44 protein-coding genes and 2 pseudogenes (2 of these 46 cut by a window edge) are annotated in these 57,671 nt (G+C 56.0%); 27 read left to right on the forward strand and 19 right to left on the reverse strand.

Annotation, left to right across the window (positions count from 1 at the left end):
- Both OHJ17_RS08270 and OHJ17_RS08275 read right to left on the reverse strand, forming a co-directional pair.
- Window positions 1–511, reverse strand: partial view of an FGGY-family carbohydrate kinase gene (locus OHJ17_RS08270; RefSeq protein WP_004214752.1) — the 5' end (the start) only. Its footprint begins 1,097 nt before the window's first position; the window shows 511 of its 1,608 coding nt (coding positions 1–511); its start codon is at window positions 509–511; its stop codon lies beyond the left edge, outside the window.
- A 26-nt stretch (window positions 512–537) separates the two neighbouring features.
- A complete protein-coding gene (locus OHJ17_RS08275) occupies window positions 538–1,287 on the reverse strand; it encodes an SDR family oxidoreductase (RefSeq protein WP_004175119.1) in 750 nt (249 codons plus the stop codon).
- A gap of 254 nt (window positions 1,288–1,541) precedes the next feature.
- Here OHJ17_RS08275 and OHJ17_RS08280 point away from each other — a divergent pair, with 254 nt between their 5' ends.
- The gene (locus OHJ17_RS08280) at window positions 1,542–2,543 is read left to right on the forward strand and encodes a LacI family DNA-binding transcriptional regulator (RefSeq protein WP_002912681.1); all 1,002 of its coding nucleotides are present in this window, start codon (window positions 1,542–1,544) and stop codon (window positions 2,541–2,543) included.
- 22 nt (window positions 2,544–2,565) lie between these two features.
- Here the strand turns inward: OHJ17_RS08280 and OHJ17_RS08285 are convergent, their stop codons facing one another.
- Window positions 2,566–3,507, reverse strand: a complete 942-nt coding sequence (locus OHJ17_RS08285) for a sugar-binding transcriptional regulator (RefSeq protein WP_004144198.1) — start codon at window positions 3,505–3,507, stop codon at window positions 2,566–2,568.
- Window positions 3,508–3,713: 206 nt separating this feature from the next.
- On the opposite strand from OHJ17_RS08285, the gene dalD reads away from it, so the two are divergent.
- The 10 genes from dalD (at window position 3,714) to OHJ17_RS08335 (ending at window position 15,362) form a co-directional block, all read left to right on the forward strand.
- Window positions 3,714–5,081: a D-arabinitol 4-dehydrogenase gene (dalD, locus tag OHJ17_RS08290; RefSeq protein WP_023317086.1), complete on the forward strand. Its 1,368-nt coding sequence runs from the start codon at window positions 3,714–3,716 to the stop codon at window positions 5,079–5,081.
- 9 nt (window positions 5,082–5,090) lie between these two features.
- Window positions 5,091–6,554, forward strand: a complete 1,464-nt coding sequence (gene xylB / locus OHJ17_RS08295; RefSeq protein ID WP_023317085.1) for a xylulokinase — start codon at window positions 5,091–5,093, stop codon at window positions 6,552–6,554.
- 70 nt (window positions 6,555–6,624) lie between these two features.
- Window positions 6,625–7,902, forward strand: a complete 1,278-nt coding sequence (gene dalT, locus OHJ17_RS08300; protein ID WP_002912654.1) for a D-arabinitol transporter — start codon at window positions 6,625–6,627, stop codon at window positions 7,900–7,902.
- 48 nt (window positions 7,903–7,950) lie between these two features.
- A complete protein-coding gene (locus OHJ17_RS08305; RefSeq protein ID WP_023285365.1) occupies window positions 7,951–8,613 on the forward strand; it encodes an HAD family hydrolase in 663 nt (220 codons plus the stop codon).
- Window positions 8,614–8,910: 297 nt separating this feature from the next.
- The gene (locus OHJ17_RS08310) at window positions 8,911–10,065 is read left to right on the forward strand and encodes a mandelate racemase family protein (RefSeq protein WP_023317084.1); all 1,155 of its coding nucleotides are present in this window, start codon (window positions 8,911–8,913) and stop codon (window positions 10,063–10,065) included.
- 119 nt (window positions 10,066–10,184) lie between these two features.
- A complete protein-coding gene (locus OHJ17_RS08315) occupies window positions 10,185–11,807 on the forward strand; it encodes an ABC transporter substrate-binding protein (protein WP_004180553.1) in 1,623 nt (540 codons plus the stop codon).
- Window positions 11,804–12,841 carry an ABC transporter permease gene (locus tag OHJ17_RS08320; protein WP_004149062.1) on the forward strand — a complete coding sequence of 346 codons (1,038 nt, stop codon included), beginning with the start codon at window positions 11,804–11,806 and terminating at the stop codon, window positions 12,839–12,841. The genes OHJ17_RS08315 and OHJ17_RS08320 overlap by 4 nt, the downstream gene beginning before the upstream one ends.
- On the forward strand, window positions 12,838–13,743 hold the full coding sequence (locus OHJ17_RS08325; RefSeq protein ID WP_021313259.1) for an ABC transporter permease: 906 nt from the start codon (window positions 12,838–12,840) through the stop codon (window positions 13,741–13,743). Before OHJ17_RS08320 ends, OHJ17_RS08325 begins: the two co-directional genes overlap by 4 nt.
- On the forward strand, window positions 13,715–14,578 hold the full coding sequence (locus OHJ17_RS08330) for an ABC transporter ATP-binding protein (RefSeq protein ID WP_004180551.1): 864 nt from the start codon (window positions 13,715–13,717) through the stop codon (window positions 14,576–14,578). Before OHJ17_RS08325 ends, OHJ17_RS08330 begins: the two co-directional genes overlap by 29 nt.
- Before the next feature lie 10 nt (window positions 14,579–14,588).
- Entirely contained in the window at window positions 14,589–15,362 is a 774-nt protein-coding gene (locus OHJ17_RS08335; RefSeq protein WP_004899467.1) for an ABC transporter ATP-binding protein, read from the forward strand.
- 239 nt (window positions 15,363–15,601) lie between these two features.
- On the opposite strand, the gene yegS is transcribed toward OHJ17_RS08335, so the two are convergent.
- The 8 genes from yegS to OHJ17_RS08375 all read right to left on the reverse strand — a co-directional run bounded on the left by yegS (window position 15,602) and on the right by OHJ17_RS08375 (window position 29,470).
- The gene (gene yegS / locus OHJ17_RS08340) at window positions 15,602–16,498 is read right to left on the reverse strand and encodes a lipid kinase YegS (protein ID WP_004151134.1); all 897 of its coding nucleotides are present in this window, start codon (window positions 16,496–16,498) and stop codon (window positions 15,602–15,604) included.
- A gap of 242 nt (window positions 16,499–16,740) precedes the next feature.
- Window positions 16,741–18,102, reverse strand: coding sequence for a prephenate-dependent tRNA uridine(34) hydroxylase TrhP (gene yegQ / locus OHJ17_RS08345; protein WP_004144192.1), 1,362 nt, complete (start codon window positions 18,100–18,102; stop codon window positions 16,741–16,743).
- 318 nt (window positions 18,103–18,420) lie between these two features.
- A complete protein-coding gene (gene baeR / locus OHJ17_RS08350) occupies window positions 18,421–19,143 on the reverse strand; it encodes an envelope stress response regulator BaeR (protein WP_117041950.1) in 723 nt (240 codons plus the stop codon).
- Window positions 19,140–20,618, reverse strand: a complete 1,479-nt coding sequence (baeS, locus tag OHJ17_RS08355; protein WP_004890799.1) for an envelope stress sensor histidine kinase BaeS — start codon at window positions 20,616–20,618, stop codon at window positions 19,140–19,142. The genes baeR and baeS overlap by 4 nt, the downstream gene beginning before the upstream one ends.
- Complete coding sequence (locus OHJ17_RS08360) at window positions 20,615–22,030, reverse strand: MFS transporter (protein WP_023317083.1); 1,416 nt, start codon at window positions 22,028–22,030, stop codon at window positions 20,615–20,617. The genes baeS and OHJ17_RS08360 overlap by 4 nt, the downstream gene beginning before the upstream one ends.
- Window position 22,031: 1 nt before the next feature.
- The gene (gene mdtC / locus OHJ17_RS08365; RefSeq protein ID WP_023317082.1) at window positions 22,032–25,109 is read right to left on the reverse strand and encodes a multidrug efflux RND transporter permease subunit MdtC; all 3,078 of its coding nucleotides are present in this window, start codon (window positions 25,107–25,109) and stop codon (window positions 22,032–22,034) included.
- A complete protein-coding gene (locus tag OHJ17_RS08370) occupies window positions 25,110–28,232 on the reverse strand; it encodes an MdtB/MuxB family multidrug efflux RND transporter permease subunit (protein ID WP_004149055.1) in 3,123 nt (1,040 codons plus the stop codon).
- Window positions 28,232–29,470 (reverse strand): MdtA/MuxA family multidrug efflux RND transporter periplasmic adaptor subunit, encoded by a 1,239-nt coding sequence (locus OHJ17_RS08375; RefSeq protein WP_023317081.1) that lies wholly within the window; start codon window positions 29,468–29,470, stop codon window positions 28,232–28,234. Before OHJ17_RS08375 ends, OHJ17_RS08370 begins: the two co-directional genes overlap by 1 nt.
- A gap of 342 nt (window positions 29,471–29,812) precedes the next feature.
- Between OHJ17_RS08375 and OHJ17_RS08380 the strand changes: the two genes are divergently transcribed.
- Window positions 29,813–31,045 carry a dicarboxylate/amino acid:cation symporter gene (locus OHJ17_RS08380; protein ID WP_240843356.1) on the forward strand — a complete coding sequence of 411 codons (1,233 nt, stop codon included), beginning with the start codon at window positions 29,813–29,815 and terminating at the stop codon, window positions 31,043–31,045.
- 273 nt (window positions 31,046–31,318) lie between these two features.
- On the opposite strand, the gene OHJ17_RS08385 is transcribed toward OHJ17_RS08380, so the two are convergent.
- The 5 genes from OHJ17_RS08385 to yegD form a co-directional block, all read right to left on the reverse strand.
- Window positions 31,319–31,930: a helix-turn-helix transcriptional regulator gene (locus OHJ17_RS08385; protein WP_023317079.1), complete on the reverse strand. Its 612-nt coding sequence runs from the start codon at window positions 31,928–31,930 to the stop codon at window positions 31,319–31,321.
- A 115-nt stretch (window positions 31,931–32,045) separates the two neighbouring features.
- Entirely contained in the window at window positions 32,046–32,186 is a 141-nt protein-coding gene (locus OHJ17_RS08390) for a small membrane protein (protein WP_004146563.1), read from the reverse strand.
- A gap of 237 nt (window positions 32,187–32,423) precedes the next feature.
- On the reverse strand, window positions 32,424–33,125 hold the full coding sequence (locus OHJ17_RS08395) for a response regulator transcription factor (protein WP_004151141.1): 702 nt from the start codon (window positions 33,123–33,125) through the stop codon (window positions 32,424–32,426).
- Between the two features lie 14 nt (window positions 33,126–33,139).
- Window positions 33,140–34,996: a sensor histidine kinase gene (locus OHJ17_RS08400; RefSeq protein ID WP_023317078.1), complete on the reverse strand. Its 1,857-nt coding sequence runs from the start codon at window positions 34,994–34,996 to the stop codon at window positions 33,140–33,142.
- Window positions 34,997–35,285: 289 nt separating this feature from the next.
- Complete coding sequence (gene yegD, locus OHJ17_RS08405) at window positions 35,286–36,638, reverse strand: molecular chaperone (RefSeq protein WP_023317077.1); 1,353 nt, start codon at window positions 36,636–36,638, stop codon at window positions 35,286–35,288.
- 137 nt (window positions 36,639–36,775) lie between these two features.
- Here yegD and alkA point away from each other — a divergent pair, with 137 nt between their 5' ends.
- The 4 genes from alkA to asmA all read left to right on the forward strand — a co-directional run bounded on the left by alkA (window position 36,776) and on the right by asmA (window position 40,930).
- A complete protein-coding gene (gene alkA, locus OHJ17_RS08410) occupies window positions 36,776–37,624 on the forward strand; it encodes a DNA-3-methyladenine glycosylase 2 (protein ID WP_023317076.1) in 849 nt (282 codons plus the stop codon).
- A gap of 114 nt (window positions 37,625–37,738) precedes the next feature.
- Entirely contained in the window at window positions 37,739–38,380 is a 642-nt protein-coding gene (udk, locus tag OHJ17_RS08415; protein ID WP_002912442.1) for a uridine kinase, read from the forward strand.
- A 90-nt stretch (window positions 38,381–38,470) separates the two neighbouring features.
- Window positions 38,471–39,052 (forward strand): dCTP deaminase, encoded by a 582-nt coding sequence (gene dcd / locus OHJ17_RS08420; protein WP_004151145.1) that lies wholly within the window; start codon window positions 38,471–38,473, stop codon window positions 39,050–39,052.
- Window positions 39,053–39,082: 30 nt separating this feature from the next.
- Window positions 39,083–40,930 carry an outer membrane assembly protein AsmA gene (asmA, locus tag OHJ17_RS08425; protein ID WP_023317075.1) on the forward strand — a complete coding sequence of 616 codons (1,848 nt, stop codon included), beginning with the start codon at window positions 39,083–39,085 and terminating at the stop codon, window positions 40,928–40,930.
- Between the two features lie 637 nt (window positions 40,931–41,567).
- Here asmA and OHJ17_RS08430 read toward each other — a convergent pair.
- Entirely contained in the window at window positions 41,568–43,151 is a 1,584-nt protein-coding gene (locus OHJ17_RS08430) for a TerC family protein (RefSeq protein WP_004151147.1), read from the reverse strand.
- Window positions 43,152–43,915: 764 nt separating this feature from the next.
- On the opposite strand from OHJ17_RS08430, the pseudogene galF reads away from it, so the two are divergent.
- Window positions 43,916–44,889 (forward strand): annotated as a pseudogene (galF, locus tag OHJ17_RS08435) (GalU regulator GalF).
- A 315-nt stretch (window positions 44,890–45,204) separates the two neighbouring features.
- Window positions 45,205–45,834: a phosphatase PAP2 family protein gene (locus OHJ17_RS08440; RefSeq protein ID WP_023317074.1), complete on the forward strand. Its 630-nt coding sequence runs from the start codon at window positions 45,205–45,207 to the stop codon at window positions 45,832–45,834.
- A gap of 546 nt (window positions 45,835–46,380) precedes the next feature.
- On the opposite strand, the gene OHJ17_RS08445 is transcribed toward OHJ17_RS08440, so the two are convergent.
- Window positions 46,381–46,503, reverse strand: a complete 123-nt coding sequence (locus OHJ17_RS08445; RefSeq protein WP_020324291.1) for a hypothetical protein — start codon at window positions 46,501–46,503, stop codon at window positions 46,381–46,383.
- Window positions 46,504–46,793: 290 nt separating this feature from the next.
- Here OHJ17_RS08445 and OHJ17_RS08450 point away from each other — a divergent pair, with 290 nt between their 5' ends.
- The 4 genes and pseudogenes from OHJ17_RS08450 to OHJ17_RS08465 form a co-directional block, all read left to right on the forward strand.
- The gene (locus tag OHJ17_RS08450) at window positions 46,794–48,227 is read left to right on the forward strand and encodes a capsule assembly Wzi family protein (protein ID WP_023317073.1); all 1,434 of its coding nucleotides are present in this window, start codon (window positions 46,794–46,796) and stop codon (window positions 48,225–48,227) included.
- Between the two features lie 145 nt (window positions 48,228–48,372).
- Window positions 48,373–49,512, forward strand: a complete 1,140-nt coding sequence (locus OHJ17_RS08455) for a polysaccharide export protein (protein WP_023317072.1) — start codon at window positions 48,373–48,375, stop codon at window positions 49,510–49,512.
- Complete coding sequence (locus OHJ17_RS08460) at window positions 49,512–49,946, forward strand: arsenate reductase/protein-tyrosine-phosphatase family protein (RefSeq protein ID WP_049025986.1); 435 nt, start codon at window positions 49,512–49,514, stop codon at window positions 49,944–49,946. The genes OHJ17_RS08455 and OHJ17_RS08460 overlap by 1 nt, the downstream gene beginning before the upstream one ends.
- Before the next feature lie 17 nt (window positions 49,947–49,963).
- Window positions 49,964–50,278: pseudogene (locus OHJ17_RS08465) on the forward strand (Wzz/FepE/Etk N-terminal domain-containing protein); the annotation flags it as partial.
- A 59-nt stretch (window positions 50,279–50,337) separates the two neighbouring features.
- Here OHJ17_RS08465 and OHJ17_RS08470 read toward each other — a convergent pair.
- The gene (locus tag OHJ17_RS08470; protein ID WP_185954916.1) at window positions 50,338–51,306 is read right to left on the reverse strand and encodes an IS5 family transposase; all 969 of its coding nucleotides are present in this window, start codon (window positions 51,304–51,306) and stop codon (window positions 50,338–50,340) included.
- 41 nt (window positions 51,307–51,347) lie between these two features.
- On the opposite strand from OHJ17_RS08470, the gene OHJ17_RS08475 reads away from it, so the two are divergent.
- From OHJ17_RS08475 to OHJ17_RS08495, 5 genes are all read left to right on the forward strand, one after another.
- Window positions 51,348–53,195, forward strand: coding sequence for a polysaccharide biosynthesis tyrosine autokinase (locus tag OHJ17_RS08475; protein WP_267303106.1), 1,848 nt, complete (start codon window positions 51,348–51,350; stop codon window positions 53,193–53,195).
- 115 nt (window positions 53,196–53,310) lie between these two features.
- Entirely contained in the window at window positions 53,311–54,738 is a 1,428-nt protein-coding gene (gene wbaP / locus OHJ17_RS08480; protein WP_049025985.1) for an undecaprenyl-phosphate galactose phosphotransferase WbaP, read from the forward strand.
- A 39-nt stretch (window positions 54,739–54,777) separates the two neighbouring features.
- Entirely contained in the window at window positions 54,778–55,689 is a 912-nt protein-coding gene (locus tag OHJ17_RS08485) for a glycosyltransferase family 2 protein (protein ID WP_023317069.1), read from the forward strand.
- 123 nt (window positions 55,690–55,812) lie between these two features.
- Window positions 55,813–56,988 carry an O-antigen polymerase gene (locus OHJ17_RS08490; protein ID WP_023317068.1) on the forward strand — a complete coding sequence of 392 codons (1,176 nt, stop codon included), beginning with the start codon at window positions 55,813–55,815 and terminating at the stop codon, window positions 56,986–56,988.
- 16 nt (window positions 56,989–57,004) lie between these two features.
- Window positions 57,005–57,671, forward strand: the 5' portion of a protein-coding gene (locus OHJ17_RS08495) for a glycosyltransferase family 4 protein (protein WP_023317067.1). Its footprint extends 371 nt past the window's final position; the window shows 667 of its 1,038 coding nt (coding positions 1–667); the start codon lies at window positions 57,005–57,007; its stop codon lies beyond the right edge, outside the window.

A 57,671-nucleotide genomic window follows, 5' to 3' on the forward strand; every position in this document is an offset into this window, starting at 1 on the left:
AATCGGCGAGGTCGAAGAAGTGGCGCGCCTGCTGATAGATGTGCGGGCGATTCTCCTTCAGCCACAAAATTTTCGGCGTTTGCATCTCCGGCGAGATTTTGCCGCCAACGTACCGCAGTACCGGGTGGCCCGTGGCATTGATCTTTTCCGCCTGCCCGGTGGCGCGATGATCCATCCAGACAATAATGTTGCGGTCCGCATCGTCCGAAGGCCCGACCGCCAGCGGCGCATCGTTATCGCCAATCACCACCAGCGAGCAGGTGGCATCGAAGCCGATCCCGGCTATCGACGACGGCGAAACGCCGGCGCTGGCCACCGCCGTTTTAATGCAGTAGCACACCGCCTGCCAGATCTCACGGCTCGACTGCTCGACCTTGTTTCCGGCGCTGCGAAACAGGGTTATTTCCCGGGTCGCGTGGGCGAGGAGCTCGCCCCGCAGATTGAATACCCCGGCGCGCACGCTGCCCGAGCCGACATCCACGCCAATAATGTTTTGCGTATCGTTTTGCATCACATCCTCTCACAGGCTGGCCAGGGTCAGAGATCCACGCTGTTCGGCAGGATCACAATGTCGCGTACGGTGACGTTTTTCGAACGCGTCACCATAAACAGCACCGACTCCGCCACTTCAATCGGCTGCATCAGGCTGCCGTTGGCCAGCGCTTCGTCCATTTTGGCTTTTGGCCAGTCGTCCAGCAGAGCGGTAACCACCGGGCCCGGCAGTACGGCGCCGACGCGCACGCCATACTGCGCCACCTGGCGACGAGTGGTGTGCACAAATGCCTGCACCGCGAATTTCGACGCGGTATAGACAGGCTCCCAGATCACCGGCACCACGCCCGCGATCGAGCTGGTGAAGATAATATCCCCGGATTTTTGCGCGATCAGATGCGGCAGGACGCTGCGCACGCAGCGGAAGGCGGCGTTGATATTGAGGTGCAGCACGCGGTCCCAGACGTCCGGGTCGCCCTCGGCCACCGGCCCGCCGATATAGGCGCCGGCGTTGGCGTGGAAGATATCGAGACGCCCGGTAAGCTGCAAAATGCCCTGCAGTAGGTTATCGACCTGGTCCGCCTGCATCAGGTCGACCTGCAGGGCGAAGGCGTTTTCGCCAAGTTCGGCGACCAGTTTGTTGAGCTTTTCGCCTTCGCGGTCGATCAGTACCACTTTTGCGCCAGCTCCCAGCAGGGTCCTCGCGCACTCGAGGCCGATACCGGACGCCGCGCCGGTGATCGCGGCGACTTTACCGCTGAGGGAAGTATTCATAGAGGAGACAGAGTGCTTCATTTTATAATCCTTTGCCGTGTCTGGTTAAAACTATCGAACGCGAGGGCATCACGTTCGAGGTGATAGACTAAACCTGGTAACATATTGAATATCAGCATCTTAATTCAGGCTTGCTGGCATGTTGAGGCGGTATGCGCGCGTACTTCCTGGCGTGAAAAGGATGCTCAATCGATGAAGCTATGTTGCTCTCGCTTCATCGATTGAGCAAGTGGGGAAATTAACAGCGACATGATTTTGTGACGCAAGTTGGAAAAATGAAGAAGATAACGATTTACGACCTGGCGGAACTTTCCGGCGTTTCGGCGAGCGCGGTGAGCGCTATCCTCAACGGTAACTGGAAAAAGCGCCGCATCAGCGCCAAGCTTGCGGAAAAGGTGACGCGGATTGCCGAGGAGCAGGGCTATGCGATTAACCGTCAGGCCAGCATGCTGCGCAGTAAAAAATCACACGTCATCGGTATGATTATCCCCAAATATGATAACCGCTACTTCGGTTCCATCGCCGAACGCTTTGAGGAGATGGCCCGCGAGCGCGGCCTGCTGCCGATTATCACCTGTACGCGCCGGCGTCCGGAACTGGAGATCGAAGCGGTAAAGGCGATGCTCTCCTGGCAGGTTGACTGGGTGGTCGCGACCGGGGCGACCAATCCGGATAAAATTTCCGCGCTATGCCAGCAGGCGGGCGTGCCAACGGTCAATCTCGACCTGCCGGGCTCTCTCTCGCCGTCGGTGATTTCGGATAACTACGGCGGCGCGAAAGCGTTGACTCATAAGATCCTGGCTAATAGCGCCCGCCGCCGCGGAGAGCTGGCGCCGCTGACCTTTATCGGCGGGCGCAGCAGCGACCATAACACCAGCGAGCGTTTACGCGGCTTCCACGATGCGCATCGCGAGCTGGGGCTTAGCGTGCCGCAGGCGAATATTCTGGCTCCCGGCTATTCGAAAGGCCACGTTGAGGACTGCCTGCAGGAGCGGTTTGGCAGCGAGAAGACGCTGTTGCAGGGGATATTTGTTAACTCGACGATATCCCTGGAAGGGGTTGTGCGCTGGCTGTCGCAGGTGGGGCTAACCGGCAGCGAGCAGCCGCCGATGGGCTGCTTCGACTGGGATCCTTTTGTCTACCTGCTGGGGCACGATATCGACATGGTGCAGCAGGACGTGCCGGCGATGCTGGACGCGGTTTTTTCGATTATTGACGCCGGCGAAGCCAGCCAGCAGCGGATTGAAATTCCCCCGCGACTGATGAGCAGCAGCTGAGTCGCTGTCTGGCTGTTAAACGTTACCGCGTCAGCAGCCAGCGGGCGGTATGCTCATCGGTCACCAGGCCATTGATCCAGCCGCCTTTAAGGGCGGCCAGGATCGCCGGTCGTTTATGTTCTCCACAGGCAGCGGCAATCCGCGGGCAGTGGCTCTGGCGGATATCATAGCTGGTGATCATGCGGTTGATCTCGCTGTCTACCACGTCGCCTTGCGCATCAATAAACCGCCCGAGGATCTCCCCGATGCCGCCGCGGGCAGTCAGCTCATCCATCTGCGCCTGATTGATAAAGCCGTCTTTAAAGATCGGACTTTGCGTGCCCAGCGGACCAATGCCGACAAAAATCACGTCCGCCTCGCGGGCGACGCCGGAGACGCTGCGGAATAAGCGATTGGTGCACCACATTTCATACTCATCCGCGCTTTGGGCGTAGCGCGGTGCCGGCCACTGATAGTACTTGGCCTTAATTTTGCGGGTCAGCAGCAGGGGCACGTCATCGTAATAATTGCACTGCCCGTCGGCGTTCATGGCGCTGATCAGCGCCACGCAGCGGGTATTCAGGCTGTCAAAATCGATGCGCTGCAGCGCTTTTTTCAGGGTCAGGCCCGAGCCCAGACCGATAATTTTCTCTTTATCATCCTGCAGATAGCGAGCCATCAGCTGATAGCAGCCAAATGACACACTGTCGAGGGTACTTTCTTCGCTAAAGGCGGGGACCACATTGCACTCGATCAAGCGGTATTTTTCCTGCAGCAACTGCGCATAATCGAGGCAGTTCGCTACCGGATGGTGCAGATTAATCGACACAATCCCTTCTTCTTTCGCGGCGGCGATCAGCCGTTGCACCACCGGTCTGGAGGTGCCCAGCTGGCTGGCAATCTCGCTCTGATTCTGGCCGGCGATGTAGTACATCCATGCGGCACGCACCTTCTGATCCAACCGGATATCGTCTTCTTTACTCATGGTTTCCCGCCCTAAGTTGCTGGCCAGGGCACGCAATTGGCCCGGCGAATACCCGCATTCTCGCCGTGGTTGGCATAACTGGCAAGCTTTTGCTCTTTGCTGGTCATTTGTAATTTAATTGGGTAATTGATCTTTTGTGATCCATGGCTCTTATTTTGGTCAAATGATCAATTACAGTGGCGCAATCAACTCAAGGAGAGCAGAACATGAACAATCAATTCACATGGCTTCATATCGGTCTGGGTTCTTTTCATCGCGCGCATCAGGCGTGGTATCTGCATCGTCTGATTGCTTCCGGGGATAATCGCTGGCGCATCGCGGCGGGGAATATTCGCAACGACGCCGAGCAGGTGGTCCAGGCGCTGGCGGCGCAGGGAGGACGTTACGTCCTCGAGACCGTCAGCCCGGAAGGGGAGCGCGAATATGAAGAGATCACCTCAATCCAGAAACTGCTACCGTGGCAGGCCGGGCTACAGCCGCTGATTAACGAAGGGGCAAACCCGCAGACCAAAGTTATCGCCTTTACCGTGACGGAAGGGGGGTACTACCTGAACACTCGCCATCAGCTGGAAACCAGCAACCCCGATCTGCAGGCCGACCTGCAAGGCGAGTGCAAAACCATTTACGGCACCCTCGCGCGGATCCTGGAAAAGCGCATGGCCGACAACGCCGGGCCGCTGACCCTGCTCAACTGCGATAACGTGCGTCATAACGGCGAGCGTTTCCACGACGGTATGGTCGAGTTCCTGCAGCTCACCGGCAAACAGGCGGTGATTGACTGGATGGCGGCCAATACCACCTGTCCGAACACCATGGTGGACCGCATCACCCCGCGTCCGGCGGCCGATCTGCCGGCCCGCATCAAAGCGCAAACCGGAATTGATGACAAAGCGCCGGTGATGGGGGAGACCTTTATCCAGTGGGTAGTGGAGAACAACTTCCGCGATGTCCACCCGAATCTGGAGGCAGTCGGCGTGGAGATGGTGGAGTCGGTCATCCCGTATGAAGAGGCGAAAATCCGTATTTTGAACTCGTCGCACAGCTGCATTGCCTGGGCGGGAACCTTAATCGGCCAGCAGTATATTCATGAAAGCACGCTGACCGATGTTATCTACGCCATTGCCGACCGCTACGTTACGGAGGACGTTATTCCGTGTCTCGGCGACAACGGCATTGATCTGCCGACCTACCGGGATGTGGTGCTTAAGCGCTTTACCAACCCCTATATCCAGGACACCAACCAGCGCGTCGCCGCCGACGGCTTCTCGAAAATTCCGGCGATGATCGCGCCAACCTTGCAGGAGTGCTACCAGCGCGGCGTCCGCCCGGAAGCGACCGCCATGCTGCCGGCGCTGTTCTTCGTCTTTATGGAGCAGTGGCACAAGGGAACTCTGCCGTATCAGTACCAGGACGGCATCCTGGATGCGCAGGCGGTGCATGAGATGTTCGAGGCTCAGGATCCGGTGGCTGTCTACGCCCGTGATAAAGCCCTGTTTGGTGATCTCGCCAACAACGCGGATTTCCTGGCGCTGATGCGCAAGAAAGTCGCCGCCGTTTACACGCTGATTAACTAAGAGGTGGCTATGTATCTGGGTATCGATCTCGGCACATCGGAAGTCAAAGCGCTGGTCATTGATGAGAACCATGAGGTTATCGCCAGCCATAGCGCGCCGCTGAGTATTCAGCGGCCTCATCCGCACTGGTCAGAACAAGCGCCGGAGCTATGGTGGGAGGCGACGGAGTACCTGATGGCCACGCTACGGGAAAAATGCGCGCAGCATTGGCCGGCCATTAAGGCGATTGGCCTCTCCGGGCAGATGCACGGCGCGGTGTTGCTGGATGCAGAGGGGCAGGCGATCCGTCCGGCCATTCTGTGGAACGACACCCGCTGCGCCGCAGAGTGCGCCGAGCTGGAGGCGATGGCGCCGGAGTTGCATCAGGTGGCGGGCAACCTGGCGATGCCGGGCTTTACCGCGCCGAAGCTGTTGTGGGTGCGCCGTCATGAGCCGGAACACTTTCAGCGCACCGCCACGGTGCTGCTGCCCAAGGATTATCTGCGCTACCGGATTACCGGGAAGAAAGTCTCCGATATGTCGGACGCCGCCGGGACGCTGTGGCTGGACGTGGCGAAGCGCGACTGGTCCGACGCTCTGCTGGACAAGTGCGGCCTGTCGCGTAGCCAAATGCCGACGCTGGTCGAAGGCTGCGAGATTTCCGCCACCCTTGACCCGCAGGTGGCTGCCCGCTGGGGGCTGAACGCCTCGGTGGTGGTGGCCGGGGGCGGGGGGGATAACGCGGTCAGCGCCATTGGCGTCGGCGCGGTCTCGCCGGGGGATGCGTTTATTTCGCTCGGCACCTCCGGGGTGCTGTTTGTGGTGACCGATGCCTATCGTCCGGCGCCGCAGTCGGCGGTACATGCGTTTTGTCACGTGCTGCCGAACCTGTGGCACCAGATGAGCGTCATGCTGAGCGCCGCCAGCTGTTTGCAGTGGTTCTGCCGTCTGACCGGCACCACGGAGGTGGCGCTGCTGGCGGAGATTGCCGAGCTAAGCGAGGAGGATAAAGCCAACGCGCCGTTCTTCCTGCCCTATCTCTCCGGGGAACGAACCCCGCATAACGATCCTGACGCCCGCGGCATCTTCTGGGGCATGACCCATGCCAGCCTGCGCGCGCAGCTCGGCTACGCGGTGCTGGAGGGGGTGAGCTTTGGGATCAACGACGGCCTGCAGGCATTGAAAGAGAGCGGGACGCCGATCGCGCAGTGCTCGCTGGTGGGCGGCGGCGCCCGCAGTCCGTTCTGGGCCCAGCTGCTGGCCGATATTCTCGCTATGCCGGTGGTGACCCACAAAGGCGGAGAGACCGGCGGCGCGCTGGGCGCGGCGCGGCTGGCCTGCCTGGCTGCGGGCAAACCGGTTGCCGCGGTGTGTGAAAAACCGGAAGTCTGGCAGACCTGGCGTGCGGATCCCATTCGCCACCACACCCTGATGCAACGCTACGCGCAGTTTAAGTCCCTGTATTTAAACGATCTGCACTATCGACAGCACTGATTTTCATCATAACCGCCGCTTCGTTGCACGTCGCGGAGCGGCCACCCTGTACCCTGAAAACGAGGTCATTATGTCTATCAATAATAAACAGTGGCTCGGTTTACCCCTGAACCTGCTCTGGGGATACATCGCCATTGCCGTATTTATGACCGGCGACGGTTTTGAATTAGCCTTTCTGTCGCACTATATCAAAGCGCTCGGCTTCTCTCCGGCGGAGGCCTCCTTTGCCTTTACCCTCTACGGCCTGGCCGCTGCGCTGTCGGCGTGGATTTCCGGGGTGGTGGCGGAAATTATCACCCCGCTGAAAACGATGATGATTGGCTTCGTGCTGTGGTGCGTATTCCACGTGCTGTTCCTCGTTTTCGGCCTCGGTCACGCCAACTATGCGCTGATCCTGCTTTTCTACGGCATCCGCGGCTTCGCCTATCCGCTGTTCCTCTACTCGTTTATCGTGGCGATTGTCCATAACGTCAAAAGCGACAACGCCAGCTCGGCCATCGGCTGGTTCTGGGCGGTGTATTCCATCGGCATCGGGGTCTTCGGCAGCTATATTCCGAGCTTTACCATTCCGCACATTGGCGAAATGGGCACCCTGTGGCTGGCGCTGGCCTTCTGCCTTACCGGGGGCGTGATTGCCCTGGTTTCCCTGCGCCATATTCAAACGCCGCAGCATATGCAGAATCTCACCACCCGTGAGAAGTTTTCCGAGCTGGGACGCGCCGCGACGCTGCTCTATACCAACCGCAATATTCTGCTGTCGAGCATGGTGAGGATTATCAATACCCTCTCGCTGTTCGGCTTTGCGGTCATTATGCCGATGATGTTTGTCGATGAGCTGGGCTTCAGCACTTCAGAATGGCTCCAGGTATGGGCAGTCTTCTTCTTCACCACCATTTTCTCTAACGTGCTGTGGGGGATCCTCGGGGAAAAACTGGGCTGGATGAAGGTGGTGCGCTGGTTCGGCTGCATCGGGATGGCGCTCTCCAGCCTGGCGTTTTACTACATACCTCAGCACTTTGGCCATAGCTTTGCGATGGCGCTGATCCCCGCCATCGCCCTCGGGATCTTTGTCGCCGCCTTCGTGCCGCTGGCGGCCGTGTTCCCGGCGCTGGAGCCGAAGCATAAAGGTGCGGCCATTTCGGTCTATAACCTGTCGGCGGGGATGTCGAACTTTCTCGCGCCGGCGATTGCCGTGGTGCTGCTGCCGTTCTTCAGCACCATCGGGGTGGTGATCGCCTATACCGCATTGTACGTGGTGGCCTTTTTCCTCTGCGCCTTTATCCGCGTGGAGCAGCCGGGGTTCTCCCACAAGGAAGCAACCGCCCGCGAGCAGGTTGAATTCTCGTAGGTACTGCGGCTGGCATGCGCTTCATGCCAGCCTTAATGAGGTGAACGAATGAGCATGCAGGCGGTTATTTTTGACATGGATGGCGTGATTATTGATTCCGAGGCGCTGTGGCGTCAGGCGCAGATTGACGCCCTCGCGCAGTGGGGGGCAACGGCGAGCGTTGCTGAATGTGAAACCCTGACCAAGGGCAAGCGCCTCGACGACATTGCCGGCACCTGGTGCCGCTATTTTCAGCTTGATCTCGCTCCGCAGCGGCTTGAAGACGCCATCCTGCAGCGCATCACCCGTCTGATTGCCGCGAAAGGCGAACCGATGCGCGGGGTGCAGGAGGCGTTACGCTATTTTCGCGAAGCGGGTTATAAGATTGCGCTCGCCACGTCATCATCTCGTCAGGTTATTGCCGCTGTGCTGAACAAGCTTTCGCTCTGGCACTTTTTTGACGCGATCTCCAGCGCGGATGATGAACCATGCGGCAAACCGCACCCGGCGGTGTACCTCACGACGCTGCGGAAGCTCAATCTCAACGCCAGCCAGTGTCTGGTGATTGAGGATAGCTTTACCGGCTTTTGCGCGGCCCAGTCGGCGGGGATTGCCACGATAGTGATTGCAGAAGATAGCCAGCACGCGCGTTTTCAGGCCGCCGCTGGCCGCTATCAAACCTTACCTGAACTGCTGGAAGCGCTTAGCGCGGAGCCAGCGGCGGCGGTTTAAGTCAGCCATTTGTGGGCGCAGACATTCCCGGGATGTAGCTGGTCGGTTAATCTCTTCTCTGCGCTCACGCCCTTTTTTCTCCTGGTCGATCTGCCTCACATTTCGCTCATCTTTTGTGAAAACAGTCACGTCTTGTTGTGCCAATGCCCAAATTTATGGCCTTGCTTAGCGGTGTTTGTCCGAGGCACTGCTACGAAGTTGTGCTTAGATTATATATTGAAACGTATTTTCAATAATGTGAAACCGCTTTGCCGATCTGCTTATGTCGATCGGATTTGGCCGTGATAAGGACCGAGCATGAAAATTGAATCTGTGAATGTCACCGTTTTCCAATATCCCACTCGTCGGGTTTCCGACAGCGCCGGGCACTCCCATCCGGGGGTTGAAAGCATGGCCAAAATGGCGATGCTGACCATCACCGCTGATGATGGGGCGCAGGGCTTTTCGTTTACGCCTCCGGAAGTCGTGCGCCCGTTCGTGGTGAATACTTTTTTTCGCAAAGTGCTGGTGGGACAGGACCCGTTTAACCGTGAGCGTATCTGGCAGGATCTTAACCACTGGCAGCGCGGCAGCGCACATCAGCTAACGGAGCGCGCGCTGTCGTTTGTTGAACAGGCGCTGTGGGACCTGATCGGCCGCAGCCTTAAGATGCCGGTTTATAAGCTGCTCGGCGGCTATCGCGACACTGTCCCGGCTTACGGTAGCACCATGTGCGGCGACGATCTGCCGGGCGGCCTGTCGACCCCGGAAGAGTATGCCGCTTTTGCTGAGAAGCTGGTCGCCCGCGGCTACAAGGCCATCAAACTGCACACCTGGATGCCGCCAATCTCTTTTGCGCCCAATCCCAAAATGGACATTAAAGCCTGCGCGGCGGTGCGCGAAGCCGTAGGGCCGGATATTGACCTGATGATTGATGGCTATCACTGGTACAGCCGCGCCGAGGCGCTGTGGATCGGCAAAGAGCTGGAAAAACTCAATTTCGCCTGGTTTGAAGAGCCGATGGAGGAGGATTCGATGTCTTCCTATGCGTGGCTGGCGGAAAACCTGTCGATTCCCATCGTCGGGCCGGAGAGCTTCGGCGGCAAGCACCACATGCGCGCCGAATGGGTGAAAGCCGGTGCCTGCGACATTCTGCGCGCCGGCGCTAACGGCGTGGGGGGGATTACACCGACCATGAAGGTGGCGGCGCTGGCGGAATCTTTCGGCATGGATTGCGAAGTCCACGGCAACGGAGCGGCAAGCCTGGCGGTGGTGGGCGCGATCCGCAACTGCCGCTGGTACGAGCGCGGCCTGCTGCATCCGTTCCTCGACTACGATGAACCGGCGGCCTATCTCAACAGCATTATCGACCCGATGGATGACCAGGGATTTGTGCATTTGTCACAACGTCCGGGTCTCGGTGAAGACATTAATTTTGCGTATATCGAAGCCAATACCGTTAGCCACGACTGATTTAAAAAAATAAATACCCGATGGCGCTGCGCTTATCGAGCCTGCGGCCCGGTAGACCGGATAAGCCGAAAATGCCGCCATCCGGCAACATGTACCCTACAGTACAGGCAAACAGAGATATGAAAAAAACCTCCTTACTGGGAGCGTGTATTCTCGCGCTCGCCATGTCGATGGGGAGCGGGGAGGCGGTGGCGAAAACGCCGCCCGACCAGCTGATCATCGGCATGAATATGAATAACCTGCTCACCCTTGACCCGGCGGCGATGACCGGTAACGAAGTGGTGGGGATCGTGGTCAACCTCTACGACTCGCTGGTGGAGCTTGACCCTGAGCAGCTCACCACCGTCAGGCCCGCGCTGGCGAAATCCTGGGATATCAGCCCCGACGGCAAAACCCTGACCTTTCATCTGCGCGATGACGTTAAGTTTCACTCCGGCAACCCGCTGACCGCCGCCGACGTCGTGTGGTCAATGCGGCGCATCCTGCACCTCAACCTGGCCCAGGCCTCAGTATGGAAATCCTATGGCTTCAGTAAGAAAAATATCGACAGCCAGGTCAGCGCGCCGGACCGCTTCACGGTGCAAATCGTATTACCCAAAGATAACGATCCGCAGCTGGTGATTTACTCGCTGGCGGCGCTGGGCAACCTCGGAGTGCTGGACAGTAAAACGGTGCAAAGCCATCAGCAGGATAACGACTGGGGTAACCGCTGGCTAACCACCCATGAAGCCGGTTCCGGGCCGTTTATCCTCGAAACCTGGCAGGCGAAAGATGTGCTGCGCATGAAGCGCAACCCTGACTACTGGCGCGGCGAGGCGAAAATGAGCCGCGTGGTACTGCGTCATTTCCAGGAGTCGCAAACTCTGCGCCTGATGATCGAAAAAGGCGACCTTGATATTGCCAACAATATGGCGGTTTCCGATATCAACGCCCTGCGCAGCGATCCGCAGCTGACCGTCGATGCGGTGCAGCGCGGCACCATGTACTACGTGGCGATGAGCATGAAAGAGGCGCACTTCGCCAATCCGAAAGTGCGCGAGGCGGTGCGCTATCTGATTGATTACCAGGGTATCAATAAAGCGCTGATGCCGGGCTACGGCGTGCTGCACCAGCGGCCTATCAAAGCGGGAATGCCGTCCACGCTACCCGATCCCGGCTACAGGCTGGATGTGGCGCGGGCGAAAAAGCTGCTGGCGGAAGCGGGATATCCCAACGGCTTTGATACCACGCTGCGGGTACTCTCCGATCAGCCATTTCTTAACATCGCTATCGCCGTGCAGTCGACGCTGATGCAGGCGGGGATTAACGCCAAAATCATCACCGGCACTGGTAACCAGATCTACGGCGCAATGCGCGAGCGTAAATTTGACCTGCTGGTAGGTCGCGGCGGCAGCGGGATGGAGCCGCATCCGCATTCCAGCCTGCGCGCGCTGGTCTATAACCCGGATAACAGCGATAAGGCGCGCCTGACCAACTTCCAGGGCTGGCGTACCGGTTTTTACGACCCGCAACTGAATACGATGATTGACCAGGCCCTGCTGGAACGCGATCCGCAAAAACAGGTGGCTGACTACCAGGCCATCCAGACACGCTACGACCAGCTGGTTCCGGCTTTAATTCCGCTTTCGCAGATGGTTGATTCGGTCGTCGTGCGCAACGAGGTACGGGAGTATCAGCCGCACCCCTCCGCCACCACTTTTCTGCGTGACGTCTATAAAGTCCGCGAAGGAGAGAAAGGATGAGTACCGCAATCCTTGCGCCCGGCTCACGCGGCCGGCGCTTATCAAAACGGCTACTGCAGGTGGTGATTACACTGTTCGGCCTGCTGCTGCTGACCTTTACCATTGGCCGCGTCATGCCCATCGACCCGGTGCTGGCGATTGTCGGCCCGGATGCTGACCAGAGTACCTATCAGCAGGTTTACCAGCAGCTGGGGTTTGATAAATCGCTGACCACCCAGTTTGGCATCTATTTCGTCAACCTTTTGCACGGCGATCTGGGCAACGCGCTGCTGACCGGGAAACCGGTGGTGGACGATATTATCCGCGTCTTCCCGGCCACCATGGAGCTGGCAACGATGGCGATTATTGTCGGCGCGGGTCTTGGTATTCCGCTGGGCGTGTTGGCGGCGGCGCGGCGCAATAGCGTCTCCGATTATGTGGTACGCATTATCAGCCTGGCGGGCTACTCGACGCCGATCTTTTGGGTCGGGATGATGGGGCTGCTGGTGTTCTATGCCTGGCTTGGCTGGGTAGGCGGCGCCGGGAGGGTAGATCTCGGGCTGGATGGTGTGGTGCCGCGCCGCACCGGGCTGATGACCGTTGATGCGCTGCTGGCCGGCAACGGCCAGGTGTTCTGGAACGCCATTAATCATCTGATTCTTCCCGCCTCGCTGCTGGGTTTTCACTCGCTGGCTTATATCAGCCGTATGACCCGCAGCTTTATGCTGGCCCAGCTGTCGCAGGAGTTCATTATTACCGCCCGGGTGAAAGGGCTGACCGAGCGCCAGGTTATCTGGAACCATGCGTTTCGTAACATCCTCGTGCAACTGCTGACGGTGGTGGCGCTGGCCTACGGCGCGCTGCTGGAAGGCGCGGTGCTGATTGAAACCGTCTTCTCATGGCCGGGGTTTGGCTCCTACCTTACCGGAAGCTTGCTGCTGGGCGATATGAATGCGGTGATGGGCTGCGTGCTGCTGGTGGGGGTGATCTTCGTGATGCTCAACCTGCTCTCCGACATGCTGTATCAATTCTTTGACCCGAGGACAAAATCATGACCGTTTCTCTGGATTCGCCGCTTTCGGGTGGTGCGGGCGAAGGCCGTCAGCGGCTGCAACGCGCGGCGGCGCGGGCCGTCGGGTTTGTCGGCAAAATGGCGCGCAATCCGCTCACGGCCATCGGCGGAGGAATTATCTTTCTGCTGCTGGTGGTGGCGATTTTCGCGCCGCTGATTGCGCCTTATAACCCGCTGGTACAGGACCTGAATAGTGCGCTGGTCGCGCCGAATGCGCAGCACTGGTTCGGCACCGATGAGTTTGGCCGGGATATCTTTAGTCGCCTGGTGTACGGCTCCCGCATCACGCTCTATATCGTGCTGCTGGTCTCGGTGACTGTCGGTCCGCTCGGACTGCTGCTGGGCGTCAGTGCCGGCTATTTCGGCGGTAAAGTCGATATGGTGCTGATGCGCGTCACCGATATTTTCATCTCCTTCCCGAGTCTGGTCCTGGCGCTGGCGTTTGTCGCCGCTTTAGGACCGGGGCTGGAGCACGTGGTTATCGCCATCACGCTGACCGCCTGGCCGCCGATTGCCCGTCTGGCGCGCGCCGAAACGCTCTCTCTGCGCCAGGCTGATTTTATCTCCGCCGTGCGTCTGCAGGGCGCTTCATCGGCCCGCGTCCTCTGGCGCCATATCGTGCCGCTGTGTCTGCCCTCGGTCATTATCCGTATCACCATGAATATGGCCGGGATCATTCTGACCGCGGCCGGCCTCGGCTTTCTCGGCCTCGGCGCGCAGCCGCCAGAGCCGGAGTGGGGAGCGATGATCTCCAGCGGGCGCACTTATATGATGGAGTGCTGGTGGGTCGTAACCATTCCGGGGCTGGCGATTTTGATCAATAGCTTAGCGTTCAACTTCTTAGGAGATGGCCTACGTGACATCCTCGATCCCCGTAGTGAATAATGCACCGCTGCTCGACGTGCGCGATTTGTGCGTCGACTTTGTTAACGGTAGCGCGGTGACCCACGCCGTGCGCGGCGTCTCCTTCCAGCTGGGGCATGAGAAGCTGGCTATTGTCGGCGAGTCCGGTTCGGGTAAGTCCACCGTTGGGCGCGCGCTGCTTCAGCTGCATCCGAAAAAGGCCCGCGTCAGCGCCAGCCGGATGCAGTTTGCCGACCTCGATCTGCAGCATCTTAGCGAAGCGCAGATGCGCGGCGTACGAGGCAAACGTATCTCGATGATTATGCAGGATCCGAAATATTCGCTGAATCCGGTGGTCTGCGTGGGTAAGCAAATCGCCGAGGCCTGGCTTACTCATCATCCCGGGCGCAAAGATGAGGCGAAAGCCAGGGCGCTGGAGATGCTGGAGGTGGTGCGTATTCGCCAACCGGAGCGCGTTTATCAGCTTTATCCGCATGAAATATCCGGCGGACAGGGACAGCGCATCATGATCGCCATGATGCTGATTACCGACCCGGAGCTGATCATTGCCGATGAGCCCACCTCCGCGCTGGACGTGTCGGTGCGCCTGCAGGTGCTGGGCCTGCTGGATGACCTGGTTCAGTCGCGCGGGCTGGGGCTGATTTTTATCAGCCACGATATCAACCTGGTGCGCAGCTTCTGCGACCGGGTGCTGGTGATGTACGCCGGACGGGTAGTGGAGTCCATCGCCGCTAAAGATCTCGATAACGCCCGTCACCCCTACACTCAGGGATTGATTAACTCGCTGCCGGATATGCAGCATCGTCGCCCGATACTGCCGGTGCTGCAGCGTCAGGCCAGCTGGTTAACGGATTAAGGAGCGGATAATGATTGAAGTTCAACATCTCAACCTCGCGTTTGGCGAGGGGGAGAAGCGTAACCAGGTGCTGTATGACGTCAGTTTCCACGTTAAGCCCGGCGAGATCTACGGTCTGGTAGGAGAGTCCGGTTCCGGTAAAACGACGGTGCTCAAGTGCCTGGCGGGGCTGTTTACCCACTGGCAGGGGGAACTGACCATCGATGCTCAGCCCTTAGGGCATGAAATTAGCCGCGAGCGCTGCCGTCAGGTGCAGATGGTATTTCAGGACCCCTACGGATCGCTGCATCCCCGTCACACCATTGGCGATATCCTCGAAGAGCCGCTGCAGATCCATCGTATCAACGACCGCGACCGGCGGATCAATGTGCTGCTGGATAAAGTAGGCCTCAACCGCGCCTTTCGCGAGCGCTATCCGCATCAGCTCTCCGGCGGGCAGCGGCAGCGCGTGGCGATAGCCAGAGCGCTGATTCTTGAGCCTCAGGTGCTGCTGCTGGATGAGCCGACGTCGGCGCTGGATGTGTCGGTGCAGGCTGAGATCCTTAACCTGCTGGCGGAACTGCAGCGGGAGGCTAAGCTCACTTACCTGATGGTCACCCACGATCTTGGGGTTATTGCCCACTTATGCCAGAAAGTGGCGGTGATGCAGTACGGGAAGATCCTCGAAACCCTGACGGTCGATGCGCTGGTCAGCGGCCAGGCGCAGATGGCCTATACGCAGATGCTGGTTAACGCCAGTCGGCAATATACGCGCGAAATGGCGCGCGAGGTGGCGGAATACTAAGCTTTATGGCGCATTGTCTCACGGCAGATGCGCCCATTTTAATAGGTAACCATTTGATGTTATAGGTTTTTTGTGGTTGTGGTATCGTCTATTAATGTAAGCGCGGTGTTTGGACCGATATCCTGCCCAGGTTTTTCCTGCAGCCGCAGGTGCCGTTTTACCTTAACATTCAGAGGCTCAATCAACGAACCCGGCTGCTGTATACCAGCCGGGCGCCGTCTTTGTTTTGCGAAGCCTGATCAGCGTAGCAGCGGGCAGTCGGGCGGCAGCCGGCAGCGCAGGGCCGCCGGTAACAGCTCCATGCGGAAGGTTTTGCCGCTGAGCGGCTCGCCGTCGAGGTTAAAGGTCATCTCATGGGGGGCGGTGATCTCAAACCACGAGGAGACACCGTCAACAATATTCGGCGAGTTTTCCGGATTCGCCAGGGTGCTGAACAGGGCAGGGATCAGCTCTTCGCCGGTGAAAATGCGCAGATGCAGCAGACCATCGTTAATCAACGCCTCCGGGCACAGCTGCTGGCCGCCGCCGGCCTGGCGACCGTTGCCGATGCCGATGACCAGCGCATCGCCCTGCCAGTGAAAGTTCTCCCCGCGGATCTCGCAGCGGTCCGGCTTCAGGGTATCCATGCGCATCAGACCGTGGATTAAATAAGAGACACCGCCGAGCGCGGCCTTGAGTTTTTCCGGCGTTTCGGTGGTGATCCGGGTGCCGAACCCGCCGGTCGCCATATTAATAAAGCCGGTTTTATCATTCACCCGGGCGATATCTATCGGCACATCGCGGCCGACGATCGCCAGCTTGAGGGCGCTGGCCAGATCCTGCGGGATACCGACGCTGGTGGCGAAGTCGTTAGCCGTTCCCAGCGGTAAAATCCCCAGCGCCATCTTGCCGCCGCGCTCCACCAGCGCGGTCGCCACTTCATTAATGGTGCCATCGCCACCGCCGGCGATCACCGTTTCAACGTTCAGCTGCAGGGCTTCATCGATAAACCGAGCGGCATCGCCCTTTTCCCAGGTCACGCGGACGTGAATATCAATCCCTTCATCGCGTAACAGGTTAACCGCTTCGCGTAGCTGCGGTTCATTGGCACCTTTGCCGTTAAGGATCAGTAAGCTGGCAGGAAACGTAGACATCATCAAGGGAACCTTTATTGCTCAATGTTGCATAAAGTGTACCGCATGACGAAAGCGAAGACCGGAGGAGAGGCAAAAAAATAAGCCCGCGTAAGGGAGATTACGCAGGCTAAGGAGGTGGTTCCTGGTACAACTAGCATTTATGGGTTATGTTTTTCAGCGAAATGGATGATACCTGTTTCGATCGAAACGGTATGTGATCCGATTCTAATATCCTTACATCGTGAAAAAATAACGCAAATTAACTAGTTACCGTGCGGATTTCTGGTTGTTTGACCAGTAAAGTTGCGCATCAGCAGGGCATACTGCAGGGGCAGGTCGTCCGGCACAGGCAACCAGACGGTATAGCCATCGCCCGGGGCCACCGGCATGGTTTCGCCTTTGCCATTCTCCATATGCTCAAGGGTGAAATTGACGTTACCCTGCGGGGTCATCAGCTCAAGGCTGTCGCCGACGCTGAACTTATTTTTGACCGCCACGGCCGCCAGCGGGCCGTTACGCTCTCCGGTGAATTCGCCGACAAACTGCTGGCGCTCGGAGACGGAGTAGCCGTACTCGTAGTTCTGATAATCGTCATGGGTATGGCGGCGCAGGAAGCCTTCGGTGTACCCGCGGTGGGCCAGCCCCTCCAGGGTCTCCAGCAGGCTGGTGTCGAACGGTTTGCCGGCGGCGGCATCGTCGATCGCCTTGCGGTAAACCTGAGCGGTGCGCGCGCAGTAGTAGAAAGATTTGGTGCGGCCTTCGATCTTCAGCGAGTGAACGCCCATCTGGGTCAGACGCTCAACGTGGGCGATAGCCCGCAGATCTTTCGAGTTCATGATGTAGGTGCCGTGCTCGTCCTCAAAGGCGGTCATGTACTCGCCCGGACGTTTGGCTTCCTCAATCATAAAGACTTTATCGGTCGGCGCGCCGATGCCGAGGGTTGGCTCCACGGTCTGCACCGGGATCGGCTCATATTTGTGGACGATGTTGCCGACGTCGTCCTCTTTGCCTTCCGCCACGTTGTATTCCCAGCGGCAGGCGTTGGTGCAGGTCCCCTGGTTCGGGTCGCGCTTGTTGATATACCCGGAGAGCAGGCAGCGGCCGGAGTAGGCCATGCACAGCGCGCCGTGGACGAAAATCTCAATCTCCATCTCCGGCACCTGGCGGCGAATCTCTTCGATTTCATCCAGCGACAGTTCACGCGACAGGATCACGCGGGTGAGCCCCATCTGCTGCCAGAATTTGACCGTCGCCCAGTTGACGGCGTTGGCCTGCACTGAAAGATGGATCGGCATCTCCGGGAAGTGTTCCCGCACCAGCATGATTAAACCCGGATCGGACATGATCAGCGCGTCCGGACCCATCTCCACCACCGGCTTCAGATCGCGAATAAACGTTTTCAGCTTGGCGTTATGCGGGGCGATGTTGACCACCACATAGAATTTTTTACCCAGCGCGTGGGCTTCATTGATGCCAAGCTGCAGATTTTCGTGATTGAATTCGTTGTTACGCACGCGCAGCGAGTAGCGCGGCTGGCCGGCATAAACGGCATCGGCGCCATAGGCGAAAGCGTAACGCATATTCTTCAGCGTTCCCGCCGGGGAGAGGAGTTCTGGTTTAAACATGGTGTTCTCGTTCTGATGACAGGTCAGATTCGCCGCACCTGGTGCGGCGAGTTGGGGAGTGTCCCCACATTAAGGGCGGGCATTGTAGCGCCGCGGCGAAGGGGAGTAAATATCAGATAGGTATCTTTCAGTATGGCTAATTTGTTTGCCATTTTGAACCTGGGCAGTGCTCACACTGACAGCGTTAATAACGCCTGGTGGGATAGGCTCTAGGGAGTTCCCCGGGTTGCGGCGTAAACGCCTTACCCGGGCTACGGATTGCAGATGGCGGTGAACGTGTAGCCCGGCGAAGCGCAGCGCGAGCCGGGAAAAGGCTAACTACGCCAGCCGGCAGGCGTCCGCTTCCCAGCGGTAGCCAACGCCATACACCGCGCGGATAAACGACAGCTCGGCGTCCAGCGCCTCCAGCTTGCGCCGCAGGTTCTTGATGTGGCTGTCGATGGTGCGATCGGTGACTACCCGATAATCGTCATACAGATGGTTGAGTAGCTGTTCGCGGGAGAACACTTTGCCCGGCTCCTGGGAGAGGGTTTTCAGCAGCCGGAACTCGGCAGGAGTGAGGTCCAGCAGCTTGTCGCGCCAGGAGGCCTGAAAACGACCTTCGTCGACAATCAGCGGGCTCTGGGCGTCCAGCGCCTGCAGATCGCGCTGCGGCTTGCAGCGGCGGAGGATGGTTTTTACCCGGGCGACCACTTCCCGCGGGCTGTAGGGCTTGCAGATATAGTCGTCGGCGCCTATTTCCAGCCCCAGCAAACGGTCGATCTCTTCGATTTTCGCCGTCACCATCACCACCGGAACATCGGAGAAGCGGCGAATTTCCCGGCACAGCGTCAGACCGTCGGTACCGGGCAGCATCAGATCCAGCAGGATCAGATGCGGCGGCGTCTGGCGGACGTAGGGCAGGACCTTGTCGCCGTGGTTAATCAAGGCAGGCGCATAGCCGGCGGCCTGCAGATAATCAATCAGCAGCTGGCCGAGCTTCGGTTCATCTTCCACGATAAGGATGCGTGGGGTGTTTTCATCTACAGGCAATTCAGTCATACGTCTCTCGGTAAATCATGTTCCAGAGGTAACTCAACTTTAATGCTAACCCCGCCAAAAGGCGAATGGTCGGCACGCAGGGTGCCGCCGTGGGCCGCTACGATATTGAGGCAAATCGCCAGTCCGAGGCCGGAGCCGCCGCTGGCGCGGTTGCGCGATCCTTCCGCCCGGTAAAAGCGTTCGCACAGGCGGGCCAGCTGCTCATCGCTGACGCCGGGGGCGCTGTCGGCGAAGTCAATCACCAGCATGCGACCGCTGCGGCGGGCGGTAATGTGCAGGCTGCCGCCGCTGTCGGTATAGCGCAGGCTGTTCTCCAGCAGATTGTTGAAGAGCTGCATCAGGCGGTCGCGGTCGCCGAAGATCATCGCCTGCTCCGGGAGCGACACCTGAATGCTTAGCTGCCGGCTGGCGAAGCGCTCGCGAAAAGCGCCCGCCGCCACTTCCAGCAGGGTGATGATATCCAGTGAGGTTTTCTGGTAGGCCAGCGCCCCCTCGTCGGACATCGACAGCTGATGGAGGTCGTCCACCAGCTTGGTGAGGGTAGCCACCTCGGCCTGCAGAGAAGGAATCGACTCGGGGGTAAAGCGCCGGACCCCGTCCTGAATCGCCTCCAGCTCGCCGCGCAGCACCGCCAGCGGGGTGCGCAGCTCATGGGAGATATCGGCCATCAGATCGCGACGCATCTGCTGGTTGCGCTCCAGGGTGCTGGCGAGCTGGTTAAAATCCTGCGCCAGGCGGCCGAGCTCATCGCCGCCGGTCACCGTCACGCGGGTGGAAAAGTCGCCCGCCGCCAGCTTATGGGTGCCTTCCACCAGCCGCTTCACCGGCGCCAGCAGACCGCGGGCCAACGGGAAAGTGGCCAGCGCGGCAAGCAGGGTGGCAAGGGCGACGATCAGCCAGCTGGTGCGCTTTTGCTGCCGGTCGAAGTTAATGTCGGTATTGCGCGTCAGCCGCTCTACCGGCGAGGCGATAACTTTGCCCACCTCCGCGCCGTTGACCACGATGCTGCGCTGGGTGCCGTCCTCCGGGACGCGCTCACGCGGCCCCACCAGCACGCGCCCCGACTGATCCACCACCCAGAACATGGTGCGCCAGCCGTGGGGCGGCATTTCCGGCCTCGGGCGCGGGCCGTCAGGGGGGGCATCCGGCGGCGGCCCGTCCGGGGCGGCGTCCGGCTTCATGGCGTGCCCCGGCGGCGAGCGGTCGTCATTATCCCGTTCGAAGGTGCGCAGCAGCTGGAAGATAAAGCGGTCATTGTTGCGCAGAAACGCCCAGCTGCCATGCTGGGCATACTGCTCGCTCAGCGCGTCGCTGAGCATGGTTAAGCGCTGCTCATTGCCGCGCTTGATATAGTCGATAAACCCGCGTTCAAAACTGATACGCACCGCCCAGTGCATGCTGATCAGCAGCACGATGCAGGTGGCGAATATAGCGAGGAACAGCTTGCCGGTAATACCCGGGCGCCAAAATTTCACGATCCACTCCTGTTGCGTCGACGGAGGACGGTATTGCTGCCGACGTCATCCGGTACCCGGGAAAAGATGAGCGCCGGCAGGGCGATGATCGCCGCCATGCTCAGATAGGTGTAGAGAAAGACCTGATGGGTGCTGGCGGCGTCGAGGCTCATATGCTGCTGGCCATACAGCCCCAGCAGCAGCCCGGCGATGGTCACGCCGATACTCATCGACAGCTGCATCACCATCGACAGCAGGCTGTTGCCGCTGCTGGCCAGATCGTCCGGGAGATCTTTCAGCGTCAGGGTATTCATCGAGGAGAAGCGGCTGGCGTTGATCATTCCCTGCAGAAACAGGACCAGCGGCAGCGCGTAATACCAGCCGGCCAGGGCGCTAAACATAAACAGCAGACTGACCGCCGCCAGGCCCAGGGTGCTGGTGACCAGCACCCGACGGTAGCCGAAGCGGTTGACCACTTGGACCACGATCCGCTTCATGCCCATGCTGCCGAGCACCATCGGGATCATCATCAGCCCGGCGTGAAAGGGGGAGAAGCCGAGGCCGATCTGCAGAAACACCGGGGTCATAAACGGCAGCATGCCGCTGCCGATGCGTCCCGCGAAGCTGCCGCCGAGGCCGAGAGAGAAAGTGCGGTTGCGAAACAGCTTAAGGCTAAACAGCGCCCGGGCGTTGCCGCGGGCGTGCCACAGGTAGAGCAGCAGGGCGCAGAGGCCGACGGCCACCAGCCCCGCCAGCCAGGCAGGGGAAATGCCGAGCCCTTTCTGGCCGTCGAGCGCCAGGGTCAGGGTCGCCATTCCGGCGGCCAGCAGCAGAAAGCCGGAGAGATCGAAGCGCCGGGTCTGCATGGTGTAGTTGGGCATCAGACAGAGGGTGGCGATTGCGCCGACGATCCCCACCGGGATGTTGATGAGGAAGATCCAGTGCCATGAGGCGTACTCCACCAGCACCCCGCCCAGCGCCGGGCCGAGCAGCGGGCCGACCTGGCCCGGCAGGGTAACGAAGGTCATCGCCGCCATATACTGATCGCGCGGGACGATCTTCATCACCGTCAGGCGGCCGACCGGCACCATCATCGCGCCGCCGACCCCCTGCAGCACCCGCGCCATCACCAGCTGGTCGAGGGTGCTGGCCTGGGCGCAAAACAGCGATCCGGCGGTAAACAGCACGATGGCGGTGAAGAAGATATTGCGCACCCCGACCCGGTCGGCCAGCCAGCCGCTGGCCGGCAGCATCACCGCCACCGTTAACACATAGGAGACGATAATCATATGCATATGCAGCGGACTCTCCCCGAGGCTTTTGGCCATCGAGGGGAGGGCGGTGTTAACGATGGTGGTGTCCAGCGACTGCATAAAGAAGCCGAACGCCACTATCCATAGCTGCCAGCGCACGCTGGCCGGGAGGTCTGTCATGTTATTCGCTTACCGGTTGAGAGGAGTGACGCGAAAAACGCAGCCGCAGACGGTCAAAGAAAAGATAGACCACCGGCGTGGTGTAGAGCGTTAACAGCTGGCTCATCACCAGACCGCCGACGATGGTGATCCCCAGCGGCTGGCGCAGCTCAGAGCCATCGCCCCCGGAGAGCACCAGCGGGAGGGCGCCGAACAGCGCGGCGAGGGTGGTCATCATAATCGGCCGGAAACGCAGCAGGCAGGCCTGGAAAATCGCCTCTTCCGGCGTCAGGTTGCCGTTACGCTGCGCCTCCAGGGCAAAATCAACCATCATGATGGCGTTTTTCTTAACGATGCCAATTAATAACATAATCCCAATCAGGGCGATTAGGCTGAACGGGGCATCGAAGATCTCCAGCGCCAGCAGAGCGCCCACCCCGGCGGAGGGCAGCGTCGAGAGGATGGTCAACGGATGCACATAGCTCTCATATAGCACCCCCAGCACGATATAGACCGTGGCGATAGCCGCGAGGATCAGGATCACCTGCGCGTTCATGGTCTGCTGGAACACCTGAGCGGTACCGGCAAAGGAGCCGCGCACGCTCGACGGCACCCCGAGCTGGGTCATCGCGCGGTCAATGGCCTCGCTGGCTTCCGACAGCGAGCGGCCGGTGGGCAGGTTAAAGGAGATAGTGGATGCCGCCGACAGCCCCTGGTGGTTCACCGACAGCGGGGCATTGGCCGGCTGCCATTTGGCGAAGTAGGCCAGCGGGATCGGCTTGCCGTCGCTGTTAATGACGAACATCTTATCCAGGGCGCTGACGTCCTGGGTGTAGGCCGGATCCACCTCCATCACCACCTTATACTGGTTGAGCGGCTGGTAGATGGTAGAGATCTGCCGCTGGCCAAAGGCGTTGTTCAGCAGGTTGTTGGCGTCCTGGACGCTGATGCCGAGGCGCGACATGGTATCCCGGTCATAGACCAGGTCCATTTCGGCGCCATTGTCCTGCTGATCCGAGTTGACGTCCGCCAGCTCCGGCAGCGCCGCCAGCGCTTTGCGGATCTTCGGCTCCCACTCGCGCAGCGCCGACAGGTCGTCGGACAGCAGGGTGTACTGATAGCTGGCGTTCGACTGCCGGCCGCCGACGCGGATATCCTGCACCGCCATCAGGAACAGGTTGGCCCCGGGCTCGTTGGCCAGCTTTTTGCGCAGCCGGTCGATCACCTGCTGCGCCGTCTCGTGGCGCTGGTCGCGCGGCTTGAGGGTGATAAACATCATCCCGCTGTTGACCCGCGAGCCGCCGGTAAAGCCGGTGACGTTATCCACCGCCGGATCTTCGCGAATGATCTTCATAAAGTCCTGCAGCTTGCCGCGCATCGCCTGGAAGGAGATGCTCTGGTCGGCCTGAATGCCGCCCATCAGCACCCCGGTGTCCTGCTCCGGGAAGAAGGTTTTCGGGATCGAAATGTAGAGCCAGACGCTGAGGGCGATGGTGCCCAGCACCACCAGGCCGGTCAGCCGGCTATGCTTCAGCACCCATTTTAACGATTTACCATAGCCGCCCTGCACGGCCACCAGCAGGCGGCCAAAGCCGCGGTTGCGCGTCGGCTGGTGGGGCTTGCCGCTTTTCAGCAGCCAGCCGCACATCATCGGCGTCAGGGTGAGGGAGACCGCCAGCGAGATGCCGATCGCCACCGACAGGGTGACGGCGAACTCGCGCAGCAGGCGGCCGGGCAGGCCGCCCATCAGCAGCAGCGGCAGGAACACCGCCACCAGCGACAGGCTCATCGACAGCACGGTAAAGCCGACCTCGCGGCTCCCCTGCAGCGCCGCCTGCAGCGGTTTCATCCCCGCCTCCAGATGGCGGGAGATATTCTCCAGCACCACGATAGCGTCATCCACCACGAAGCCGGTGGCGATGGTCAGGGCCATCAGCGACAGGTTATTGAGGCTGAAGCCGCACAAATACATCGCGGCGAAGGTGCCGATTAAGGATACCGGGACGGCGACGGCCGGGATCAGCGTGGCGCGCCCCGAGCGCAGGAACAGGAACACCACGAGGATCACCAGCGCCACCGAAATCACCAGCGTCTGCTCCACCTCCTCCAGCGAGGCGCGGATGGTCGGCGAGCGGTCCTGGGCGATCTGCAGGTCGATAGCCGCCGGAATGGTCTGCTGCAGCTCCGGCAGGCGGGCGCGGATGCTGTCCACCGTCTGGATAATATTGGCTTCCGGCAGTTTGCGGATCATCAGCAGGATCGCCGGTTTGGCGTTGGTCATCCCGGCGTTGCGTACGTCCTGCACCGAATCCGAGACGGTGGCGACATCTCCCAGCCGCACCGCGGCGCCATTTTGAAAGTGGACGATCAGCGGCTGATAGTCGGCGGCGGTCTTCAGCTCATCGTTGGTCTGCACCTGCCAGCGGTGCGCGCTGTCCTCCAGCGCCCCCTGCGGTTTGCGCACGTTGGCGTCGCTGATGGCGGTGCGCACCGCGTCCAGCGACACGCCCTGGTTGAACAGCGCCTGCGGGTTGAGGTCGACGCGCACCGCCGGCAGGGAGCTGCCGCCGACGTCGACATCGCCCACGCCGTCGATCTGCGCGATGGTCTGCGCCAGCTGGGTGGAGGCGAAATCATACAGCTCACCCTGGGAGTAGGTGTCCGAGGTCAGCGTCAGGATCATGATCGGCGCATCCGACGGATTGGCTTTGCGATAGGTCGGCCGGCTGGGCATTCCGCTCGGCAGCAGGCTTTGCGCGGCGTTGATCGCCGCCTGAACGTCGCGCGCCGCGCCGTTGATATCGCGGTCGAAGTTAAACTCAAGAATGATGCGCGTACTGCCCAGCGAGCTGGAGGAGGTCATCTCATTGACCCCGGCAATCCGCCCCAGGGAGCGCTCCAGCGGGGTGGCCACCGACGAGGCCATGGTCTCCGGCGAGGCTCCCGGCAGCGAGGCGCTAACCATGATCACCGGGAAGTCCACCTGCGGCAGCGGGGCCACCGGCAGCAGCCGGAAGCCGAGAATGCCGCACAGGGTGATGGCCAGCGAGATGAGGATCGTCGCCACCGGGCGGTAAATGAAGAGGGCGAAAAACTTCACTTACGCCTCCTCTTCCTGACGCGGGAAGCGGCGCTTCAGGTGCAGCGACAGGCGGTCGAACAGCAGATAGATCACCGGGGTGGTGAACAGGGTCAGCACCTGGCTGAGCATCAGACCGCCGACCATGCCGATCCCCAGCGGACGCCGCAGCTCGGCGCCGACGCCGGTGCTCAGCATCAGCGGCAGGGCGCCGAGCAGGGCGGCGAGGGTAGTCATCAGGATCGGCCGAAAACGCAGCAGACAGGCCTGGTAGATCGCTTCCCGCGGCGGCATGCCCTGCTCGCGCTCAGCGGCCAGCGCGAAGTCGATCATCATGATGGCGTTCTTCTTCACGATGCCGATCAGCAGAATGATGCCGATGATGGCGATCACGTCCAGCTCGCTGCCCGCCAGCCACAGCGCCAGCAGCGCCCCGACCCCGGCGGTGGGCAGGGTGGAGAGAATCGTGATCGGATGGATAAAGCTCTCGTACAGCACCCCCAGCACGATATACATCGCCACCACCGCGGCGACCACCAGCCAGACGGTGCTACCGAGCGCCGACTGGAAGGCCAGCGAGCTGCCCTGGAACTGGGTGCGAATATCGGTCGGGAAATCCAGCGACTGTTCGGCGGCGAGGATCGCCTCCACCGCTTCGCCCAGCGAGTAGTTGTCCGGGACGTTAAACGAGATGGTGGTCACCGGGAACTGATCGAGGTGGTTCACCGACAGCGGGGTAAAGCGCTGCTCCACCGTGGCGATGGCGGTCAACGGCACGATGCCGCCGTCGCTGCTGGTGAGGCGGATATTCTCCAGCGCCGCCAGGCCCGGCGTCGCCTCGGTATCCTGCTCGAGCACCACGCGATACTGATTCGCCTGAGTGTAAATAGTGGAGATCAGCCGCTGGCCGAAGGCGTTGTACAGCGCGTTATCGACATCGGCCATTGAGATGCCGAGGCGGCTGGCGCTGTCGCGATCCACCTTGATATAGGCGGCCAGGCCTTTGTCCTGCCAGTCGCTGCTGACGTCGGCCAGCTGCGGCTGGGCCTGCAGGCGGCTGAGCAGCGGCGGCACCCAGGTGCTCAGCGCCTCGAGGGAGTTTGCCTGCAGGGTGAACTGATACTGGGTGCGGCTCACCGTGGTGTCGATGGTCAGGTCCTGGGTCGGCTGCAGGTAGAGCGCCACGCCGGGGACGCCGTCCACCGCCTGCTGCAGGCGGCTTATCACCGTCTGGACGCGGTCGTCGCGTTCATCCAGCGGCTTGAGGTTGATCTGCAGACGGGCGCTGTTCAGCGCCGGGTTGGTGCCGTCGACGCCGACGAAGGAGGTCAGACTCTCCACCGCCGGATCCTTAAGGATAATGCTGGCCACCTGCCGCTGGCGCTCGGCCATGCTGGCGAAGGAGACCGACTGCGGCGCCTGGAGGGTACCCTGGATAATGCCGTTATCCTGGATCGGGAAAAAGCCTTTCGGGATAAAGACCCACAGGATAATCGACAGCGCCAGGGTGCTCAGGGCGACGCCGAGCGTCAGCCACGGATGGTTCAGCACCCGGCTCAGCCAGCGGCCATAGACGGCGATCACCCGTTCGAAGAAACGCTCGCTGGCCCGCGAGAATCGGTTCTGCTTACGCAGCGATTCGTGGCTTAACATGCGGGCGCACATCATCGGCGTCAGGGTCAGGGAGACCACCGCCGAGATAAGAATAGCGACGGCAAGGGTGACGGCGAATTCGCGGAACAGGCGGCCGACGATATCGCCCATAAACAGCAGCGGGATCAGCACCGCGATCAGCGAGAAGGTGAGGGAGATGATGGTGAAGCCGATCTCCCCCGCACCCTTCAGCGCGGCGGCCAGCGGCTTCTCGCCTTTTTCGATATAGCGCGAGATGTTCTCGATCACCACGATGGCGTCATCCACCACGAAGCCGGTGGCGATGGTCAGGGCCATCAGCGTCAGGTTGTTGATCGAGAAGTCGAGGAACACCATCACCGCGAAAGTGCCCACCAGCGACAGCGGCACCGCGACGCCGGGAATAATGGTCGCCGGCACGTTGCGCAGAAACAGGTAGATGATCATCACCACCAGGGCGATGGCCAGCATCAGCTCAAACTGGGTGTCGCGCACCGAGGCGCGGATGTTAGTGGTCCGGTCGGAGAGGACCTGCACCTTCACCGATTTCGGCAGGCTCTCGGTGAGCTGCGGCAGCATCTGGCGAATGCTGTCGGCGGTGTCGATGATGTTGGCCCCCGGCTGGCGCTGGACGTTCATCACGATGGCCCGCTGCTGGTTGGCCCACGCCCCGAGCCAGCTGTTTTCGGCCCCTTGTTCGACGCTGGCGACATCGCCGAGCCGGATCGGCGCCCCGTTCTGATAAGCGATAATCAGCCGGCGATAATCCTCAGCGGACTGCATCTGATCGTTAGCGGAAAGCGTCACCGCTCGGGCCGGACCGTCGAGGCTGCCTTTCGCGGAGTTAACGTTGGCGCTGGTGATAGCGGTGCGCACGGTTTCGCTGGTCAGGCCGAGGGCGGCGATGGCCTGGGCGTTAAGCTTCACCCGCACCGCCGGGCGCTGGCCGCCGGCGAGGGTCACCAGACCGACGCCGGAAACCTGGGAGATCTTCTGCGCCACCCGGGTCTCCACCATGTCCTCAACCTGGGTCATCGGGATGGCGGAGGAGGTGACGGCGAGAGTCATGATCGGCGGATCCGCCGGGTTCACCTTGCTGTAGACCGGCGGGTTGGGCAGATCGCTCGGCAGCAGGTTGGTGGCGGCGTTAATGGCCGCCTGCACTTCCTGCTCGGCGACGTCCAGCGGCAGGGTCAGCTGGAACTGCAGCGTGACTACCGAGGCGCCGCCGGAGCTTTGCGACGACATCTGCTTGAGGCCTGACATCTGGCCGAACTGGCGCTCCAGCGGGGCGGTGATGGCGGAGGTCACCACGTCCGGGCTGGCGCCCGGATAGAGGGTGACTACCTGAATGGTCGGGTAATCGACCTCCGGCAGGGCGGAGACCGGCAGAAAGCGGTAGCCGATGATCCCGGCCAGCAGGATAGCCACCATCAGCAGAGTGGTGGCCACCGGACGCATAATAAACAGCCGGGACGGGCCGCCGGTGCGGCCTGGAGGTAACACCTGCATCAGGAACGCGCTCCGTGTTTACCGCTCTGGCGCGGGGCGGGCTGCGCCTGCTCGCCGCTGCTGGCGGTGACAACTTCTACCTTCGCCCCCTCGGTCAGGCGGTCAATCCCGTCGGTGACCACGCGATCTCCGGCGGAAAGCCCGGCGCTGATGACTACTTTCTGGCTGTCCTGGATGCCGGGCGTCACGCTGTGTTTGCTGACCTTATTCTCATCGTTCAGCACCCATACGAAATGCCCTTCGTTGTCCATCTGCAGCGCGGCGGCAGGGATCACCACCGCGTTCTGCTGGGTGTCCACCAGCAGGCGGGCGTTAACGAACTGATTGGGGAACAGCGCGTCGTCCAGATTGCTAAAGCGCGCCTTCAGCTTGATGGTTCCGGTGGTCGCATCGATCTGGTTGTCGAGGCTCAGCAGCTCGCCGACGCTGATTTTCTGCTTATTGGTGCGATCCCAGGCTTCGACGCTAAGCGCTTTGCCCGCTTTCTGCGCCTGCACCACCGTGGCGATGCTGCTTTCCGGCAGGGTAAAGACCACGTCGATCGGGTGCGTCTGGGTAAGGACCACGATCCCGGTGGTATCCCCGCTGGAGATCTGGTTGCCGATATCGACCTGCTTTAAGCCGACGCGGCCGTCAATTGGCGCGGTAATGCGGGTCCAGTCGAGCTGCAGCTGGGCGCTGGCGACGGCCGCTTCATCAGCTTTCACCGTGCCGGCGGATTCCACCACCAGCGACTGCTGAGTGTCGAGCTCCTGGCGGGAGACGAGGTTGGTCTTCACCAGCTGCTGGTAACGAGCGAGATCGCGGCGGGCGTTGGCGAGGGTGGCCTGATCTTTCGCCAGCTGACCCTGCGCCTGGGCGAGGGCGACTTTAAACTGGCTGGGGTCGATCTGCGCCAGCAGGTCGCCGGCTTTGACCTGCTGTCCCTCCTGGAAGTGAAGGCTCAGCAGTTGGCCGTCGACCCGGCTGCGGACGGTGACGGTATTGGCCGCCGTCACCGTACCCAGCCCGGTGAGATAGCGCGGGACCGCTTCTTCGGTGGCGGTGGCCGCCTGCACCGGCGCCAGCGCGGCGCCAAAGCGGCCATGGCGTGCGCCGCCCGGCCCCTGCGGGCCCTGCCCGGCGGCGGGAGCCCCGCTGCCGCTCGTCCCGCGATCGTGCCAGAACCAGTAGGCGGCCCCGGCGATAATCACTACCGCCAGCGCGGCGCCCCAACGACGTATGTTACTGCCTTTCATTAGTTTACGGTCTCATCCTGAAGCGTTTCGCTGAATGATACTAGTTTAGTGAGGGAAGGGGCCGTAAAAATGGAGGAATTATGAAAAGAAGGTTGAGAAATGTCTGGATAACCGCCGCGACGCCGGGCGCTCCCGCGGCCGATATCCGGGGTGATATCAACTTTTAGTTTAAAAAAGCAAAAAATAGTTGTATCCGCGGGGGCTTTAATTAGATTTATGCGGTGAATAAATCAGTGCATTCTCATAATAATAAAATATGCACTTAAAAATCAACGTGTTAAATAATCAGGGGTCATTGCTGTGGCAAACGCAAACAAACTCACGCTCTTCATCGTCATTTTTATGCTGATGGGGATCCTCTCCGGCGCGGCTATCCATGCCTACGCGACGCCAACCACCGTCTCCGCCTGGGCGGACAATATTACGCTGCTCACCGATCTGTTTCTGCGGTTGATCAAAATGGTCATCGCGCCGTTGGTGTTCAGCACCCTGACGGTCGGCATTATGCGCCTCGGCGAGACGGCGACCATCGGCCGGGTAGGCGGGAAGGCGATGGTCTGGTTCATCACCTCCTCGGTATTATCCATTCTCGTCGGGCTGGTGATCGTCACCTTCCAGCACCCGGGCGCCGGGTTAAACCTGGCGGTGCCGAAAGAGGCGGTGGATACCGGCCTGGCGGTCAGCGGCATGAGCCTGAAAGGATTCCTGTCGCACACCATCCCCACCAGCATCACCGAGGCGATGGCCAACAACGAGATCCTGCAGATCGTGGTGTTCTCGATGTTCTTCGGCATCGCCGGCGCGTCGCTGGGGGAGAAGTTTAATGCTCCGCTGGTGGCGGCCCTTAACGTGGTGTCGCACATTATGCTGAAGGTGACGGGCTATGTGATGTACGTTGCGCCGCTGGCCATCTTCGCCGCCATCTCGTCGGTGATTGCCTCCCAGGGGCTGGGGATCCTGCTCAACTATGCTTCGTTCATCGGCGGCTACTACCTGGCGGTGCTGTTGACCAGCGCGGTGCTGATTGCCGTCGGCTATATGGTGCTGAAAAAAGAGGTTTTCCGCCTGCTGAACATGCTGAAAGATCCGGTGCTGGTGGCCTTTACCACCAGCAGCTCGGAAGCGGCCTATCCGAAGACCCTTGAGCGACTGGTGAAGTTTGGCTGTTCGCGCAATATCGTCTCGTTCGTCCTGCCGATTGGCTACTCGTTCAACCTCGTTGGCTCAATGGTCTACTGCTCCTTCGCCGCGATGTTTATCGCCCAGGCCTATAACGTGCGGCTGAGCTTTAGCGAGATTACGGTCATGATGCTGACCCTGATGCTGGCCTCGAAAGGTATCGCCGGGGTGCCGCGTTCGGCGCTGGTGGTGCTGGCGGCGACGATCCCCAGCTTCAATATACCGGTCGCCGGGATCCTGCTGCTGATGGGTATCGACCATTTCCTCGACATGGGGCGCTCTGCCATCAACGTGCTGGGTAATGGCATCGCCACCGCGATGCTGTCGAAAAATGAAGGGTTGCTGACTGACGAGGAAGCGCAGCCGGACTGGGAAGTGGAGAAAGCGGAAGCCTGATCCTGCCGCGCCCTTTCACTGAGGGCGCTATTCCACAAGGAAAAAAGGACCCCTGACAGGCACGTCAGGGGCAATGTGACGAAGTATCAGTTTTCCTCGTGTAGCGTGTTTTTTATTATATGAAGACGCGCGGTAACGTCTTTATACCGAGGAAGCGTCAGAGTTTAACGTTATGTCCGCCAGCGCTGGATATTTTTTAGCATCCTGCGACTATTTTCGGATTTCCGACAATATAGCCAGGTCAATATCTTATTTTTTTGTGCTGCTGTTTGCCTACCAGCGCTCTCGTAAAAGATTCATAAACTGGAAAAATTCATGATTATTATTCAGGATGTATTTTTCCATGATCTTATTCTTATGATAGGCGGCGATGCGGGGACTCACACGCTGCAGGGCGGCGATTTTACTCATATCCAGCCCTTCGAGAATACCGTGCACTACGGCGGTCTGCGATCGCGATAACACGCGATGCGGACAGCTGGCGCAACTGAGTTCCCGGCCTGCGGCGTCGGTAGCCGTGGGGGTCATACAATGCTGGAGCTCGCTTTTAATGATCGTCAGCAATTGCGGAATACTGGCCGTTTTTAGCGAAACAAAAATGACCCCTTTCAGGCAGTTAATCATGAACTCATCTTCCGGCAGCTGGTCATAGCTATGGAGAATAATCAGCGAGCTTCCTCTTTTTCTGTTCTTAATCAGGGTATTACACAGGTATATTTCCCCGGGGATCACCTCGCAGATAATGATATCTTCAGCTGACAGATCGGTGTTACGCCAGGAAAAACGCGCCCGCAGATCGCCCCGGGTGAGGTCATTGACCATGGCCACCAGCGATTCACGGACAAAGGTGTTGCGGGTGTTGATGGTGACATTAATGTTTCTCATGGCGTTATTTCCTTACGCAAAACATAACGCCATGCTGTGACAAATCCTCCGGGCGTATGCGGTGTGTTGAAGATATAAAAGTACCTACAATAATTTTTTATTATTTTAAAGTGAATTATTTACGACGCATCGAACGCTTATCGTTAAAAGTAAATTTCTGCCGCCTCCTGTCTTTCAGATAGGAAATAAAACTGTATACAGAGATGCTGAAGAAAAAAATGCATAGCAATAAAACTAACCACGTTTGCATGGCCATCGTTTTTACCCTGATTGTGTTGCATGGTGTCAGAATTTGCCGCGAACGGCTAATACGTTTTGTTATATGCTTTTCTGTCCCGTGAAAATCTTACGCCATCATCCTGATGTGCTAGCACTATAAGAAAGTTCTTAAGGTCATCGTCAGTCTCATTCCTCTCATTTCTCTCAGAAAATGAGAAAAATTAACACTTACGAGTTTTTTATATCCCGCGCGGCCGCCGACGCGCCCCGTCGTTCAGGAAATAAAGGCCAGTCCCTTACCAAAGATTGCGCGAACGGGCAGGTGGATCCCCTGCTGGCGTGCCTTGTGACGCAGGCGGCTAACCACCACGTCGATCCGGTGCAGGTCAGGCTCGCTTTCATGGGAAAACAGGCAGGCATGGAGATCCAGTTTGCTGCACACTTCGTTGCGATTGCGCATCAGGAGCTCCACCAGGCGATATTCCTGCTGGGTTAACTCCAGCGTCCGGGCGTCGGGTGAAATCAGTTTATCCTCTTGCAGACGCCAGCTGCCGGGGGAGACGGCCGGCGGCGTGCCGATCGCCTCCGCAGGCGGAGCCGCCGGACGGTCCTGGCGCAGGCGCGCGCCGAGGGCGGTGAGGGTCTCGGCAAGATGGGCGAAGTTTACCGGTTTGATCAGATAGGCATCGGCTCCAAGGCTCAGCGCCTGCAGTTTATCCTGCTGCTGGCCGCGGGCGCTGACCACCACCAGACCGTAGTGCCCCAGCTCATGCAGATAGTTCAGTACGCTGAAGCCATCCTCGCCGGGCAGGCCGATATCAACCAGCACGATATCCACCGGATGGCTGTGCAGTTGCCGCCAGAAGGCTTCGGCGCTGCGCGTCCCCCACACCTCGAAGCCGCGATAGCCCAGCCAGGCCAGCAGTTCATCCAGCAGATCGGCGTTATCTTCAATTATCGCCAGCCGTAAAGCCATACGTCGTTCTCCTCTTAAGCAACCGTGGGGAGGGTGAGAATAAAGGTGCAGCCGTCCGGGCCATGCTCGGCCAGCCACAGTTTGCCATCATGAGCCTGCACTATCTGACGCGCAACATACAGTCCGAGACCGGTGCCGCCTGGCACCGGCGATGTGTGCTCGCCGCGGCGGTAGCGCTCAAAGATCAGTTCCGCCTGTCCGGCGGGGAGTCCCGGGCCGTGGTCGCGAATGCGTAGCTCCGTTTGCCCGGCATCGGAATGAATATCGATGGCGATTTCACCGGGGGGCGAATACTTGACGGCGTTATCCAGCAGATTAGCGATGGCGATGCACAGCAGGCCGGCATCGGCCTGCAGCTGCGGGCTTTCCACCGCGCCGTGCTGGCGGATGTTCAGGTAGTGATCATGGGAGATAGCCACCACCGAGGCGGCCATGTTGATTACCGTCAGCAGGGCGGTCTGCTGGCGCTCGACGTGCAGATCGTGGGAGGCGAGCCGGGCGTCGGCAAGGCAGTTATCGGTGAGCTGCACCAGGCGGGTGGCGGCGCGGCCGATGCGATCGAAGCGCGCCTCCTGGCTGGTCGAGGCCGCCGAGAGGCGAAGATTCTCCAGCGCCGCCTGGATCACCGCCAGCGGGGTGCGGAATTCGTGCGCCACCATGCCCATAAACTGCCGCTGGTGGAAGCTGGCTTCACGCTCAATCTGCAGTTCGCGCGCCAGGCGCTGCTTCTGCTCCAGCTGGCGGTTTTCAGCACGCACCCGCAGGATGGCAATGATCAGCACCGTAATGATGTGGACGATCAGCGCGTACTGCCAGAGGGAATAGATCGCCATATGGAACGGGATAATCCCATGGATCGACAACTGCACCAGCACCGCGGCGACGACATAGAACGGCGGCAGCAGACCCAGCAGCAGGGTGGTACGGTCGATAGCTTTTTTGCGCCACAGCCACCAGGAGGTGAACAGCAGCACCGGGGTGATAATGATGAATACTACCCCTTCAATCTGCATCGCGAAGCCGTAAAACCCGAGCGGAATACTGACCTGCAGCACCAGGTTGAGTATCACGGCGGCGATCAGCAGCTGATGAAGTCGCGGCATATTCTTCTTCAGATCAAAAATCTCGCTGTGCAGCCAGAGGGCGGTAGCATAGCTGAACAGCGAGAGGCTACTGATCATAAAATCCTGGAAGGGCAGCGCGGCGTGGCCGAAGAACCACTCCGGGAAGCCGTGCAGAGCGGCCACCAGCGGATAATTGAGCGAGAAAAGACAGATGCCCCATAGCAGACGCCGGCGCAGGGCCAGCGCCAGCCAAAGCGCCACACCGCTGGCGACAGCGGCCAGGCCGAAGTAGAAGCTCCAGAAAGCGGTGTCAGCGGTGGCCCGCTGCACAAACGCCTGCGCAGAGGAGAGCGAGGCCAGCAGGATCAGGGTGCTGGTGCTCTGCAGGCGAAAGACCAGCTCATAGCCGGCGGCGGTTGGCGGCGGGGGCAGTATCAGCACCCTTTCCCGATAATGCAGATCGCTTCCGCGGGCGCCGTCGCGATCGCCAAAGATGCGCTGCGTCCACGGGCCATCGCTGCCCAGTGGCCGGTAGTAAATGGTCAGATGGTCGACGAAAGTGGGGCCCAGCTGCAGCCAACGCGGCTCCCCGGCAAACCACGTGCCCGGCAGCTCGCTGCGCAGCCACCAGGTTTTTCGCGAATAACCAAAGGAGGGGATCTGCCGGGTGGTGGCGAGCTGGTCTGCGGGCAGGGCGGCAAAACGATCGAGGGTCATCTGGCCGCTGTCGTCGGCGTACCACTGGACCGGAATATCAATGCCCACCTGGCGCGTCGCCGCCTGCGCCTGCGGGGCGACCAGCAGCAAGAGTAATCCACAGCTGAGCAGCCAGCCTGCCAGGAGCCGCGGCCGGCAACGCCGGACCGCCGCGAAGATCGCAGACACCCTTTTCAATCACGCCCCCTTGCGGCATGCAAAGATTACTGACCGCAGACGTCTGGCTACGGTATGGATAATACGCCCCCGGAAGCGGGCGAGAGTGGACAGGCCTGTCCGGACGAACAGGCCATTTTGCGTGGGAGACCAGGAATATTCCAGCGTAATCTGCAGCGCCAGGATCAGGACAGACCTGCTGCGCGGCGGCGGTGGGCTGGGGTTAGCGGAAAACCACCTGCGCCCAGCGGGCCAGCCCGGCGGTTACCGAGCCAAAATCATCGCCACCGGCCAGCGGAATCCCCGGCAACTGGGCGGTCAGCGCCTTTTTGATCAGCGGCGAGCGGGCACTGCCGCCGGTAAGATAGATCACGTCCGGGGTGGTCTGGCTGCTGTCGAGCGCGAGCTGCACCTGTTCCATAATGCGGGTCAACGGTTGATCCAGCGCGGCTTCCAGACCCTGCTGGGCGATGGCGGTGGCCAGCTCGTCCTGAATAAACGGCAGCGCGGTTTCGACGCTGGCGGCGCTGGAGAGGGCGATTTTGCTCTCTTCGGCGCTGCGCACCAGACGATAGCTGAGACGCTGGCGCCAGACCTTCAGCAGCAGAGCCACCTTGTCGGCATCCCGGGCGCTGCGCAGCAGATCGTTAAGCAGACGGCCGTTGGCGGTGCTGTAGAAATCGCTCTGCGCCGGCACGTCGTTGATGGCCACCGCGTTCCACCACGGAAGGATCGGCAGCGCGGTGCCTTTCTCCGTTTCGCCGCCCATGCCGAGGAGGGGCATCAGGCATTTGAAGGCCAGGGCAATGTCGAGGTCGTTACCGCCGATGCGGCAGCCGCTGTGGCCGAGCAGGCTCTGCTGGCGGTCGGCGCGCTCCCGCCACTGCGGGCCCATCAATAGCAAGGAACAGTCGGTGGTCCCACCGCCGATATCGACGACCAGCACCCGCTTTTCTTCATTGAGGGTCGCTTCAAAATCGAGCCCGGCGGCAACCGGTTCAAACTGGAAAACCACATCGCGGAAACCGGCGCGGAGAGCCGCCCGCTCAAGGATCCCCTGCGCCTGGGCGTTCGCGTCGTCGCCGCCGAGGCCCTGGAAGTTAATCGGTCGGCCAATCACCGCCTGGTCGATCTGCTCGGGAAGCTGGCTTTCGGCCTGCAGTTTGATGTGCAGCATCATGGCGCAGACCAGGTCTTCAAACAGGGCCACCTGCTGCGGCTTCAGCCCGCTGGCGCCGAGGAAGGATTTTGGCGATTTAACGAAGTAGACCTCTTCCGGATCTTCAACATACTGCTGCAGCGAGGCGAGACCGAACTGCACGCTGTTGCGCAGCACCTCGATGTCTTCGTCGCGGTTGGCGGCGATGGCCCGACGCAGCAGCGCCTGGTTTTCGTCGCTGTGGGTGGGGACATCATGATGGCGATAGAGCCACTCGCTGACCGCTTCGCGCGTTGGCGCGCAGAGCATCGAGGGCAGCAGGGCGCTGCCGTTTTCCAGTGTCAACAGCTGAGGGGTGTTTTCCCGCATCACGGCCACCGAACAGTTGGCGGTGCCGTAGTCAAAACCAATAAACATCGTCTGCAAAATCCCCATGCCGGTGAAGAAGGGGGGCGACTTTAGCGGATCGTCGCCAAGCCGACAACTGGAATTTAAAAGCAAGGCGCTGACGGTCAAGGGCGACTATCATTGTAACGCTATATAAAGGAGAGCTTATGGTGCTGTTACCCTGGACCCCGCCTTACGACTGGGCGTGGATGGTTGGTTTTCTGCAGGCGCGTGCCGTCGCCGGCGTCGAGCGCTTTGATGAAGGAGGCTATAGTCGCAGCTTTGGCGTTGAAGGGCATCGCGGGCTGATTCATCTGGCACCGGACGAGGAGGCGCAGGGCCTGCGGGTGAGCCTTTCCCCGGGACTGCAGCCGGTAGCGGAGATCTGCTATGCGCGAATTGGCCAGCTGTTTGATTTAGCCTGCGACCCGCGGCAGGTCGCCGGGGCGTTGGGCCCTCTGGCCGAGGCGCGGCCGGGGCTGCGCCTGCCGGGGGCGCTGGATGCCTTCGAGCAGGCGGTGCGCGCGGTGCTGGGCCAGCTGGTGAGCGTGGCGATGGCCGCACGGCTCACCGCCAAAGTGGCGGCTGGCTGGGGCGAACCGCTGGCGGAGGCGCCTGGATATGTCTTGTTCCCGACGCCAAAGGCCCTGTCCCGGGCCGATCCGCAGGCGCTGAAGGCGCTGGGGATGCCGCTGCGACGCGCGGAGGCGCTGATCCACCTCGCCCGGGCGGCGCTCAGCGGCGAGCTGCCCCTGACGGCGCCGGCGGATATCGACGCCGGGCTGCGTCAACTGCAAACCCTGCCCGGGATTGGCCGCTGGACGGCAAACTACTTTGCCCTGCGCGGCTGGCAGGCGAAAGATGTCTTTTTGCCGGATGATTACCTGATTAAACAGCGCTTTCCGGGTATGACCCCGGCCGCCATCGCCCGCTATGCCCGCCGCTGGCAGCCGATGCGATCCTACGCGCTGTTGCATATCTGGTATACCGATGACTGGGCGCCGGCGGCGGAATAGCCGCCCGGGGCGCATACCACTGGTATCGGGACGCTGAAATCCCTATAATTGCCGCGTTTGGCGGTCCGCCGCCACCCTCCATCTCTATCCAGGTTAATCAGGTCGCAAAAATTTATGACTGATATGTCCCATCAGTGCGTCATTGTAGGCATCGCCGGCGCATCGGCTTCTGGCAAAAGTCTTATCGCCAGTACTCTCTATCGCGAATTGCGTGAACAAGTTGGCGACGAACATATTGGCGTCATTCCGGAAGACAGCTATTACAAAGATCAAAGCCATCTGTCGATGGAAGAGCGCGTCAAAACCAACTATGACCACCCGAGCTCAATGGACCACAGTCTGTTGTTCCAGCATTTGCAGATGCTGAAAAGCGGCCAGCCGATTGAACTGCCGGTCTATAGCTACGTCGAGCATACCCGCACGCCGAACACCATTCACGTCGAGCCGAAGAAGGTGATTATCCTTGAAGGGATCCTGCTGCTGACCGATGCGCGTCTGCGTAACGAGCTCAACTTCTCTATTTTCGTCGACACCCCTCTCGATATTTGCCTGATGCGCCGTATTAAGCGCGACGTTAACGAGCGCGGCCGCTCCATGGACTCGGTGATGGCCCAGTATCAGAAAACCGTGCGCCCGATGTTCCTGCAGTTTATTGAACCGTCGAAGCAGTATGCCGATATCATCGTGCCGCGCGGCGGCAAAAACCGCATCGCTATTGATATTCTGAAGGCCAAAATCAGTCAGTTCTTTGAATAACCTGGCCGAATTGTGTAACGTGCAAAGAGTAGCCCTGTTGCCCTCTCCGCCGCGAAGCGTGCGGGAAGCAGCCTTATAAGGAGAAAGCCCATGCGTCTGTGTGACCGAGATATCGAAGCCTGGTTGGATGAAGGGCGACTCGCCATCAATCCGCGTCCGCCCGTTGAGCGTATTAATGGCGCGACGGTTGATGTACGGCTGGGTAATAAATTCCGCACCTTCCGTGGCCACACGGCGCCGTTTATCGATTTAAGCGGCCCGAAGGCCGAGGTCAGCGCCGCGTTGGACCGCGTGATGAGCGAAGAGATCGTCCTGCCGGAAGGGGAGGCCTTTTTCCTGCATCCGGGCGAACTGGCGCTGGCGGTGACCTACGAGTCTGTCACCCTGCCTGCCGACCTGGTAGGCTGGCTGGACGGACGCTCCTCGCTGGCGCGCCTGGGGCTGATGGTGCACGTTACCGCGCACCGTATCGATCCAGGCTGGTCCGGCTGCATCGTGCTTGAGTTCTACAACTCCGGTAAGCTGCCGCTGGCGCTGCGCCCGGGGATGCCCATCGGCGCGCTGAGCTTTGAACCGTTATCGGGCCCGGCGGCCCGGCCGTATAACCGCCGTGAAGACGCCAAATATCGCGACCAGCAGGGCGCGGTGGCGAGCCGAATCGACAAGGATTGATAACGTCAACGGGGTGTTGCTGAGGGTGCCATGAGACGAATACTGACAACGCTGATGATCCTGCTGGCGGTCATTGTCGCCGGGCTTACCTCGTTGGTATTGCTGGTCAATCCCAACGATTTTCGCGCCTATATGGTGCATGAGGTGGCAGAGCGCAGCGGTTATCAGCTTGACCTTGATGGCCCGCTGCGCTGGCACGTCTGGCCGCAGCTCAGCATTCTCAGCGGACGGATGACGCTGACCGCCAGAGGCGCCGAAGAGCCGGTGATCCGCGCCGACAATATGCGCCTCGACGTGGCGCTGCTGCCGCTGCTCTCGCATCAGCTGCAGGTGAAGCAGGTCATGCTCAAGGGCGCGGTGATCCAGCTGACCCCGAAAACCGAGGCGGTTCGCGACAGCTCAGCGCCAGTGGTGCCGCATGATAACACCCTGCCGCTGGCCCCGGAGGATCGCGGATGGTCCTACGATGTGCGTCAGCTGCAGGTGGCCGACAGCGTGCTCTTCTTCCAGCATGAGAACGGCGAGCAGGTGACCGTGCGCGATATCCGTCTGCAGATGGAGCAGGATGAGAATCACCGGGCCACCGTGGATTTCTCCGGCCGGGTGAACCGCGACCAGCGCGACCTGGAGCTGAACTTCTCCGCCACCGTGCAGGGCGGCGATTATCCGCACTCCTTAAAAGCCGACTTTACCCAGCTTAGCTGGCAGCTGCGCGGCGCCGAGCTCCCACCGGACGGCATTAATGGTCAGGGGAGTCTGCAGGCCAGCTGGCAGGAAGATGACAAGACCCTGCGTTTTGACAACCTGAATCTGATGGCTAACCGCAGCACCGTTACCGGCAGCGGCAGCGTGGTGCTGGGGGATCGCCCGGACTGGTCATTGGATCTGCACGCCACCACTCTCGATCTCGATAGTCTGCTGGCGCAAAGGTCGCCGGCGACGGACAGTAGCGCCAGTCAGCAGGGCCAGAGTCAGACGCGACCGCTGCGCCCGGTGATCGCCGACAGCGATGAGCGCGAAGATTACCAGAGCCTGCGCGGCTTCAACGGCCGAATGGCCCTGAGCGCCGACCAGCTGCAGTGGCGCGGTCTGAACTTCACCCAGGTGCAGAGCGAAATCAGCAACCAACAGGGGCTGCTGACGGTCAGCAAAATGCAGGGCAATCTTGACGGCGGGCAGCTCTCTCTCCCTGGCACCCTGGATGCCCGCGGCGACACGCCGCTGGCGACGTTCCAGCCGGCGCTGCAGAATGTTGAGATCGGTTCGCTGATCAAAGCCTTTAACTATTCCTTAAACCTGACCGGCAAGCTGTCGCTGAGCGGCGAATTTTCCGGAACGCGCATTGACGCTGATGATTTCCGTCGCCACTGGCAGGGACAGGCTCAGCTCCAGATGGCCGATACCCGCACCGAAGGGCTGAACTTCCAGCAGCTGGTGCAGCAGGCCGTGGAGCGCAGCACCAACGTGCGGGCGCAGGAAAATTACGACAATGCAACCCGCCTGGATTCCGTGAGCAGCCGGCTGACGCTGGATAACGGGCTGGTGACGCTGAACCGCCTGCAGGGGCAGTCCGACGTGATGGCGATGACCGGCGAAGGACAGCTCGATCTGCAGAAAGAGAACTGCGATATGCGCTTCAACGTGCGCGTGCTCGGCGGCTGGAAAGGGGAGGGCAAGCTTATCGACCGCCTGAAACAGACCGCTATCCCGCTGCGCATCTACGGCGAGTGGCAGTCGCTGAGCTACAGTCTGCAGGTCGATCAGATCCTGCGCAAACAGCTGCAGGATGAAGCGAAGCAGCGCCTCAACGACTGGGTTGAGCGTAATAAAGGCAGCAAAGACGGCAACGATGCCAAAAAGCTGCTTGATAAGCTGTAATTCCTACCACCGCGGCCCGGAAGTTTCCGGGCTGTGTTTATCGTCAAAGCTTAATGTCACAATGATGCCGGGTGGCGGCTGCGTCTGACCCGGCCTGGGATGTACGCAATATCATTCGTTAGCGTCGCCACTTAATGTAGGCCTGATAAGCGCAGCGCCATCAGGCAGTGTGGCAGCTACGCCTGGCCCGGTCTGGATTATACGGTGGGTGTCATCCCCCGATTAGTTCGCCATCCCGTAGGCCTGATAGGCGCAGCGCCATCAGGCAGTGTGGCGGCTACGCCTGACCCGGCCTGGATTATACGGTGGGTGTCATACCCCGATTAGTTAGCCATCCCGTAGGCCTGATAAGCGAAGCGCCATCAGGCAGTGTGGCAGCTAAGCCTGACCCGGCCTGGATTATACGGTGGGTGTCATACCCCGATTAGTTCGCCATCCCGTAGGCCTGGTAAGCGCAGCGCCATCAGGCAGTGTGGCAGCTACGCCTGACCCGGTCTGGATTATACGGTGGGTGTCATCCCCCGATTAGTTCGCCATCCCGTAGGCCTGATAAGCGCAGCGCCATCAGGCATTAAACAGGATACCTGGCTATCAATTTTACGGCCCGGGGTACCCCGGGCCGTTTTATGCCTGACGATTACACCTCATAATCCAGCTCATCCTGCTTTACCGGCGGGACGATCTGCACCTTCTGCACCCGATGGCTGTCGACCTGCAGCGTGCGCAGCGTATAACCGTCAATCTCAATGGTTTCCCCCACCTGCGGCACATGCTGCAAATACTCCATCAACAGACCGGCAACGGTGTGATACTCACGTTTATCATCCAGCGGCAGCGGAACGTACTGCACAAGGTCCTCCAGCGGCATATGGCCATTGACCGTCCACGAACCGTCCTGATGATGCTGAATATCGTGCCGGGCATCGATCTCCTCCACCTCATTGGGCAGATTACCGGCGATGGTCTCCATCACGTCGCTGAGGGTCACAATCCCCTCGACGGAGCCAAACTCATCGACCACAAAGGCAAAATGGGTGCGGGCCTGGCGGAACTGCTCGAGCGCCGAGAGGAGCGGCAGCCCCTCCGGGAAGACCAGCGGTTGACGCACCAGCGCCTGCAGATCCAGCGGCTCCTGGCGCAGGGACTGCTGGAGCAGGTCAATAACATGCACCACCCCCAGCAGATCTTCATTATCTTTCCCGCCGGTGACCACCAGACGGGTATGCTGATTTTTCTCCACCAGGCTGCGGATCTCTTCCTCCGGCGCGCTGAGGTTGATGCGCTCGATATCATGGCGCGACGTCATAATACTGCTGACGCTGCGCTGATTAAGGTTCAGCACCCGCTCAATCATCAGTCTTTCCTGCGGATTAAACAGTGGATGTTGATCCTGATCGGCGACCAGCGACGCCGTGTCAGCATCCAGTTCAGCTTTTTCTTTCTGCCCGCTCAGCAGATTCATCACCGCCTCGGTAGTGCGCTGACGCAGCGTCATATTGGCGGAGAGGAAGCGACGGCGGTTAAATTGCGCCAGCTGGTTAAGGGCTTCAATCATGACCGAGAAGCCAATGGCCGCATATAAATAGCCTTTCGGAATGATAAAGCTGAAGCCTTCAGCAATCAGGCTGAAGCCGATCATCAGCAGGAAGCTCAGACAGAGGATCACGATGGTCGGGTGGCTGTTAACGAAGCGCGTCAGCGCCTTGCTGGCCATCAGCATCAGGCTGATGGCGATAACCACCGCGGCCATCATCACCGCCAGGTGATCAACCATGCCGACGGCGGTGATCACCGAGTCGAGCGAGAAGATGGCGTCGAGCACCACGATCTGCGCCACGACGGCCCAGAATTTCGCCCCTTTGCGCTGGGTGGGGTTATCGCTGTCTTTCCCCTCCAGCCGCTCATTAAGCTCGACGGTCGCTTTAAACAGCAGAAACAGGCCGCCAAACAGCATAATTAAATCGCGGGCGCTAAAGCTGAAGTCGTGAAAAACAATCAGCGGTTTGGTCAGGGTGACCAGCCAGGAGATAGAGGCCAGCAGCAGAAGACGCATGACCATCGCCAGCATCAGGCCAGTGATCCGCGCGCGGTCGCGCTGGGCGGGAGGGAGCTTCTCGGCGAGGATAGCGATAAAGACCAGGTTATCGATACCCAACACCAGTTCGATAACCACCAGCGTGACGAGACCTGCCCAGATTGACGGATCGGCAATCCATTCCATATGTATTAAAACCTGTACGACTGCGGTATGTGTTACCACGATCTTGGATAAGATGAGTCTAAAATGCAATAACGACGCGGATATCGCCCTGCCGTGGATGGATATATTTCCAGGGGATTAAGCGAACCGATAAGAATTATGTTCCGGAAAAGAACAGTGAAAAAATAACACCATGGCGGCGACCATGGAATAAGCTTGCCGATATCAGAACTTTTTCCGCTGCGTTTCAGCGAGGGCGGCAAAAAGGCTTCCTCCCGCGGTTCGTCACGGCGAGCGCGGATGCGCAGAGCAGAAGCGAAGCGCGAAGCCCGCTCACAAAACCAGCATAATTCATATTATGAAGTGAGTGCAGAATAGGGCGGATCGCAGTTCACCGCCGCGGATTCAGGCTAATATGTCGTCATATCCGGCTGTTTATGCTGAAATATATTGCCTGGCGAAATTTATTATCTATATCTATTCTTTCCAGGCATACGCGCGGCGCGGCGCGGCGGGGCCGGCGGCCAACAGACCCCGATAGACGGGCCTCTCAGCCACATCGCGCGGCGCAAAGGAACGAGCCGCTGAATAACCTGAACGAAAATAAGATTATTCTCACTTCTGACTGTTGGTAAAAGGGAGTTGTGTGTATTCTTTTACGTGACAGTGAATTTAAGAATTTGGCGAGCAGATGCCCGGGCAGTATCCGTGTATTATCAGTTCCAATGGATTTGTGACATGTACAATTTTGCAAAACCGCGTGTTTTGCAACCAAACAGGTGAAGATGAATATGGCGAATTTGAAAGCGGTTATTCCGGTCGCAGGACTAGGCATGCATATGCTGCCGGCCACAAAGGCAATTCCAAAGGAGATGCTGCCGATCGTTGATAAGCCAATGATTCAGTACATCGTTGACGAAATCGTCGCCGCCGGGATCAAAGAGATTGTTCTGGTGACGCACTCCTCGAAGAACGCGGTGGAAAACCACTTCGACACCTCCTACGAGCTGGAAGCCCTGCTGGAACAGCGCGTGAAGCGCCAGCTGCTGGCGGAAGTGCAGGCCATTTGCCCGCCGGGCGTGACCATCATGAACGTGCGTCAGGCGCAGCCGCTGGGCCTGGGCCACTCCATCCTCTGCGCCCGCCCGGTAGTCGGCGACAACCCGTTTGTGGTGGTCCTGCCGGATATCATCCTTGACGGCGGCACCGCTGACCCGCTGCGCTATAACCTCGCCGCTATGATCGCCCGCTTTAACGAGACCGGCCGCAGCCAGGTGCTGGCGAAACGTATGCCGGGCGATCTCTCCGAATACTCCGTCATCCAGACCAAAGAGCCGATGGTGGCTGAAGGCCAGGTGGCGCGTATCGTCGAGTTTATTGAAAAACCGGACGAGCCGCAGACTCTGGACTCCGATCTGATGGCGGTGGGGCGCTACGTGCTGTCGGCGGATATCTGGGCCGAACTGGAACGTACCGAGCCGGGCGCATGGGGCCGTATCCAGCTGACCGACGCCATTGCCGAACTGGCGAAGAAGCAGTCCGTCGACGCGATGCTGATGACCGGCGAAAGCTACGACTGCGGGAAGAAAATGGGCTACATGCAGGCCTTCGTCACCTACGGGATGCGTAACCTGAAAGAAGGCGCCAAATTCCGCGAAAGCATTAAAAAACTGCTGGCCTGAGCGCCAGCCTGAAACCGAGCGGCAAGGCTGAAGCATTCGTCCTGCCGCTCATAACGTTATGCAGAAATTATTCATAACGCGAATGTTATAACGATTGTAAAGAAACGTATGGCTTCGGAGACTTCTGGTAGTTTGTCTCTGGCCTCTGTGGTGCAATGGTCGGAGTAGCGGCAATAATGCTTTATGAATAGTCACTTAGTGCGACAATTCCTAAAGCGCAGGAAAAGCGGTCAACGACAGCCAAAAATAAAACTTGACTGCGATCATGTTTCCGCTTTAAACATCTCACTTGCATGCATAAAAATGTGAAATGAATTGGCATGCGAGCTGGTACAGACATTACGGATAATCCCTGAGCACGGCAGTGGACATCATCGAAGGATCACAGGTATATGAACTGGCAACTCATCTCATTTTTTGGCGATAGCACCGTTTTGCTGCCCAGCGCAGCGGCGCTGTTTATTGTTCTGATGCTGCGTAAAACGTCGCGGTTGCTGGCGTGGCAGTGGAGTTTGCTGTTCGGCATCACCGGCGCTATCGTCTGCGCCTCCAAACTGGCCTTTATGGGCTGGGGTCTGGGTATTCGCGAGCTGGATTACACCGGCTTCAGCGGCCACTCCGCGCTCTCCGCGGCCTTCTGGCCTATCTTCCTGTGGCTGCTCAGCGCCCGTTTCTCCGCCGGTCTGCGTAAAGCGGCCGTTATTACCGGCTATGTTCTGGCCGCCGTGGTGGGCTATTCGCGGCTGGTCATCCATGCGCATTCCGTCTCGGAAGTGATTGCCGGCCTGCTGCTGGGCGCTGCTGGCAGCGCTTTGTTCCTGGTGTTGCAAAAACGTACCCCTGATCCGGAAAGCGTGAATATCTCATGGGGCGGTGTTGCATGCCTGGTGATGGTTCCGCTTATCCTGTTACATAGCGGCAGCAAAGCGCCGACTCAGTCCCTGCTGGGACAAATCGCCACCGCGGTGGGGCCGCTGGATAAACCCTTTACGCGTACCGATCTGCACAAGCAGGCCTGGTAATCGCCATTTGTTTTACAGGGGAAATTAAGTTTTCGCCGGTTAATTAGACAAATAAGAAAATAATCTACTATATACCCGGTAATTGATAATTCATATTTATGAAATAATGAAGTGCTACTACATTGTTATTGAATATTTGCCTGGATATAGCTTTGATCAGACGTTTCTTAAATGCGCTGAGACGTTACCTGATGCACATTCAATGAATATCCAGACACAGGAAACTATTAGAAATTGTAGTTGACTATAACGCCATCATCTGATTTTTGCATGATGATGAGCTATGTAAAAAGACGTTTTTTTACAGTCAGTTAGCTGCATGTGTGATGATGTAGCAGTACCGGGAAGATCTCTAACCCTGGAAATCAGTGAATAATCTTAATTGGTGACCCGCTTATTTTTTGTCAGTAGAACGACAGGTGGCATTAATTGGCAGATATTCGGTAACAACACTCCCAATTGTGACCGAAATCCCGTAAACTTAACGCCGCCAAAAATAATGGCCTGACCAATTATTCATCCACAGGTCGATAAAAATTAAGTCGTTCAGGTAGTCAGTGCGCTGGTAGCTGTTAAGCCAGGGGCGGTAGCGTCGCTGAAGCCGCTTGCTGCTGCACAGAGGTTCTCTTCAACGGCTGTAAATATCGACCCGGTCAGGATGATCATCATCAATAGATATCTATCAATTTTCTACGGATATCCTCAGAAGTTGGCCAGGAGCGGCTGCTGTTATCGCCTGGACATTAACTTTCCTGTCTCATCCATAGCCTGTAGGGTAAAATTCGCCTACATTGTGAGCTGAGTGGATGTTATAAGGCTAACAAGCAGCTTAGGGTAAATGTACTTGCCTCGCCGGTGTTGCACAGCGAAGTCAGCTGGTGCCGCGAGCGCTTTCTATCTTGGTATTCCCCTCATTCTCATTGAGATACGACAGCGGGGCTGAAAATGGATCTTGTACAATGATAAAAATTGCGCGCATTGCCGTGACGTTGGGTTTGCTTTCCTCCCTGGGAGCCCAGGCTTACGCGGCCGGGTTAGTAGTAAATGACAACGACTTGCGTAACGACCTGGCCTGGCTTTCCGATCGTGGGGTCATTCATCTGAGCCTGTCGACGTGGCCGCTAAGCCAGGAAGAGATCGCCCGGGCGCTGAAAAAGGCCAAGCCTTCCTATTCTTCTGAGCAAGTGGTCCTTGCTCGTATTAACCAGCGACTGTCTGCCTTAAAAGCCGATTTCCGGGTCACCGGTTACACTTCAACCGACCAGCCGGGCACTCCGCAGGGGTTTGGTCAGACACAGCCGGCAGATAACTCGTTAGGCCTGGCGTTCAACAACAGCGGCGAGTGGTGGGATGTCCACCTCCAGGGCAACGTCGAAGGAGGGGAGCGGATCAGCAACGGCTCGCGCTTCAACGCCAATGGCGCCTACGGCGCGGTGAAATTCTGGAACCAGTGGCTCTCCTTTGGTCAGGTTCCGCAGTGGTGGGGACCGGGCTATGAAGGCAGCCTGATCCGCGGGGATGCCATGCGGCCAATGACCGGCTTCCTGATGCAGCGGGCAGAGCAGGCGGCGCCGGAAACCTGGTGGCTGCGCTGGGTGGGGCCATGGCAGTATCAGATCTCTGCCAGCCAGATGAATCAATATACTGCGGTGCCCCATGCCAAAATTATCGGCGGACGCTTCACCTTTACACCGTTTCAGTCATTAGAATTAGGTGCATCGCGCATTATGCAGTGGGGTGGGGAAGGGCGGCCTGAGTCATTTAGCAGCTTCTGGGATGGCTTCACTGGCCATGATAATACCGGGACGGATAACGAACCGGGTAACCAGCTGGCCGGATTTGACTTTAAATTCAAACTCGAGCCGACTCTAGGGTGGCCGGTGAGTTTCTATGGGCAAATGGTCGGCGAGGATGAGTCTGGCTACCTGCCTTCCGCGAATATGTTCCTTGGTGGAGTGGAAGGGCACCACGGTTGGGGTAAAGATGCGGTGAACTGGTACGTGGAAGCGCATGATACTCGTACCAATATGAGCCGGACGAATTACAGCTATACCCACCACATCTATAAAGATGGTTATTACCAACAAGGGTATCCACTGGGGGATGCGATGGGTGGGGATGGTCAACTCATTGCCGGGAAGGTTGAGCTGATTACTGAAGATAACCAGCGCTGGAGTACGCGCATCGTTTACGCCAAGGTTAACCCGGAGAACCAGTCGATCAACAAAGCATTCCCGCATGCCGATACCTTGAAAGGTGTACAGCTAGGCTGGAGCGGGGATGTTTATCAGTCTGTTCGTCTGAATACCTCTTTGTGGTACACAAACGCTAACAACAGCGACAGCGATGACGTTGGGGCCAGCGCAGGGATAGAGATACCGTTTAGTTTATAAGGCTGAATGCTGAAAATAAGGGGAGAGCGGTGGTAGCGCTGCAGGATGCAGTCAGCTTTTCTCTCTCCGCAGGCTGGTAAGGAAGCAACGGCCATGACAGCTGCTCAGGAATTGGCAAATTTTGATTTACTGATGATGTGACATTATGAAGAAAAAAATTGTTAGATTTTCGGCATTAGCATTGGCAATTGGGTTTTTATCGGGGTGTACGATTATTCCGGGCCAGGGGTTAAACAGCCTGCGTAAGAACGTGGTGGAACTCCCGGATAGTGACTACGATCTGGATAAGCTGGTTAACGTTTACCCGATGACGCCGGGGCTGATCGATCAGTTGCGTCCGGAAGCGGTTTTAGCGCGCCCTAACCCGGAACTGGATAAGCTGCTTAGCAGCTATGAATACCGGATTGGGGTAGGTGATGTATTAATGGTCACTGTATGGGATCATCCAGAACTAACTACCCCGGCAGGCCAATACCGTAGCGCAAGTGATACGGGCAACTGGGTCAATTCAGATGGTACTATTTTCTACCCTTATATAGGTAAAGTGCAGGTGGCGGGCAAAACTTTAAGCCAAGTGCGTCAGGAGATCACTAACCGTTTGACGACCTATATTGAGAGCCCCCAGGTTGACGTCAGCATTGCAGCATTCAGATCACAGAAAGTATATGTTACGGGTGAAGTTGCAAACTCTGGAAAACAAGCAATTACGAATATCCCGTTAACGGTGATGGATGCAATCAATGCCGCAGGAGGCCTGGCTGCTGATGCAGACTGGAGAAATGTGGTTTTAACACATGATGGTAAGGATAGGAATATTTCACTTTATGCTTTAATGCAGAAAGGTGATTTGACACAGAATCATCTTTTATATCCTGGTGATATATTATTTGTACCGCGTAACGATGATCTTAAAGTTTTCGTTATGGGTGAGGTTGGTAAGCAAAGTACGCTTAAGATGGATCGTAGCGGAATGACGCTCGCTGAAGCAATTGGTAACTCAGATGGTATATCCCAGACCGTTAGCGATGCGACAGGAGTTTTTGTGATTCGCCAACTGAAAGGGGATAAACAAGGTAAGATCGCGAATATTTATCAATTAAATGCTCAAGATGCTTCAGCAATGGTTTTGGGCACCGAATTCCAGCTTCAGCCATACGATATTGTCTATGTAACCACGGCTCCGCTGGTTCGCTGGAACAGAGTTATATCACAATTGGTACCGACTATAGCTGGGGTACATGATATGACTGAAACTATTCGTTATATTAAGAGATGGCCAAACTAATGTTTGAAACAATATTAGTTGTTTGTACCGGAAATATCTGTCGTTCACCGATTGGCGAGCGTTTCTTACGGCGTACATTGCCCAATAAAAAAATTGATTCAGCGGGGACCGGGGCTTTAGTTGGGCATAGTGCTGATGATAGTGCTATAAGGGTTGCTGAAAAGTACGGTCTTTCATTAGCTGGGCATAAAGGTCGCCAATTTACCTCTTCACTTGGCCGACAGTATGATCTGATTTTGGTAATGGAGAAATCCCATCTTGAACAAATTGGACGGATTGCTCCTGAAGTCAGAGGCAAAACAATGCTGTTCGGTCAATGGCTAAACCAAAAGGAAATCCCTGATCCATACCGAAAAAGTGATGAAGCGTTTGTTTCGGTATATCAGTTAATTGAACAAGCTGGCTTACGTTGGACCGAGAAGTTGGGCTCATAATTATCAGGAATCATTGCATGTCTTCAGTTAAAAACAGAGCCGTTATTAAAGAGGCGGATGAAATCGATTTAGCACGCCTGCTAGGAGAGCTTATCGACCATAGGAAACTCATTATTTCCATTACCGCATTATTTACGCTATTTGCTCTTTTATATGCACTATTTTCCACCCCTGTATATCAGGCTGATGCACTATTGCAAGTGGAACAAAAACAAGGAAATGCAATTCTTAATGGCCTGAGTCAGATGTTACCTGACAGCCAGCCACAATCGGCACCAGAAATAGCGCTACTGCAGTCCCGTATGATTTTGGGAAAAACTGTTGATGATCTGGGGGGCTTTGTTGAATAAATCAGATTTCGGGTAAGTCTCCCCCGTAGCGGGTTGTGTTTTCAGGCAATACGCACGCTTTCAGGCATACCTGCTTTCGTCATTTTGTTCAGCGCTCGTACCAGGGCCATAGCCTCCGCAACCTGACCATCGTAGTCACGCAGTGTCAGTGAACCTCCGAACAGCTGTTTTACCCGGTACATCGCCGTTTCCGCTATCGAGCGACGGTTATAATCTGTTGTCCATTTCCACCGCGCATTACTCCCGGTCAGCCGCTGATTAGCCACTGCACGGTTACGGTCTGCATATTCACCGGGCCAGTAACCCGCGCCTTTTCGGGGCGGGATAAGCGCGCTGATTTTCTTACGCCGCAGTTCATCGTGACAGAGCCGGGTGTCGTAAGCGCCGTCTGCCGATGCTGCCCTGATTTTTCTGTGAGTCTGCCGGATAAGACCCGGGAAGGCTTCTGAGTCCGTCACATTGTTCAGCGACAGGTCTGCACAGATGATTTCATGTGTGTTGCTGTCAACTGCCAGATGCAACTTTCGCCATATACGACGGCGTTCTTTGCCGTGTTTTTTGACTTTCCATTCGCCTTCACCAAAGACCTTCAGCCCGGTGGAATCAATCACCAGATGCGCGATTTCACCTCGGGTGAACGTTTTGAAACTGACATTAACCGACTTTGCCCGCTTACTGACACTGGTGTAATCCGGGCAGCGCAACGGAACATTCATCAGTGTAAAAATGGAATCAATAAAACCCTGTGCAGCCCGCAGGGTCAGCCTGAACACGCGTTTAATGACCAGAACGGTGGTGATGGCGAGATCAGAATAGCGCTGAGGTCTTCCCCGTGATGAAGGCGTTGCCGACTCATACCAGGCCTGAATAGCTTCATCATCCAGCCAGAAAGTTATGGAGCCACGGTTGATGAGGGCTTTATTGTAGGTGGGCCAGTTGGTGATTTTGAACTTTTGCTTTGCCACGGAACGGTCTGCGTTGTCGGGAAGATGCGTGATCGGATCCTTCAACTCAGCAAAAGTTCGATTTATTCAACAAAGCCGATCTGGGGTTGCAGGCTCGAGTAGAACAGGATTATTTTCCTTTATTTGGAAAGGGCTGGGCGCGATTAACCGGTAAGCAGATAGGTAATGTGACCGTAAGCAGACTCTATTTACCTTCTGATAGTGAATTAGATATTCCGAAGCTAGAGTTAACTGTAAAGGATAAAATGCATTATAGTGTGACTTTTAACGATAAGAAGATGTCGGGAGAAGTTGGTGTTTTGTTAAATACTCATGGTATTTCTCTTAAGGTTGATAATATTGAGGCAGATTCTGGTTCGGTATTTACCATTACTTATGTGAGTAAGCTTAAGGCGATTACAGACTTGCAAGAAGTTTTCTCAGTAACTGATCAGGGAAAGGATACAGGGATGCTGAATCTGTCATTAACAGGGCCCGATCCTCGATTACTTGAGAAAATACTCACAAGCATTAGTAATAATTATTTGGCTCAAAATGTAGACCGCCAAGCTGCACAGGATGCAAAAAGTCTAGAGTTTCTTAGTGAACAGCTACCTAAAGTGCGCAACGATTTAGATATTGCAGAGGATAAACTTAATCAGTATCGACAACAAAAAGATTCAGTTGATCTCTCTTTAGAGGCAAAATCAGTACTTGAGCAGATAGTGAATGTCGATAATCAATTAAATGGATTGACCTTTAGAGAAGCAGAAATATCCCAGCTTTACACCAAGGAGCACCCTACCTATAAGGCATTACAGGAGAAACGCAAGACTTTGCAAGATGAAAAAGAAAAGCTTAATCAACGGGTCTCAGCAATGCCAAAAACGCAGCAAGAGATATTACAGTTAAGCCGTGATGTTGATTCAGGACAAGCAGTTTATATGCAGCTTTTAAACCGCCAGCAGGAGCTTAATATAGCCAAATCAAGTGCTATTGGTAATGTGAGAATTATTGATGATGCTGTTTCCCAACCGAAGCCTATAAAGCCGAAAAAGATAATAATATTATTGGGTGGTATTCTTTTAGGTGGGGTAATCTCAGTAGGGATGGTATTACTAAGAATATTTTTGCGCCAAGGGATTGAAAGCCCTGAACAGTTGGAAGAAGTAGGTATTAATGTTTATGCCAGCGTACCCATTTCGGAAGCTATCGCTAAAAGAAACGTACAATCCTTTAGGCGGAAGAAAAAAATGGAGAACGGGAACGGACATTTTTTAATTGCTGAAAACCCAGCAGATTTAGCAATCGAGGCTATCCGTGGTTTGCGTACCAGTTTACATTTTGCCATGATGGAAGCTAGAAACAATGTATTGATGATTTCCGGTGCTAGCCCGAATGCGGGGAAAACATTTATTAGTTCTAACCTCGCTGCAATAATAGCTCAAGCCGGACAGAAGGTTCTTTTGATTGATATGGATATGCGTAAAGGATACACACATAAATTATTTAATTTAAATAATGATAATGGATTGTCCGATATTTTATCCGGTAGGACCGAAATTCAAAATGCGATAAAGAATGTTTCAGTAGCGGGTATTGACTATATTTCACGAGGCATCTCTCCTCCTAATCCAGCAGAATTATTAATGCACCACCGTTTGGGTGGACTTATTGATTGGGCCAGTCAGAACTATGATATTGTTATATTAGATACCCCCCCAATTTTAGCTGTTACTGATGCTGCTATTATTGGTCATTACGCTGGTACTACGTTGCTTATTGCTAGGTTTGAGGAGAATACGGTTAAAGAAATTGAGGTTAGCTTTAAACGCTTTGAACAAAGTGGTGTTATTGTTAAAGGATGCATCCTTAATGGTGTGGTGAGAAAGGCCAGCAGCTATTATGGTTATGGCTATAATCACTATGGATATTCTTATACGGACGATAAATGAATGTGATAAGCCGGCTCATTAATGAGTTGGCTTATAATTTTTATATTTAATAAGCTCATGGCTTCTAGTATTAATTATAACATCTACAGAACATTGTATATATCGAGAGGGAAATATGATGCTCCTTGGCAGGAATTTTTTGGTCAGTGTAGCGCTTGCAATATCTGACTTTGTCAGTTTTATTATATCTATTTATCTGGCCATGGGGTTATTATCCGTTACACACGACCACAATTACCAGCTAATTGATTTTGGACAAACCCGTAGTTGGATTGCCTTACATTGGTTACTAGCTTTTTTCTGTGTTGGATGGTATTCAATGCGGTTGCGCCATTATTATTACAGGAAAACATTTTGGTTTGAATTAAAAGAAATTCTTAGAACCTTGGTAATATTTGCAATTATTGAAATTGCTGTTATTGCTTTCACTACTTGGTCATTTTCACGTTCTTTATGGGGAGTGACTTGGGTATTTATTATGTTCCTTGTACCTCTTAGTCGGATGGGAACTAAGCGAATTCTCAATATACTGGGTTATTGGGAACGTGATACTTGGATTATTGGAAGTGGGGATAATGCTCATGAGGCTTATAAAGCGATTAGCAGTGAACGAAACCTGGGACTGAATATCGTTGGTTTTATCGCTAGCGATGGAGGAGTCCCTGCAGGGAAGAGCATCGATGGCATCAGAGTTTTGGCCAATAATCAAGACTGGTTACTGACAAAAGATAGTAAAACTCAATTTATTGTGGCGGTTGAGTCTCACCAAAGTGAAATGCGTAATGCTTGGTTAAGAAATTTTATGATCAAGGGTTTTCGTTATGTATCAGTAATTCCTACTTTGCGTGGAATGCCATTAGATAGTACAGATATGTCGTTTATCTTTAGTCATGAAGTGATGATCTTTCGCGTACAGCAGAATCTGGCCAAGTTATCATCGCGTATATTAAAACGCTTATTTGATATAGCGGGCTCCATCACGATCATTATTATCTTATCACCTGCATTATTCTATATAAGTCGAAAAGTTAAACAAGATGGTGGGCCCGCTATTTATGGCCATGAGCGGATAGGTAAAGGAGGAATAACGTTCAAATGTCTCAAATTTCGCTCGATGGTAATAAACTCAAAAGAAGTACTTGAGAACTTATTAGAAAATAATGTAGAGGCAAAACAAGAATGGGATGCAACTTTTAAATTAAAAAATGATCCTCGAATCACAAAAATAGGTGGATTTTTGCGTAGGACTAGTCTCGATGAATTACCTCAGTTATTTAATGTATTAAAAGGTGAAATGAGTTTGGTAGGGCCGAGACCTATTATAACGGCTGAGCTAGAAAGATATAATGATGAAGTTGACTATTATCTTTTAAGTAAACCTGGTATGACAGGCCTCTGGCAAGTAAGTGGTCGAAGTGATGTTGATTATGAAACACGTGTGTATCTTGATGCTTGGTATGTAAAAAATTGGTCTATGTGGAACGATATTGCCATACTTTTTAAAACCATAGGTGTGGTTTTAAAGAAGGATGGTGCATACTAAAAATATATCAAATTAAATAATATGAAGAGAGCTTTCAACATGAAATATTATATAGCCATACCAACATACAACGGTGGAGAAATATGGAAATCGGCAGCATCTAGTATAAAAAAAAACGCACCAGATAACTGTTTTGTCCAAGTTATAGATTCAAGTAGTAAAGATGATACCGTATCTGTAGCTCAAAATGCTGGATTCGATGTGTTTACTATTTCTAGTGCTGACTTTAATCATGGAGGTACACGAAATTTAGCGGTTGAAAAGAATATTGCACACTACGATATTGTTATTTTCCTGACTCAAGATGCTGTTCCCCAAGCGGGTTTTGTTGAGAGAATTGTTAGGGTTTTTCAAGATGAGCGAATCGCATGTGCATATGGCCGACAGTTACCACATGAGGATGCCAATCCTCTTGCACAGCATGCAAGAAATTTTAGCTATAAAGAAGAGGATTATATTACTGGCATAGAAAATATATCGGAGATGGGGATAAAAACAGTTTTTATGTCTAATTCTTTTTCTGCATATAGGCTCTCTATCTTTAAAGAATTAGGAGGGTTTCCTTCAAATACTATTTTATGTGAAGACATGTTTTATGCGGCAAAAGTAGTTCTGGCAGGATATAAAGTCGCTTATGTATCCGATGCAATGGTTAGACATTCGCATAACTATTCACCTGTAGAGGAGTTTAAACGATATTTTGATATTGGTGTATTTCATGCGGATGAACCATGGATTCGAAATAAATTCGGAGGGGCTGGTGGAGAAGGTAGAAAATATATTATTTCTGAAATTTCATATTTAATGAAAGGAAACATAAAATATATTCCATTAGCTTTTATCAATAATTTCATGAAAATATCTGGGTATAAGTTGGGGGCGAAATATAAAATGCTTCCCCCAAGTTTAATTAAGTGTTTTAGTATGCATAAGGTGTTCTGGAAAAAATAGGTTGATTAATCAGTTTCCTATCGGACCAGATTTCGCTTGTATTAGGAAGTTATAGCTAATCTTATATTAATAAAATCATAAAAAAGAGGACGTTGCTTTGTTTTATTTAATATATGGTGATTTATGAACAAAGATATTCGAAATCGTAAGCTTTTTGTTTTAACGCTGTTTGGCTTTGGCGTTATATATTATCTCATTTTCCCTGTAATGCTTTCTTCCATTTATATGAGTGATGATCTTCCTTTAAGTAAATATCTTGGAGGATTGTTATTCAATTTTGATTACAATTCATATTATGGTTATATTGTAGCTTTCCTTATCATATTTATTTTGGGGTTAAATAGTTACCTAGGTAGGGTAAAGATTGAAGAGGAATACGCAGAAAGGGAAGCTAGGAATGATTTATTTATAGGTTTTGTATTGTTTGCAATATTCATCATACTATTAATAAATTACTATTTATTAAAGGATCAGTTATTTAAAGGTTACGCAGGTCTTAACTGGAATGAAAAAAATGAACAAAAATCTTTTATTTCTGGATTCAATGTTTTTCTTGGCGTGTTTAGTACATATTTATGGAAGTGTGACTCGAAGTTAAAATGGTTTTCTTCATTTATTACATTAACTAATTCAGTTATATTACTTGGACTTGGCGGTAGGATGTATGTTTTAGTTGTATTAATATGTATTCTTACTTATTTGATTCTTCATTTAAAGGTTAGCATCAAAAAGATACTAATTCTTTCAGCTATATCATTTGTACTTCTACTTGTTATGGGGATAGTAAGGCAAGGAGGAGAGATTAATAGAAAAGGATTGTTTTTTATTTTTATTGCTGAACCTATGTTTAATTGGCTAAGTACAGGGAGCCTATTGAAATACAATCAATTAAATTATTTTGAAATCCCTAATATTCTATTATCATCTATAGTATCTATGATACCAACTGTAGTGTGGAATGGAAAAAATGAATTTATTTCCCAACTGTCTGGGAAAGGCTCTTATTTAATTGAGAGTCCTGTAGGAGGCACAAATATTATAGCGAGTTTGATATCATCATTTGGTGTTATAGGGTCACTTATATCGATTTATGTTTTTGGTTTTTTTGGAGGGTTTCTGATAAAGAAATCATACAAAAATAGTTTTTGTTTTATGTCTCTTTGTGCATTTTGTGCCTTAATGCCATTCATGTTTTTTAGGGATAATATTATTATCTTTCAAAAAAATTTGCTTTTTAATGGGATTTTACTTCCATTTTTCATTATAAAGTGTAATAAAGTTTTTTCTCGACTTGTATAAGTTCAATGGTGACAAAATGATTATTAATTGTAGAAATTTACTAGGACATACGACAGGTGTTCAGCGTTACACTCAGAGAATTATTGATGAGTTAAAAAAAAATAATAATAAAATTATTGAAATTAGACCAAAGCAGGGAATGTCGGGTATTAAAGGTCACTTGTGGGAGCAACTAATTCTGCCACTTGAAATTATGAAGGAAAAAGAAAAAAGCTCTTTGTGGTCACCAAGCAATACAGGGCCTTTATTAATCAAAGACCAAGTAATCACTATTCATGATACAGTACCATTTGATCATCCTGAGTGGCTGAACAAGAGGTTTGTCGAATGGTATAAATATATTCAACCTAAATTAGTAAAAAAAGTTCGGCATATCATAACAATATCTGAGTTTTCTAAAGAGCGAATAATCGAACATTTAGGTGTCCCTGAGCATAAAATATCTGTTGTTTATAATGGCGTTGATCTTAATAAAAATATTACCTTTGAAAAATCGGCTCATAATAACTTCGGTAGTCTTAGTAATTATATCTTATCTGTAGGTTCTCTTGAGCCGAGAAAGAATATAGCAAATTTAATTAAGGCTTTTATCCAATTTAAGAAAGAAACAAAATCTGATATTAAGCTTGTCATCGTCGGTAAAGAGGGGGTTGGGAGAGTATTCAATACTTCAGCCTCACATA

Source organism: Klebsiella sp. KP20-425-1 (assembly GCF_025813515.1).
Taxonomy (GTDB): Bacteria; Pseudomonadota; Gammaproteobacteria; order Enterobacterales; family Enterobacteriaceae; genus Klebsiella; species Klebsiella pneumoniae.

Coding starts and splice junctions, on each gene's coding strand:
- OHJ17_RS08275 (WP_004175119.1), bottom strand. CDS start 1,287: ATGAAGCACTCTGTCTCCTCTATGAATACTTCCCTCAGCGGTAAAGTC.
- OHJ17_RS08280 (WP_002912681.1), top strand. CDS start 1,542: ATGAAGAAGATAACGATTTACGACCTGGCGGAACTTTCCGGCGTTTCG.
- OHJ17_RS08285 (WP_004144198.1), bottom strand. CDS start 3,507: ATGAGTAAAGAAGACGATATCCGGTTGGATCAGAAGGTGCGTGCCGCA.
- dalD (WP_023317086.1), top strand. CDS start 3,714: ATGAACAATCAATTCACATGGCTTCATATCGGTCTGGGTTCTTTTCAT.
- xylB (WP_023317085.1), top strand. CDS start 5,091: ATGTATCTGGGTATCGATCTCGGCACATCGGAAGTCAAAGCGCTGGTC.
- dalT (WP_002912654.1), top strand. CDS start 6,625: ATGTCTATCAATAATAAACAGTGGCTCGGTTTACCCCTGAACCTGCTC.
- OHJ17_RS08305 (WP_023285365.1), top strand. CDS start 7,951: ATGAGCATGCAGGCGGTTATTTTTGACATGGATGGCGTGATTATTGAT.
- OHJ17_RS08310 (WP_023317084.1), top strand. CDS start 8,911: ATGAAAATTGAATCTGTGAATGTCACCGTTTTCCAATATCCCACTCGT.
- OHJ17_RS08315 (WP_004180553.1), top strand. CDS start 10,185: ATGAAAAAAACCTCCTTACTGGGAGCGTGTATTCTCGCGCTCGCCATG.
- OHJ17_RS08320 (WP_004149062.1), top strand. CDS start 11,804: ATGAGTACCGCAATCCTTGCGCCCGGCTCACGCGGCCGGCGCTTATCA.
- OHJ17_RS08325 (WP_021313259.1), top strand. CDS start 12,838: ATGACCGTTTCTCTGGATTCGCCGCTTTCGGGTGGTGCGGGCGAAGGC.
- OHJ17_RS08335 (WP_004899467.1), top strand. CDS start 14,589: ATGATTGAAGTTCAACATCTCAACCTCGCGTTTGGCGAGGGGGAGAAG.
- yegS (WP_004151134.1), bottom strand. CDS start 16,498: ATGATGTCTACGTTTCCTGCCAGCTTACTGATCCTTAACGGCAAAGGT.
- yegQ (WP_004144192.1), bottom strand. CDS start 18,102: ATGTTTAAACCAGAACTCCTCTCCCCGGCGGGAACGCTGAAGAATATG.
- baeR (WP_117041950.1), bottom strand. CDS start 19,143: ATGACTGAATTGCCTGTAGATGAAAACACCCCACGCATCCTTATCGTG.
- OHJ17_RS08360 (WP_023317083.1), bottom strand. CDS start 22,030: ATGACAGACCTCCCGGCCAGCGTGCGCTGGCAGCTATGGATAGTGGCG.
- OHJ17_RS08370 (WP_004149055.1), bottom strand. CDS start 28,232: ATGCAGGTGTTACCTCCAGGCCGCACCGGCGGCCCGTCCCGGCTGTTT.
- OHJ17_RS08375 (WP_023317081.1), bottom strand. CDS start 29,470: ATGAAAGGCAGTAACATACGTCGTTGGGGCGCCGCGCTGGCGGTAGTG.
- OHJ17_RS08380 (WP_240843356.1), top strand. CDS start 29,813: ATGCTGATGGGGATCCTCTCCGGCGCGGCTATCCATGCCTACGCGACG.
- OHJ17_RS08385 (WP_023317079.1), bottom strand. CDS start 31,930: ATGAGAAACATTAATGTCACCATCAACACCCGCAACACCTTTGTCCGT.
- OHJ17_RS08390 (WP_004146563.1), bottom strand. CDS start 32,186: ATGGCCATGCAAACGTGGTTAGTTTTATTGCTATGCATTTTTTTCTTC.
- OHJ17_RS08395 (WP_004151141.1), bottom strand. CDS start 33,125: ATGGCTTTACGGCTGGCGATAATTGAAGATAACGCCGATCTGCTGGAT.
- yegD (WP_023317077.1), bottom strand. CDS start 36,638: ATGTTTATTGGTTTTGACTACGGCACCGCCAACTGTTCGGTGGCCGTG.
- alkA (WP_023317076.1), top strand. CDS start 36,776: ATGGTGCTGTTACCCTGGACCCCGCCTTACGACTGGGCGTGGATGGTT.
- udk (WP_002912442.1), top strand. CDS start 37,739: ATGACTGATATGTCCCATCAGTGCGTCATTGTAGGCATCGCCGGCGCA.
- dcd (WP_004151145.1), top strand. CDS start 38,471: ATGCGTCTGTGTGACCGAGATATCGAAGCCTGGTTGGATGAAGGGCGA.
- asmA (WP_023317075.1), top strand. CDS start 39,083: ATGAGACGAATACTGACAACGCTGATGATCCTGCTGGCGGTCATTGTC.
- OHJ17_RS08430 (WP_004151147.1), bottom strand. CDS start 43,151: ATGGAATGGATTGCCGATCCGTCAATCTGGGCAGGTCTCGTCACGCTG.
- OHJ17_RS08440 (WP_023317074.1), top strand. CDS start 45,205: ATGAACTGGCAACTCATCTCATTTTTTGGCGATAGCACCGTTTTGCTG.
- OHJ17_RS08445 (WP_020324291.1), bottom strand. CDS start 46,503: ATGATGATCATCCTGACCGGGTCGATATTTACAGCCGTTGAAGAGAAC.
- OHJ17_RS08450 (WP_023317073.1), top strand. CDS start 46,794: ATGATAAAAATTGCGCGCATTGCCGTGACGTTGGGTTTGCTTTCCTCC.
- OHJ17_RS08455 (WP_023317072.1), top strand. CDS start 48,373: ATGAAGAAAAAAATTGTTAGATTTTCGGCATTAGCATTGGCAATTGGG.
- OHJ17_RS08460 (WP_049025986.1), top strand. CDS start 49,512: ATGTTTGAAACAATATTAGTTGTTTGTACCGGAAATATCTGTCGTTCA.
- wbaP (WP_049025985.1), top strand. CDS start 53,311: ATGATGCTCCTTGGCAGGAATTTTTTGGTCAGTGTAGCGCTTGCAATA.
- OHJ17_RS08485 (WP_023317069.1), top strand. CDS start 54,778: ATGAAATATTATATAGCCATACCAACATACAACGGTGGAGAAATATGG.
- OHJ17_RS08490 (WP_023317068.1), top strand. CDS start 55,813: ATGAACAAAGATATTCGAAATCGTAAGCTTTTTGTTTTAACGCTGTTT.